Below are 46,440 nucleotides of genomic sequence, written 5' to 3' on the forward strand. Positions count from 1 at the left end.
TCCCCCCACACCCCGTCCGGTGCGGGGTCCCTTCGCCGTCTCCCGCCTGTGTCGGCCCCCACATCTGCCCTGGCGATCCGCCCCCCCGACTGCATGCTGCATGCTGTGCGTTCACGGTCGATTCGGACGGTCCACGGCATGGAGCTGCGCATGACTACCACCTTTCCGGACATCTCCATCAACACGGACCGGTTGGTGCTGCGCGCGCTCGAAGAGGCGGACGCGCCCGCCCTCGCCGAGATGATGAACGACGAGATGGTCGCGGCCTGGACGGCCGTTCCCCAGCCCTTCACCGAGCACGGCGCGCGCCGCTGGATCACCGAGTACGCCCCCGCGGAGCGCGAGGCCGGCCGGGGCCTCGACCTGGCCGTCACGGAGTTCCTCACCCAGCGCCTCGTCGGCATCGTCCAGCTGGGCAAGACCAACTGGCATGTCAGGTCCACCGAGATGTCGTACATCGTCGCGCCCTGGGCCCGCGGCGAGGGATACGCCTCCGAAGCCGCCCTCGCCACCGCCCGGTGGCTCTTCGGCGACCAGGGGATCGAGCGGATCGAGCTGCGCACCGCGGCCGACAACACGGCCTCCCAGCAGGTCGCCCAGAAGATCGGCTGTATCAGCGAGGGCGTCCTGCGAGGGGCCTGCATAGCCCGCACCCGCACCGAGGACGGCACCTGGGCCGACCTCCGCACGGACTTCATCGTCTGGGGACTGCTCCCCGAGGACCTGGAGGGCGTCGCCGACCAGATGGCGGAGGCCGGCTACTCCTCCTTCACCGACTGGAGCTGAGCCCGCAACCGAAGCCGGGTACCCTCGACACGCCCCCGACCTGCGACAAGACCTCAGGAGACAGACGACGATGGCCGACCGGGTCACGGTGATCGGCTGGGACGGCTCGCCCCTCACCGAAGCGGCCCGGTCCGCGCTCTCCGCTGCCACGCTCGTGGCCGGCGCCGCGCACCACCTCGCCCTGCCCGAGGTCCCGCGGGGAGCCGAGCGGATCCGCCTCGGCAGCGTCGACCTCGCCGCCCGCCGCATCGCCCTCCACCGCGGCACGGCCGTCGTCCTCGCCGACGGCGACCCGGGGTTCTTCGGCGTCGTCCGCACCCTGCGCGCCCCCGAGCACGGCCTGGAGGTCGAGGTCGTCCCCGCGGTCTCCTCCGTCGCCGCCGCCTTCGCCCGCGCCGGCATGCCCTGGGACGACGCCCGGATCGTCGTCGCCCACCAGCGCACCCTGCGCCGCGCCGTCAACGTATGCCGCGCCCACCCCAAGGTCGCCGTCCTCACCTCGCCCGGTGCCGGACCCGCCGAACTCGCCCTCCTCCTCGACGGCGTCCACCGCACCTTCGTCATCTGCGAGGAGCTGGGCACCGACCGCGAGCAGGTGACCGTCCTCACCTCCGACAAGGCCGCCGACCACGCCTGGCGCGACCCCAACGTCGTCATCGTCATCGGCGGCACGGCCGGCGCCCCGCCCGGAGGCTGGCTGATGGGCCAGGAGACCCCTGCCGTCCGCGGCTGGGCCCTGCCGCCGGAGGACCCCGCAGCCGTACGTCGCAGCGGCGAGGACCCCACTCTGCGTGCCGCCCAGCTCGCCCGCCTCGGCCCCCGCGTCGGCGACCTCCTCTGGGACATCGGCTGCGGCGGCGGCGCGCTCGCCGTCGAGGCCGCCCGCTTCGGCGCCGCCGTCATCGCCGTGGACGCCGACCCGGACGCCTGCGCCCGCACCGAGACCGCCGCCCGCCGGCAAGGCGTCCAGCTCCAGGCCGTCCGAGGCCGCGCCCCGCATGTACTGGAGCGCCTCCCCGAACCCGACGTCGTACGGATCGGTGGCGGCGGGGTCCCCGTCGTCACCGCCTGCACCGACCGCAGGCCCGAGCGGATCGTCGCCCACGCCTCCACCCGCGACGAGGCCGAGGCCATCGGCGCTGCGCTCGCCGAGGGCGGCTACACCGTCGAATGCGCCCTGCTCCAGAGCGTCGACCTCGACCCCGGCGACTGGTCGGAACGCGACCGCTCCGTCGTCTTCCTGCTCTCCGGACGCAGGTCGGCCTCGCTCTAGCCGTGCTGGAGGGAGGCCCACCCGTGACCGAGCCGCCCCGCCCGGCCAGGTAGGCTGGCCGATCGTCGTACCGCACCCGGACCGTCGGCCTTTTGTTCGCCAATGTCCGGAAGTAGTGACCGCTTCGGCCGCTGATGTGGTACGGAGCAACCGGGGGACGCGCGACGTGGCGCAGTCCACAGCAAACCGTGCCGGATCCGCCTGTCATGACGGCCGTCGGCCGCGACAATGCTGGGGTGTCCGCGCGTCATTCGTGCCGCACGGCGCGCACGCTCGTTCTTGTTGACGGGCGAAGGTCTGAAGGAGCACAACCGATGGGCGAGGGGTACGCATGACGGACACCGGCCAGGTCCCGGGCGAGGGGCTGCCGGAGAACGCAGGCATGGTCGAGCAGCCGGGCATCCCCGCTCCGGGCGCGTACACCTTCCTGGACCCCTCCGAGAGCGCAGCCGACGACGACGATCTGCTCCTGATGCCGGGTGCGCAGGGCGCGTGGAGCGAGCATCAGCCCGGCTCCGTGCCCGCGCCGCCCGTCGCCGTCCCCGCCCAGGTTCCCGCGCAGGGCATGATGCCCGGCCAGCTGCCACCGCTCGGCGACCCGCTGACCGACCCGCTGGCCGGACCGATCGCCGACGCCCTGGCCGCCCAGACCCCGATGGCGGCCCCGGCCCCTCAGGCCGCCCCCGCCGGTCCGGTCGCGCACGAGGCCGTCTCCACCCCCGCCCACGGTGTCCCGACGGCCCCGGAGGCAGCCCACGGCATGCCGATGGCGCCCGAGAACGTCCACCACGGCGTGTCCACTCCCGCCCACGGTGTACCGACGCCCGTGGAGTCCGGTCAGATCCTCGCCACCCCCGCCCACGGTGTGCCTGTCGCGCCTCAGGAGTCGTACGGCGCCGCCGAGGTCGTGACCGACCACGGCTACGAGCCCGGGATCCTGGACACCGGCGCCCACGAGGCCGCGGGCCGCGACTCCGGTTCGGTGGATCTCAGCGGCGTACGCGTGCCGCCGGCGGCCTCCGCCCCGACCCCGCCGCCCGCCCGCCGTCCCCTGCACATGGGCCCGCCCGTGCCGGAGAACAACGGGGGAGTCGTACGGTCCCTCGCCGACCGCGGGCCCGCCTCGGCCGTCGCGGCGCCCGCCCCCGTGGCCGCGCCCGTCCCGGCCCCCGTCGCCGCGACCGCGCCCGCCCCCGTCCCCAGCCGGGTCGCGGGTCCGCCGACGACCGGCCCCGAGTACCTCGACATCCCCCAGGAGCTGCCCGTCGCCCCGGCCGCCGCTCAGCTCGGCGAGATGCCGCCGCAGGGCGCCGTTCCGTGGGACTCGCAGCCGCAGGTGCCCGTGCAGCAGCCGATGCCCGCAGAAACGGTCGGCCAGTTCGTCCAGGTCGAGGGCACGGTTCCGACGACCCCGCACCTGGCGCCGACGCAGGCCGCCGAGCAGCCGGTGACCGAGGCCCCCGTCGCCGAGGCCCCCGTCGCCGAGGCTCCGGTAGTCGCCGAGGCCGTAGTGGCGGAGGCTCCGGTCGTGGCGGAGGCTCCGGTCGTGGAAGAGACGGCCCCGGTCGCCGAGGCGCCCGTGGAAGAGGCCGCTCCGGTCGAGGCGCCCGTGGCGGAGGCCCCCGTGGCCGTCCCCGCGCCGCGCGACGGCGGCCCGGCCGTCGCCGTGCCCGTACCGCAGGCCGAGGAAACCGCAGTCGAGGCCGTGCAGGAGCCCGAGGCCACCGAAGCCGTTGCCGAGCGCGTGGCGGAGGATCCGGTCGCGGAAGAGCCTGTCGCCGAGGAGTCCGCGGCGGCGGAACCGGTCGTCGAGCAGGCGGAGTCGGTCGATTCGGTCGTGACGGTCGAACCGGTCGAGCACGCCGAGCCGGTCGAGGAGCCCCCGGCGCAGGAGCCCGCGGCGGACGCGCCGTCCGAGGAGGCGGTCGCGGTCGACGAGCCCTCCGTCGAGGCGGTCCCGGTCGCCGAGGAGCCCGCCGCCCAGGAGAACGCCGTCGAGCAGCCGGGCCCGGACGAGGCCCCTGCCGACCAGGCGCCCGCCGACCAGACGCCCGTGGACGCGGCGGAGACCGAGGCGGCCGCCGTCGGCGCGGCGGAGACCGAGACGGTGGAGACCGAGACGGCGGACGCCGGGGAGCCCGTCGGCGCACCGGCGCCCGGGTACGCCGACGCCGAGCGCGAGGCCGTGCTCCGCGTCATGCGTGAGCGCCGCGACATCCGCAACGGCTTCCGCTCCGACCCGATCCCGCACGAGGTGCTGCTGCGCGTCCTGGAGGCCGCCCACACAGCCCCCAGCGTCGGCCACTCCCAGCCCTGGGACTTCGTCGTCATCCGCTCCGCCGAGACCCGCCGGAGCATGCACGAACTCGCCCAGCGCCAGCGCGAGGCCTACGCCAAGTCGCTGCCGAAGGCCCGGGCGAAGCAGTTCAAGGAACTGAAGATCGAGGCCATCCTCGACACCCCGGTCAACATCGTCGTGACCGCCGACCCCACGCGGGGCGGCCGGCACACCCTCGGCCGCTACACGCAGCCGCAGATGGCGCCGTACTCCTCGGCGCTCGCCGTCGAGAACCTCTGGCTCGCCGCCCGCGCCGAGGGCCTCGGCGTCGGCTGGGTCAGCTTCTTCGACGAGCGTGAGATGGTGCGGTCCCTCGGCCTGCCCGAGCACCTCGAGGTGGTCGCGTACCTGTGCGTCGGCTACGTCGACGAGTTCCCCGAGGAGCCCGAGCTGATGCAGGCGGGCTGGTCCAAGCGCCGTCCGCTGTCCTGGGTCGTCCACGAGGAGACGTACGGCCGCAGGGCGCTGCCCGGCGAGGAGCCGCACGACCTGCTCCAGGAGACCGTCGGCAACATCCGCCCGCTGGACGCCAAGGCGCTCGGCGAGGCCTGGGAGCGGCAGAAGCGCATGACGAAGCCCGCGGGGGCCCTCGGCATGCTGGAGATCATCGCCGCGCAGCTCTCCGGGCTCTCCCGGATGTGCCCGCCGCCGGTCCCGGAGCCCGCGGCCGTCGCGATCTTCGCCGGCGACCACGGCGTGCACGCCCAGGGCGTCACCGCCTGGCCCCAGGAGGTGACCGGCCAGATGGTCGCGAACTTCCTCGGCGGGGGAGCGGTCTGCAACGCCTTCGCGAACCAGGTGGGCGCCGAGGTCTGTGTGATCGACGTCGGTGTCGCCTCCGACCTGCCGGCCACGCCCGGCCTGCTGCCGCGCAAGGTCCGCGCCGGTACCGGTGACTTCACGACCGGTCTCGCGATGACCCGCGAGGAGGTGCTCGGCGCGATCGAGGTGGGCATCGAGACCGCCCGGGACCTCGTGGCGGCGGGCAACAAGGCCCTGCTGACCGGCGAGATGGGCATCGCGAACACCACCGCGTCCGCGGCGCTGATCTCCGTGTACACGGGGGTCGACCCGGTCGAGGTCACCGGTCGCGGCACCGGCATCAACGACGAGATGCACGCGCGCAAGGTCGACGTGGTGCGACGCGCCCTCGACCTCCACAAGCCGGACCCGGCGGACCCGATCGGCGTCCTCTCGGCGGTCGGCGGCCTGGAGCACGCGGCGCTCGTCGGCCTCATCCTGGGCGCGGCCTCGCTGCGCACGCCGGTCGTCCTGGACGGTGTCTCGACGGGCGCGGCAGCGCTCGTGGCCAGGGCGATCGCGCCCGAGTCCCTGGCGGCCTGCATCGCGGGCCACCGCAGCGCGGAGCCGGGTCATGTGGCGGCCCTCAACAAGCTGGGCCTGCGCCCGCTGGTCGACCTCGACCTCCGCCTCGGCGAGGGCACCGGCGCCCTGCTCGCCCTCCCGATCGTCCAGAGCGCGGCCCGCGCGATGCACGAGGTGGCGACGTTCGACTCCGCGGGCGTGACGGAGAAGTAGCCACCCCGCCGTGACCGTCGTGCCCACCCGTCCGCCTCGCGGGACGGGTGGGCGCACCACCACGGCCCGGTTCGAGACCCTCCTGGCCTCCAGGGCAGGGACATCCGTCACAGGCCGCCCACCCCCGGTGACCGATATCGTGGGCACCGGTGCCCGCACCGATCACCGCACCGCGTCCCACCAGCCGCTTCACCGCCGCAGCGGCCCCGTACCCCGCCTCTCCGAGGAGCCGCACACCCATGGCCGACCCCGTCGAGACCGCCGCGTACCCCGCCTACCCCGTCGGCCTCCGCCTCTCCGGCCGGCGGGTCGTCGTCCTCGGCGGCGGCCAGGTCGCCCAGCGCCGGCTCCCCGCCCTCATCGCGGCAGGCGCCGACGTCACGCTGATCTCCCCGTCCGCGACCCCGTCCGTCGAGGCGATGGCCGAGACCGGCGAGATCACCTGGGCCAGGCGCCGGTACGAGGACGGGGACATGGCCGACGCCTGGTACGCCCTCGTGGCCACCAGCGACCCCGTCGCCAACGCCGCCGCCTCCGACGAGGCCGAGCGGACCAAGACCTGGTGCGTGCGGTCCGACGACGCCGACGCGGCTACGGCCTGGACCCCGGCCACCGGCCGCAGCGAGGGCGTGACCGTCGCCGTGCTCACCGGCCACGACCCCCGCCGCTCCGCCGCCGTGCGGGACGCCATCGTCGAGGGCCTGCGGGACGGTTCCCTCGCGGCCCCGCAGCACCGTTCCCGTACCCCCTTCGTGGCGCTGGTGGGCGGCGGCCCCGGCGACCCCGACCTGATCACGGTCCGCGGCCGCCGGCTGCTCGCCGAGGCCGACGTGGTCATCGCCGACCGCCTCGGGCCCCGTGACCTGCTCGACGAGCTGCCCCCGCACGTCGAGGTGATCGACGCGGCGAAGATCCCGTACGGCCGGTTCATGGCGCAGGAGGCCATCAACAACGCGCTCATCGAGCACGCCAAGGCCGGCAAGTCGGTCGTGCGGCTCAAGGGCGGCGACCCGTTCGTCTTCGGCCGCGGCATGGAGGAGGCCCAGGCGCTGGCGGCGGAGGGCATCCCCTGCACCGTCGTCCCCGGCATCTCCAGCTCGATCTCCGTCCCGGGCGCGGCCGGCATCCCGGTCACGCACCGAGGAGTGGCCCACGAGTTCACCGTCGTCAGCGGGCACGTGGCGCCCGACGACCCGCGCTCCCTGGTCGACTGGGCCTCGCTCGCCAAGCTCACCGGCACGTTGGTGATCCTGATGGGCGTCGACAAGATCGGGAAGATCGCCGAGGCGCTCGTCGCCCACGGCAAGTCCCCCGAGACGCCGCTCGCCCTCGTCCAGGAGGGCACCACCGCCACCCAGCGCCGCGTGGACGCCACGCTGGCCACGGTCGCGGAGACGGTGAAGGCCCAGGAGGTCCGCCCGCCGGCCGTCATCGTCATCGGCGACGTGGTCACGGAGAGCCCCGACAAGCTCGTGAAGTAACCCCGCGGCCAGGGGTGATCGAACCCCCGTCGCACACATTGGCACCGCACCCCGGACAAGGCAGTATCACCTCGTGGCCGAACTCATCACGATCGACGATCCCGACGACCCGCGCCTGCGCGACTACACCGGCCTGACCGATGTGGAGCTGCGCCGCAGGCGCGAGCCCGCCGAGGGGCTGTTCATCGCCGAGGGCGAGAAGGTCATCCGCCGGGCCCGGCAGGCCGGGTACGAGATGCGGTCGATGCTGCTCTCCGCCAAGTGGGTCGATGCAATGCGGGACGTCATCGACGAGGTCCCGGCGCCCGTGTACGCGGTGCAGCCGGAACTCGCCGAGCGCGTCACCGGCTACCACGTGCACCGCGGGGCCCTCGCCTCCATGCAGCGCAAGCCGCTGCCGAGCGCCGAGGACCTGCTCCGTACGACCCGCCGCGTCGCCGTGATGGAGTCGGTCAACGACCACACCAACATCGGCGCCATCTTCCGCAGCGCGGCCGCTCTCGGCATGGACGCGGTGCTGCTGTCGCCGGACTGCGCGGACCCGCTGTACCGCCGGTCCGTGAAGGTCTCCATGGGCGCGGTCTTCTCCGTCCCGTACGCCCGTCTGGGCACCTGGCCGCGCGGGCTGGAAGCGGTACGGGAGGCAGGCTTCAAGCTGCTCGCCCTCACCCCGGACGAGAAGGCCTCCCCGATCGACGTGGCGGCCCCGCACAAGCTCGAACGGGCGGCGCTGATGCTCGGCGCCGAGGGCGACGGCCTTTCCACGCAGGCGCTGCGCGCGGCGGACGAATGGGTGCGCATCCCGATGGCGCACGGCGTCGACTCGCTCAATGTGGGCGCGGCGGCGGCCGTGGCCTTCTACGCGGTGGCCGGCGGCCGCCCCCAGGACTGACCGGACAGCCCCCGGGCGTCGCCTGGCCCACGCCTATCCCTGGAGTGCCTGTGCGGCCGCGATCCCCAGGGCGACGACCAGCGTCACCACGACGAACACGAAGAGCCGCTGCCGCAGCAGCCGCGGGTTGGCCGGGCGGCGGCCCGTCGAGGTCGTGCGCGCGCCGCCGGGCCGGGAGGGCGCGGGACGCCCGTTCGGCCGGGACTGCGAGGCACGCGCGGATCCACCGCCCGTACGGGGCGCGGACGGCCGTGAGGCGGGGTCGCCCTGGTCCCGTCCCTGCGTCGTGCGCTCGGTGTACCGCTCCGTCGGCCGGCTGCCGGTCGACTGCTCCGTGCGCTCCCGCTGGACGGGCGGACGGCCAGCGGGCAGCCCCTGTGCCTCGCGGGCGGCGATCTCCTTGAGCCGCATGGAGAGCTGGAGCGTGCTGGGCCGGTCCTCGGGATCCTTGGCCAGACAGGCCCGCACGAGGGGGGCCAGCGCGTCCGGTACGCCGCCGAGCTGCGGCTCCTCGTGGACCACCCGGTAGAGCATGACCTCCGAGCTGCCATGACCGAACGGGGAGTCCGCCATCGCCGCGTACGCCAGGGTGGCGCCGAGCGAGAAGACGTCCGTGGCCGGGGTGACGGCCGCGCCACGCACCTGCTCCGGCGCGAGGAAGCCGGGGGAGCCGACGGCCGTGCCCACATGGGTGAGGGTGCTGGCGCCCGTGGCCCAGGCGATGCCGAAGTCGATGATCCGGGGGCCCTTGGGGGACAGCAGGATGTTCGACGGCTTGAGGTCCCGGTGGACGACCCCAGCCTCGTGTACGGCCACCAGGCCCTCCGAGAGCGCCGCCCCGATCGCGGCCACGTCGGCGGCCCGCAGCGGCCCCTCCTCGGCGACCCGGTCGTGCAGCGACGGGCCGGGCACGTACTGGGTGGCGAACCACGGACGGTCGGCCTCCAGGTCGGCGGCGACCAGCCGGGCCGTGCAGCCGCCCCGGATCCGGCGGGCCGCGGAGACCTCGCGCGCGAAGCGCGACCGGAACTCCTGGTCCTCGGCCAGGTCGGGCCGGATCACCTTCAGCGCCACCCGCTGCCCGCGCCGGTCGGACCCCAGGTACACGACCCCCATCCCGCCGGCCCCGAGCCGGCGGTGGAGCCGGAACGACCCGACGATCCGCGGATCCTCGCGCCGGAGCCGCATCATCGCCATGTCCGTCCCCTCGTCCGTTCGACGTGGCACAGCTTACGTATTGACGACCCGGTGTGCTCATAGGCCGCGCCCTCGCGCGGGGATCGATTGTCAGTGCTGGGGAGGACACTTGAGGGGTGGTCAGAACGGCGGCGCTTCGGCCCGTCCGGGCCACGGGATTCTCCAACATCCAATCGCAGAAGGGGGATTCGGACGATGAAGGGTGATCGTGTGGAGATAGTCGTGGACGCGGGGGACACGACACGGACGTACGAAGTGGTGGCCTCCAGGGCGGGCCGGAGGGTGGAGACGGCCGTACGGCGAGGGGTCGTGGAAGTGAGCGAAGTCACGCGCACGGGGGTGGTCGTCCGGACGGCCCGATTCATGGCGAGCCGGGTCCTCGCACTGGTCGAGCAGCCGGTCCCTCTCAGGGAAGACCCTCAGTCCTAGCCCGGCTCCTCCACCCAGGGGAGTACGCCGAACGTGGCTCGTCATCCTCCGGGAGGCCCGGAGATCGGTACGCGGGCATGACGTCCGGGCGGTGTCCGATCCCTAGTGTTGAAGTCAAGCGGCGGGTGCAGCACTCGTCCCCCGAGGTCAACACCCGCCGCTGCCAGACACGACAGGAGAGGACCCATGGCGTATTCGGCACCGCGGATCAGCACCCGACCTTCGGCCCGCCGTCACCCCCTGGTGGCGACCGCCATGGTCCTCCCTCTCGCGACCCTGCTGGTCGTCGCCTTCGGCGGCTGGGACGCAGTGGTCACCCATGCGTCGTCCGTGGGCGTGATGCTGGGGCGCTGAGCGGCGCCCCGGACCCGGGAGAGCGGCCCGGGTCGGGGACATCCGGCCAACAACCCCGTGGGGACGGGGGTGCGGCGGACGGCAGCGTGTGGCCGGTCAGCTGGGGAGCTGACCGGCCCTCGCGCTTTCCCGGGGCGGCGGCTGCGGTGCCCCGAGCCCGCCTGGCCACGACGGCGGCTGCGGTGCCCCGGGCCCGCCTGGCCACGACGGCGGCGCGTACGCTCCCCGCGTGGAGCACGCCGAACTCGAACGACTGGGCGCCCTCGCGCGCGACGCGGCGCACCGGGCCGACGCGGCCTGCCCGTGCGCCGAACACACCCGGACCGTCCTCGCCGACCGGGACGACGGCACCGTCGTCCGCCACGGAGCGGTCGTCGTCAAGGCCCACGCCCCCGGCACCGACCCCGAGGAGCACGCGGCCCGGATCGCCGTCGCCGCCCTCGACGCCCTGGACGGCATCCTGCTCCCGCCCCACGCCCACCCCGCCCCGTACCTCGCCGACCGGCCGCTCACCGCCTGGCCCTACGGCGCCCCCGTCGACCCCGACGACCCCGACGCGGCGCCCTGGGAGGATGCCGCCCGGCTCCTCGCCCGGCTGCACCGCACCCCGCCGCCTTCCGGCCTCCCGGCCATGCGGGCCCCGGCCAAGGCCGCCCTCGCCGTCGAGCGGATGCGCCGGGCCGACGGCGCGCCCCGCACCGCCGTCGAGGCCGTGCTGAGCGCCTGGCGTACGCTCCCCGGGAAGGGGACGGCCACCCGCCTCCTCTGTCACGGCGACTTCCACCTCGGCCAGCTCGTGCGCGACCCCCGTACCCCCGACCGTCCCTGGGTCCTCATCGACGTGGACGACCTCGGCCTCGGCGACCCCGCCTGGGACCTGGCCCGCCCCGCGGCCTGGTTCGCCGCCGGCCTCCTGCCCCCGGACGTCTGGTCCCGCTTCCTCGACGCGTACGTGCGGGCCGGGGGCCCCGCCGTCGACGCCCACGACCCCTGGGGCCAACTCGACGTCCCCGCCCGCGCCCTGACCGTCCAGACGGCGGCACTCGCCCTCGCCAAGTCCACCGCCGAGCAGCGGCCCCTCGACGAGGTCGAGGGCGTGATGATCGACACGTGTGCCCGAATCGGCTCACTCCGAACCGAGTTGGCCCGGCCTGCGTCCCCCTAAGCTGAAAGCACCATTCGAACGGCAGGGAGTTGAGCCGACCATGCAGTGTCCCAAGTGCCACGCAGCGATGCACACGTACAACCGCAACGGCGTCCAGATCGAGCAGTGCAGCGGATGCCGGGGGATATTCCTGGACTACGGCGAGCTGGAGGCCCTGACCCGGCTCGAGTCCCAGTGGGTGCAGCAGGCCCCGCCCGCGCCCGCCCCGCCGGCCTACCCGGCGCACGGTGCCCCCGCCGCCCCCGCGTGGGGTGCCCCGCACCACGGCGGCCACCACGGCGGTCACCGCCACCAGCGTGGCTTCGGCCGGATGCTCTTCTCCTCCTGAGCATGGACGGACACGACGAAGCCCCCGGCCGCGAGAGGCGACCGGGGGCTCCGTCGTATGGTGCGCGATACTGGGATTGAACCAGTGACCTCTTCCGTGTCAGGGAAGCGCTCTCCCGCTGAGCTAATCGCGCGGGCCGGTCCCAAACCATACAGGACCAGGGGCTTTGCTGCGTGCGCGATACTGGGATTGAACCAGTGACCTCTTCCGTGTCAGGGAAGCGCTCTCCCGCTGAGCTAATCGCGCGGGGATCCTTGCGGACCAGATCCTTACGGACCAGTGGACGATACTGGGATTGAACCAGTGACCTCTTCCGTGTCAGGGAAGCGCTCTCCCGCTGAGCTAATCGTCCTTGGAGGTGGAGACGGGATTTGAACCCGTGTAGACGGCTTTGCAGGCCGTTGCCTCGCCTCTCGGCCACTCCACCAGGAGTGAATACAGGGGTTCGGGAAGATCCCCCACATCGAGCGGACGACGAGATTCGAACTCGCGACCCTCACCTTGGCAAGGTGATGCTCTACCAACTGAGCCACGTCCGCTTGTCGTTTCCGTTCCGCTTGCGCGTCCCGGCGACGTGTTGAACTCTAGCGGATTCCTGGGCCAGCACAAAAACGCGTTTCCGCAGCGTGCTGAGCTGCGCACGGAGCCGGGTGGCCGAGACCGTTCGCGCGACGTTCACTCCCCGTGTCCCCGAGGTGGCGCGCAGCCGCCCCGCGTGGGTGCCCACCACCGGCGTCCGCGCCGGAGCCCCGCCGCCCCTCCCGCCCGCCTAGACTCGATTCGTGCACGACCTTGCTCCTCTGGCCCGCTTCGGCGGCCTCGTCGCGACCGATCTGCGGGACGTCACCAGCGACCCCGCGGCCCTGGACTCCGCCGGCTTCTGGGCCGTCTCCGCGGACTTCGAGGGCCGTCTGACCTGTGCCCGCTTCGGTGACGTACGGGCCGACCCCGTCCCCGCCCCCACACCGGGCGCCTGGCGCGGCCCCGCTGCCGGCGACTGGACGTCGTCCCTCGACCACGCCGCGTACACCGAGGGCGTCCGCCGTATCCGTGGACACATCGCGCGCGGCGAGGTCTACCAGGCGAACCTCTGCCGTGTGATGACCGCCGCGCTGCCCGACCCCGACGCGGCCGACGTCGACGCCCTCACCGCGCTCCTCGCGCGCGGCAACCCCGCGCCGTACGCCGGAACGATTCGGCTGCCCGCCCACGGGGTGGAGATCGCCACCGCGTCCCCCGAGCTCTATCTGCGCCGCACGGGTGCCACGGTCGAGTCCGGTCCCATCAAGGGCACCGGGCGCACCGCCGAGGACCTGCTGGAGAAGGACCACGCCGAGAACGTGATGATCGTGGACCTCGTACGGAACGACCTGGGCCGGGTCTGTGCCACCGGCTCGGTCACCGTTCCCGAACTCTGCGCCGTCGAGCCCCACCCGGGCCTGGTCCACCTCGTCTCCACCGTCCGCGGCGAACTCGACGAGAAGGCGGGCTGGCCGGAGCTGCTCGCCGCCACCTTCCCGCCCGGCTCGGTCACCGGAGCACCCAAGTCGAGCGCCCTGCGGATCATCGATGCCCTGGAGACCGCACCCCGCGGCCCGTACTGCGGGGGCATCGGCTGGGTCGACGCCGACCGTCGCACCGCCGAGCTGGCGGTCGGCATAAGGACCTTCTGGATCGACCGCCCCGAGGGCGTGCTCCGCTTCGGCACCGGCGCCGGCATCACCTGGGGCTCGGACCCCGAGCGTGAGTGGGCGGAGACCGAGTTGAAGGCGTCCCGGCTGCTGGCGGTAGCGTCGGGCGCGCACGAGGCGAGCGGAAAGGCCATTTCTCGATGAAACTCTGGGTCAACGGAGGACTGCGCGACGCGGAGGAAGCCCGGGTGTCCGTCCTGGACCACGGGCTGACGGTCGGCGACGGCGTCTTCGAAACGGTCAAGGCCGTCCGCGGCGAGACCTTCGCCCTCACTCTCCACCTGGAGCGCCTCACCCGCTCGGCGCGAGGTCTGGGCCTGCCCGACCCCGACCTCGACGAGGTCCGCCGCGCCTGCGCCGCGGTCCTGGAGGCCAACCCCATGGAGCTCGGCCGGCTCCGCATCACGTACACCGGCGGTCTCTCCCCGCTCGGTTCCGAGCGCGGGGACGCGGGGGCCAGCCTCGTCGTGGCCCTCGGCGAGACCGGCCGCCGCCCCGACTCCACCGCCGTGATCACGGTCCCCTGGACCCGTAACGAGCGTGGCGCACTCACGGGCCTGAAGACCACCTCGTACGCCGAGAACGTCGTCGCCCTCGCCAGGGCGCGCGAACACGGCGCCTCCGAGGCGCTGTTCGCCAACACCATCGGGCAGCTCTGCGAGGGCACCGGCTCCAACGTGTTCGTCGTGCTCGACGGCCGCATCCACACCCCGCCCGTCTCCTCCGGCTGCCTCGCCGGCATCACCCGCGCCCTCGCGGTCGAGTGGACCGGCGCGGTGGAGACCGACCTGCCGCTGGAGGTCCTGCAGAGCGCCCAGGAGATCTTCCTGACCTCCACCCTCCGCGACATCCAGGCCGTGCACCGGGTCGACGACCGCGAACTGACCCCCGCCCCGGGGCCGGTCACGGCGAAGGCGATGAGGATCTTCGACGAGCACGCGGCGGCCGACAAGGACCCGCACGCGCGATAGCGCGATAAGGGGATGACGGACGGCCGTTCCGCTGGGTAGAACACCGGTGATGACCACCACCCTGCGGCCGGCCGAGCCGCTTCAGCAGACCCCCGACGGCGGGCGCGCACGCGTCTACGACGTCTGTGTGAACAGCCGACGCGTCGGCTCCGTGCGCCTGACCACCGCACCCGGCTTCGGCGTCGGTGCCGGAGTGATCGAGGACCTCGGCGTCGACGAGAAGGACCGTCGTCGCGGCCGGGGCACGGTCGCCGCGCTCGCCGCCGAGGAGGTGCTGCGCGGCTGGGGCTGCCGCGAGGTCCAGATCTCCGTGCCGGCGCGGGCGGAGGCGGCGCTGCGGATGGCGGTGGCCCTCGGCTACACCGAGCGCAGCCGGAACATGGTCAAGGAGCTCCCGGCGGAGCCGCCGGAGCTGCCGCCCGGTCTCGAGGTCCGCCCCATGACGGAGGCGGAGTTCGGGCCGTGGAAGGCGGAGGCCCAGGAGGGCTTCGCGCAGAGCTGGATGGAGCGGGGTGTTCCCGAGGAGCAGGCCCGGGCCAAGTCCGAGGCCAGCCACCGCGAGCTGCTGCCGCAGGGCCTGAGCTCACCGGGGGCGGCGATCAGCGTGGCGGTGTGGGACGGGGAGAACGTCGGCCACGTGTGGACCGGGGCCCGGGAGCTGGAACCGGGTGTCCACGGCAGGTACGTCTACGGCATCGAGGTCGCCGAGAGCCATCGTGGCCGCGGCTACGGCCGCGCCCTGATGCTGCTCGCCGAGCGGGACACGCTCGGCGCCGGGGAGCGCCGGCTCGGACTCCACGTCTTCACGGGCAACACCCCGGCGATCCGGCTCTACGAGTCGCTCGGCTACCGGACGACACACGTCAACAGCTACAAGGCCTTGCTGTAGGGGTGCCCGCCGGCCCCCCGGCCGCCCCGGCGCAGGTACGTCAGCCGGCGAGCAGGCGGTCGGCGATCTCCTCGATGCGCGCGCGCAGGCCGTCCTGGCTCTGCCCGCCGTCCAGGCGCTCGCCGCCGACGACATAGGTCGGGGTGCCGGTCACCTTGATCGCCTTGCCCTCCGCCTGATCGGCGTCGACGGTCAGCAGGTGCCGTCCGTCGATCAGGGCGGTGTCGAACTCCTCGGCGTCCAGACCCAGTTCGCGCGCCACGTCCAGGAGGACCGGCTCGCCCCGCTCGCCCAGCTCCGCGGTCCTGGCCAGCAGCGCCTCCGCGTACGGCCAGCCCTTGCCCTGCTCGGCGGCCTCCTCTGCGGCCTGCGCGGCGGCATAGGCGTGCTTGTGCTTCTCCAGCGGGAAGTGCCGCAGCTGGACGTCGATCCGGTCGCCGTACTTCCCGCGCAGCGCGCGCACGTCGTCGAGCGCGCGGAAGCAGTCGGGGCACTGGAGGTCGAACCAGGCCTCCACGGTGACGGGGGAGGCGGACGGGGTGGTGGAGTCGCTCATGGGGGCAGTCTTCCAGCCTCCGCCGGCACGGCCCAACCGGGACCTGGGGAGGAGATCCGGCCGGGGCGACCCGGAGATCTCCCTGAGGTCCGCCCGGTGACATGGCCGTGGGCCACCTCGGCGGTGCAGGATGGAAGGGACGTATCGCACCGGGCCCAGGAGGATCGCATGCTCGCCGAGACCATCTTTTCCGCGGTGTCCGTGGCGGGCCTCGGCATCGCCGCCATCACGGCGTACCGCAAGCGCTTCCTCGCCGCGGCACGGATCGCCGCCTACTCCCTGGTGCCCATCGGCCTGGTGATGACCGGGGCGGTGGAGTGGGCCTTCGACACGGCCTTCAGCCCGACCGCCTGGGCCGGTTTCGGCGTACTCGGCGTGGCCTGGCTGCTCTTCGTCTCCACGCGGGCCGTCGAGCGGCGCAGATCGGGACGCCCGGAGGTCGAGAAGGGCGGGAAGACCGAGCCCGGCGTCGTCGCTCCGGCCGCCTCGGCGCCCTCGCTCGGCCGCGGACAGCGCGGTGCGACCCCGAAGCCGAAGGGTTCGACGGCGGGGGACGACTTCAGCGACATCGAGGCGATTCTGAAGAAGCACGGCATCTGAGCGTCCGCGGCATCCACGGGATGTGATGAACTCCCCCTCCCGAGGGGCGTGTTGCGAACCCTCCCGCGGGGCGCTGCGCCATGATCGCCCCCGAGATGCTCGATACCTCGCGGGATCACGCCCCCGCTCCCACCGAAGAGCCGCGCGGTTGTCTGTTCGCGCTCTCCCAGCCGCCACTGATGATCTTCCTCGCGGTGATCGGCTTCCTGCTCCTGACGGCCGCCGTGCACGACCTCTTCCTGCTGTGAGGCGGCACGCGGCCGGTCAGCCGGCCGCTTCCTTGCGGCGCGCCCGGTACGCGGCGACATGGAGCCGGTTACCGCAGGTACGGCTGTCGCAGTAGCGGCGCGAACGGTTGCGGGAGAGGTCGACGAAGGCCCGGCCGCAGTCGGGTGCCTCGCAACGCCGCAGGCGTTCCCGCTCTCCCGCCACGATGATGAACGCCAGGGCCATGCCGCAGTCCGCGCCCAGGTGGTCGGCGACCGATGCGCCGGGCGCGAAGTAGTGCACGTGCCAGTCGTAGCCGTCGTGGTTGGTGAGCTGCGGCGTCGTGCCCGCGGCGGCGACGAGCTGGTTGATCAGCGTGGTCGCGATCCGGGCGTCCGGCGCGGCGAAGATCGCCGCGAACCTGGCCCGTACGCCCTGGACGGCCTTGAGGTCGTCCTCGTCGAGCTCGCGCACGTCGCTGATGTCATGGGCCCGCACGAAGGTGCGCAGCGCCGGGACGTCCACGAGTTCGTCCTCGCGATCGCCCTGGGGCGCGGTGTTCATCAGATCGACGACGGTGTCGAGGGCGATCCGGGTGTCGTGGGGAATCAGCACGATTCGCTCCCTGGCCGGCTGCGGGCGGGTGCCCGCACAATTGCGCTGACTCTAGCGGCTTCGCCGCGCCGCGCCGGGAGGGGTCCGAAAGCGGGCCGGTACGGGGCCGAAACCCCGCTCTGACCGCGTGCCCGTGATCGCGGTCCGCGGTCCGCGGCCCCGGAACGGGCGTCGGCGCCCTCCTCCGCGCCGGCTGCGCGGTGAGGACGCCGATGTCTGCCGTATGCGGTTGTCCACGCGGCGCCGTCGCCCCGAGTCGGACGGCGCCGTGCGGCTCTCGGCCTGGCTCAGCTGTCGGCCAGGATGTGTGAGAGCTCCGTGTCGAGATCGAAGTGGCGGTGCTCGGTGCCGGGCGGCACCGCGGCGTCGGTCCGCTTCAGGAACGACTCCAGGGCCCTCGCCGGGGCCTCGAGCAGGGCTTCGCCCTCGGGTGAACTCAACGCGATGCAGACGACGCCCTGACCGTGACTGCGGGACGGCCAGACTCTGACGTCGCCGGTGCCGGTGGGCCGGTGCAGCCCCTCGGCGAGAAGGTCGCGGGCGAAGACCCACTCGACCGTCTCCTCGGCTCCGGTGTGGAAGGTGGCGTGCACGGCATACGGATCGGCCGTGTCATACCGCAGGCCCGCGGGTACAGGCAGTGAGGACTCGCTCGACACAACGAGGCGCAGGTGCAGCTCGCAGCTGACCGTGGTGTTCATAAGCGCCAGGGCCTTTCGCTCAGTGTGCGCTCGGGGATTCGCACGTCGGCGAAATCGACATGCCACCTACGGTGCCGTTGTAAACCCCTCTGTCTGTTTTGTGATCGTTCAGGTAGCTCGTATGGGGGTGTGTGACTTTAGGTAGTACCGCCATACGAGTGAGGTCGCCCGGTCCGGTAAGTTGGGACCATGAATGCGGAGAGTGACGAGCGCACCGGGGAGTCCGCGGCCGACGGGGGATCCGAGCTGGGATCCAGGGCCCCCGAGTTCATCAAGGCCCGGCGGACCCTGCACATGAGTTGGCAGGTCGGCGTCTTCATCGTGGGGCTGGCGGTGGTCGGCGCCGGCGTCGTCATGCTGCCCCTGCCGGGCCCCGGCTGGCTGGTGATCTTCGGCGGCATGGCGATCTGGGCCACCGAGTTCGTCTGGGCGCAGCTCGTGCTCCGCTGGACGAAGCGGAAGGTCACCGAGGCGGCACAGCGCGCGCTCGACCCGAAGGTCCGGCGGCGCAACATCATCCTGACGACGATCGGTCTGGTCGTCGTCGGAGCGCTGCTCGGTTTCTACCTCTGGAAGTACGGCTTCGTCATGCCGTGGAAGATCGACGACTGACCCGGGGGACGGTCGGGGCACCGGCTGACATGCGGTAATGTTTGCGGTGCGCCCGGGCGATTAGCTCAGTGGGAGAGCGCTTCGTTCACACCGAAGAGGTCACTGGTTCGAACCCAGTATCGCCCACCACCCGGACCGAAGGCCCGGAGACCGAATCCAGTCTCCGGGCCTTCGGCGTTCCCCGGCAACGGGCCGGCCGTGTCACCGCATGCGGCCGAGCCGCTCCCGGAGACGGCGGGCGTCCCGCAGCCGCTGCTCGTACGTCGCCCCCACGGCCAGGAGCAGCAGACCGGCGAGCGCCGGGGGCAGCCAGCGGGGGAGCGCCCCGACGGCCTGGACGACGTACGGGGCCAGCTCGTGCAGCCCGTCGAGGGCGAGGACCGTACCGCCGAGCACCAGCAGGGCCTGGAGCCGGAACCGTGCGCCCAGCAGGGTCACCACGAGCGCGGCGACTCCGAGGAGCAGCGGGCGAGGCCAGTCCGGGTCCGCCCAGGCGGCGAACAGGCTGGGCACCAGTGTGGCGGCGAGCCCGGGGCCGTACGCCACCCAGGACGAGGCCTCCGGTTCGCGGCGCCGCCGGAGCACACCGACCACGAGGGCCGGCACGGTGACGGGCAGTGTGTACGCCTCCGGTGTCGTCACGTCCCAGACGGCCAGACGCACCCAGGTCGCCAGGAGGAACAGCGCACCCGCGATCCAGGAGGCGAGCGGACGGCGCTCGGGCCTGACGGCCGTGGCGGCGGCGATCACGCCGACGAGGGCGAGGACGAGCGCGAGGACGGCCGGCCGGGAGGACGCCGCCGCCGTGGCGAGCGCGAGCAGCGCCACGCCGGTTCCGGTGAGCTCCACCGGCAGTGCGACCGGATGGCGCCGAAGACGTGCGCCGAGCAAGGCGGTGGCGGTGGGGACCAGGAGCAGCGCCAGGGCGGTGTCCGGGGCCTGGAGCTCCGCCGCGGCGGCGCCGGCGGAGACCAGGCCGGTCGTCACGACGACCGCCGCACAGGCGGCGACGGCTCGCCGGGCGCCCTCGGAGAGGAACGCGCCCGCCACGAAGAGCCCGAGGAGCACGCCGAGCGCCCCGAAGGTCGCCCCCCGCGTGTCCAGAGCCACTGCGACCGTGCTCAGGGCGGAGACGAGCCCGCACCCGAACGCACTCCACCCGAGCACCTCGCGGGGCTGCACGGTCGTGGGGGCGGCCACCGGGCGCACCGGCCCCCACCTGTGCCACGAGGCCTCCGGGCCGCCGGCGCGCGGACGCTTCCCGGCCACCTCGGCGTCGTCGGACGTCCGGGTGGTGGTCCCAGCGGCCTCGTCGTTGGATCGCATGGCGCGATCGGCAGACGACGAGCCCGCCTCGCCGCCGGAGTGCCCGGCGGGCTCGGCCGCCGGGTCCGCCGCGCGGCCTGTTCCGGCCGGTGACGGCAGGCCGCGCGTCAGGGACGACGGGCGGAGCGCCAGGGCGAGGGCCGCCGTGGTCGTCACGAGCTGGAGGGTCAGAGTGGCCGCGTACGGGAGTTCCAGGGAGAGCGGGAGCGCCGTCAGGGTCGCCCAGGCCAGGAAGAGCGCCGCGCAGCGGGACCAGAGGCGCGGCAGGGCGGCGAAGGCCCCGGCCGCGACGAGCAGGACCACCGGCGCGGTGGACGGGTACCAGGCGAGAACGGACTCCGCGTGGGCGCCCGACCAGACCGGGGTCGTCCGCGCCACGGGGCCGAGCAGCGCCGCCGCGACCGGCGGGAGCGCCCAGAGCACGCCCAGGGCCAGCACCCCGGCACCCGCCCCGGCCAGGCCCTTGCGTACCCCGCGCGGCGCCGCCGACCGCAGTGCGCCCGCCGGGGCCACCGCGCACAGCACGTACACCGGCATCTCCCAGTCGCCCGGCAGGACCGGGCGCAGCACACCGCCCGCCGCCGTGACCACCGCGAGCCCCGCCACAACCGACACGGCCACCGCCGCACGAGGTGCCTGCCATGCCACGCCCAGCGCCACCACCGCACAGGCGACCAGCAGCGCGCCCGCCGGCACCGGCGAGGAGAGCGACAGCGCGCCGCCCGCGAGCAGCGCCCAGCCGCCCAGGGCGCCCGCCCCCACGGCCGCCGTCACCCGTACCGGCGCCGGCTTCGCCCGGACCACCACGGCCAGATCCACGACCGCCGTCGCCAGCGCGGCCCAGCTCAGCGCGAGCGGGCCGCCGTCGGCGGCCAGGACGGCCAGTGGCAGGGGGAGTTGGGCCGTCACCACCGCCACCGGCAGCGGGATCCGCAGCCGTCCGAGCGCCGCACCGTACGCCGTCCACGCGCCCGCGAGCACCGCCGACGCCACGGCCGCGAAGGCCGTACCGTCCGTGTCCGCGAGCGCCACCCGGTGCAGCGCGTACGCGTCCAGGACCATCAGCACCAGACCCAGGGCCGCGACCGCCTCCGCCGTGGAGCCGAGCCCCCGGCGCAACAGCACCACCGGCACCACCAGCGCCGCGGACGTCACCACGGCGAGCACCGCCGCACGGCCGCCGATCCCCATCGAACCCCAGCTGACCAGGGTGAAGGCCAGCGCGGCGATCGTCAGCAGCACCCCGCCCAGGGTGAGCAGCACGTTCTGCGCGCTGCGCGGCGTCGAGTCCCCGACCGGCCCGGTCGCGGTCCGCGGGGGTGCCGGGAACGCCGCCGGAGCACGCAGTACGTGCAACAGCCAGGCCCGGCGGGCCAGCAACTGGGACCTGCGGGCGTCGAGTCGGGCCAGCTCGCGGTCGACGAGCACCAGTTCGTCGGCGGGCGGGAGTGCGTTGTCCATGCCCGGAGTGTGCTCCGGGCCACAGTCCGAAACCATGCGCGCGGGTACTCATCTCCGGGCCTGAGTACGTACACACTGGGGTCATGGACTGGTGTCGCTACCGTTTCCGCAGCGTCTGGCAGCTCGCCGCCCCGCCCGACGCCGTCTACGCCGTGCTCGAACGGGCCGAGGAGTACCCGAGCTGGTGGCCCCAGGTCCGTGAGGTCGTCCCCGTCGACGACGTGACCGGCACCGCCCGGTTCCGTTCCCTTCTCCCGTACGACCTCGTCGTCACCGCCGAGGCCCGGCGCCGTGACCCCGTCGCCCACGTCCTGGAGATCGCGCTCCGCGGAGACCTGGAGGGCTGGGCACGCTGGACGCTCGCCGCGGTCGCAGGCTCCCGCACCCGCGCGGTCTACGACCAGGAGGTCGAGGTGACCAGCCCTCTGATGCGCCGGCTCGCCATCCCCGGGCGGCCCGTCTTCCGCGCCAACCACGCCCTGATGATGCGCGCGGGACGACGAGGGCTCAGGGCCCGCCTGGGCGCGGTTTGAAGGAAGCCCGCGGAAACCTGTATGGTTCAACCCGTTCCCGGGCGATTAGCTCAGCGGGAGAGCACTTCGTTCACACCGAAGGGGTCACTGGTTCGATCCCAGTATCGCCCACCGGGAGAGGCCGGTCCGTCGAAAGACGGACCGGCCTTCCGCATTCCCGGCCGGTTCCGGCCGCACGCGGTCGGCCTTGCGCCGTCGGGCTCACACCCCCTGACTCACGCGGCGGTGCGCAGCTCCGGGCGGAGCGGCCAGGCCGGATCCACCGTCTCCGGCGTCCCGTTGCGCGTGAACCACGCCTGCAGCCCGCGTGCCTGCGCCGCGTGCCAGACCGCCTGCAAGGTGTGCAGCTCCGCGGGCGACAGCCGTTCGAGCCGAGCCGCGAAACGCCGCGCAACCGCCCGTACGACATCCAGTGCCGCCGTCGCGTCCGCCGCCGCGTCGTGGGCGCCGTCCAGCTCCACGCCGTACTGCGCGCAGAGATCCGTCAGCGTCCGGCGGCCCTTCCGATAGCGGTCCAGGTGCTTGTCGAGCACCCGTGGATCCAGCACGCACAGCGGCGAGTTCTCCAGATAGCGGCCCAGCGAGGAGGCGCGGTGGCGGCGCAGCTCGCGGTCCAGGATCGTCAGATCGAAGGGCGCGTTCATCACCACCAGCGGCCGGCCGGCGGCGCACTGCTCGGCCAGCGCCCGCCCCAACTCCTCCATGACCGGCGCGGGCCAGCGCCCGTTCCGCTGTAGATGATCGTCCGTCAGGCCATGGACCTCCGTGGCCGCGGCGGGCACCGGAATCCCGGGGTTGACCAGCCAGCGCGTGACCCGCGGCCGCCCGCCGGCCGTGTCCTGGACGACGAGCGCGGCCGAGACGATTCGGTCCTGCTCGACGTCGACTCCCGTGGTTTCCGTGTCGAATGCGGCCAAGGGCCCCTCATACCAGTGCGTCATCCCCGAACTCCTCGCACATATGCGGCAGATGGCGATCCCTCTGCCCGAATCGGTGATACCCGGGCTGTTTGCCCCGTACGCGGACCGGTGACAACACAGATGACGGGGAAGGGAATTGACATGGCGCTCGCCCAGCCCGAATCGGGAGGGCTGTCCCCCGCAAGCGGGAGGTGCCCCCAGCCTCAGCGGGCAGCACCGTTGCGCGGCTCACTCGCCACCACCGCCTGCATGGAGACGCTCCAGGTGGGATATCTCCACGCGGTCGCGGCGGCGGCGGGCTGCTCGCTGTCGCAGCCGTTTCCGGACAACGGCATCGACTGGCACGTGAGCCACAGCGCTCCCGGCCACACCGTCGACGACGAAGTGACCATCAAGGTGCAGCTGAAGTGCACCTACCAGCTGCCGCCGCGGCCGCCGGGCCCCGCGTTCTCCTTCACCCTGGACAACGACCATCTGGTGAAGCTGGCGCGGACCCCGGTCTCGGTGCACAAGATCCTGGTCGTGATGATCGTGCCGCGCGATCAGGAGGACTGGCTGCGGGCCGGGCACGACCGTCTGGACCTGCGGCACTGCTGCTACTGGATCAACCTGGCCGGCCACCCGGTGACGGGGCGGCGGCGGACGACCGTGCGCGTGCCGACGGCGCGGATCTTCGACGACCGGGCTCTGTGCGAGATCATGACCCGGGTCGGCGTGGGAGGGAGACCTTGATGCACCGGCCGATCGGCGAACAGGAGGGCGGGGCCGGCCACGGCCCCGTTCTGCCACCGTTTCGCCCCCATCCCCCGCACGGCGACCTCCCCGGCGGCTCCTGGGCCGACGTCGCGGGCTCGCCCGACCCCGGACGCGTCGACCCGCTGGTCCTGGGCGCGCTGCTCGCCCGGCACGGCTGGCGACGGCGCGGCGGGGCCGCGGGCCGCTACAGCCGCTGGACACCGCCGGGATCCGGCACCGTCCCGGGCACGAGCCTGCTCGTGCCCGAGAGCCGGGCCTTTCCCGACTGCGAGGACCTGATCGGGGAGGCGCTCGCCGCCCTCCAGCACAGCGCGGCGCCGTCCGCTCGGGAGGTCCTGGTCGGGCTGACCGTTCCCAGCGACGAGATCCGCTGGTGGCGCGACGTGCCGCCCGGCCCCGCGGGCACGGTTCCCTGGACCGTCCAGGAACAGCTGAGGTCGGCCGCCCGTCAGCTGCTGCTCGCCGGGGCGCTGGCCGTCCGCGGGCGCGCCGGGTACTACGGCGCCCGGCACCGGCGCAAGGCCCAGGCGTCCCTGGAGTCGGTGGTCGTGGGCGCGGCGCCGGGCGGCCGGGGCCTGACCGCGTTCGTCCCCGTCGACTCCGGCCGGGCCATCGCCGTGCGGCTGTACCACGCGCTGTACGCGGCGCGTGAGGCCACCGACTACCAGCGCGCCACGGGCGGGATGGAGGCCTTCGACGCGGCGGTCGAGGCGGGGGTGAGCCGTGAGCTGACCGAGGCGCTCGTCGCGCTGGTACGCGGCACGGAGGGAGCCAGGATCGCGCTGGAGTGGGCCCCCGCCGCCGGAACGCCCGCCGGGTGCGCGGCCCGGCCCGAGCCCGTCGAGTTCTCGGCGGGCGACCTGCCGGCCCTGCGCGAGGCGAGTGCGCGCTACATGACGGACGAGCCGTCCGTGCCGGTACGGATCACGGGTGCCGTCGTCCGCATGCGCCGCTCCGGTCCGCGGGGCGAGGGAACCGTACGGCTGCGGGTCCTGGGCGGCGCCGAGGTGCCGCACGTCCGGGTGACCCTGGACGAGGAGTCGTACCGGACGGCAGGCCACGCGCATCTGGTCGGGCTGCCGATCCGGGTGGTGGGCAGGCTGGAGAGCCGAGGAGGCTTCCGCCGGCTGACGGACGCCTCGGGCGTCGTACCGGTCCAGGTGGACGAGGCGGAGCGGGACCGCCTGATGAAGTCGCTCCACGAGAATCTCGACTTCTTCGAGGAGGCCTGCGGCCCGGGCGAGTGACCTTTCCAGGGCACCCGGCCCTGAGGGCCCCGCGTTGGTGACGCGGTGCACCGGAGGGCCTGGCGAGTGAGCCGAAGGACGCGGCCGGGGGGAACAGTCCCGAGCGCGCGCAGCCCGCCGAGGGACGAGGGGGGCGAGCACGTACGGGGCTGTGAGTCCGGCTCGAAGCGTCCGGAGTTGAACCGAGCCCGTAGGATTCAGGGGTGCGGCACCTCGTCTCTGTCGCGCGCCGTCGACGCCGGCACATCGTGTCTGCCTGCGCCCTTATGGAAAGAGCATCCGTGTCTGATGTCCGTGTGACCGTCCAGTCCGCCTCAGGAGCCGAGGATCGGGCGGTGAGCGCGGGCACGACCGCCGGCGCGCTGTTCGCCGACGACCGGTCCGTGATCGCCGCCCGCGTCGGCGGTGAGCTGAAGGACCTCGCCTACGTCGTCGCCGAGGGCGACGTCGTCGAGCCCGTCGAGATCTCCTCCCCGGACGGACTCGACATCCTGCGCCACTCCACCGCGCACGTCATGGCCCAGGCCGTGCAGGAACTCTTCCCCGAGGCCAAGCTCGGCATCGGCCCGCCGGTCCGGGACGGCTTCTACTACGACTTCGACGTCGAGAAGCCGTTCACGCCCGAGGATCTCAAGGCCATCGAGAAGAAGATGCAGGAGATCCAGAAGCGCGGTCAGCGCTTCTCCCGTCGCGTCGTGACCGACGAGGCCGCCCGCGAGGAGCTCGCGGACGAGCCGTACAAGCTGGAGCTCATCGGCATCAAGGGCTCCGCGTCGACCGACGACGGCGCCAGCGTCGAGGTCGGCGGCGGCGAGCTGACCATCTACGACAACCTGGACGCCAAGACCGGCGACCTGTGCTGGAAGGACCTCTGCCGGGGCCCCCACCTGCCCACCACGCGGAACATCCCCGCGTTCAAGCTGATGCGGAACGCCGCCGCCTACTGGCGCGGCAGCGAGAAGAACCCGATGCTCCAGCGCATCTACGGCACCGCCTGGCCGTCGAAGGACGAGCTGAAGGCCCACCTCGACTTCCTCGCCGAGGCCGAGAAGCGCGACCACCGCAAGCTCGGCAACGAGCTCGACCTCTTCTCCATCCCGGACGAGATCGGCTCCGGCCTCGCCGTCTTCCACCCCAAGGGCGGCATCATCCGCCGGGTCATGGAGGACTACTCGCGCAAGCGCCACGAGGAGGAGGGCTACGAGTTCGTCTACTCGCCGCACGCCACCAAGGGCAAGCTGTTCGAGAAGTCGGGTCACCTCGACTGGTACGCCGAGGGCATGTACCCCCCCATGCAGCTCGACGAGGGCGTGGACTACTACCTCAAGCCCATGAACTGCCCGATGCACAACCTGATCTTCGACGCGCGCGGACGTTCCTACCGTGAACTGCCGCTGCGCCTCTTCGAGTTCGGCACCGTGTACCGGTACGAGAAGTCGGGCGTCGTGCACGGCCTGACCCGCGCCCGGGGCTTCACCCAGGACGACGCGCACATCTACTGCACCCGCGAGCAGATGGCGGAGGAGCTCGACAAGACGCTCACCTTCGTGCTCAACCTGCTGCGCGACTACGGTCTGACCGACTTCTACCTGGAGCTGTCCACCAAGGACCCGGAGAAGTTCGTCGGCTCGGACGAGGTGTGGGAGGAGGCCACCGCGGTCCTCCAGCAGGTGGCCGAGAAGCAGGGCCTCCCGCTCACCCCCGACCCGGGCGGCGCCGCGTTCTACGGCCCGAAGATCTCCGTGCAGGCGCGTGACGCCATCGGTCGTACCTGGCAGATGTCGACGGTGCAGCTGGACTTCAACCTGCCGGAGCGCTTCGACCTGGAGTACACCGGCCCCGACGGCACCAAGCAGCGTCCGGTCATGATCCACCGCGCGCTGTTCGGCTCCATCGAGCGCTTCTTCGCCGTGCTCCTGGAGCACTACGCGGGCGCCATGCCGCCGTGGCTGGCCCCCGTCCAGGCGACCGGCATCCCGATCGGTGACGCCCACATCCCGTACCTCCAGGAGTTCGCCGCCAAGGCGAAGAAGCAGGGTCTGCGGGTCGAGGTCGACGCCTCCTCGGACCGGATGCAGAAGAAGATCCGCAACGCGCAGAAGCAGAAGGTCCCGTTCATGATCATCGCGGGCGACGAGGACATGGCCAACGGCGCCGTCTCCTTCCGCTACCGCGACGGTTCGCAGGAGAACGGCATCCCCGTCGACGAGGCCCTCGCCAAGATCGCCAAGGTCGTCGACGAGCGCGTCCAGGTCTGACCCGGGCCGCGCCGACGCTCAGGGGGCCCCCGGGGAGTTTCCCGGGGGCCCCTTCTCGTCCTCCCGCGTGAAGGACTGGATCAGCCAGGACGAGAACGAACCCGTCACGGCCCCGATCAGCGCGACCCCGCACGCCATCAGCCCCACCGCGATGGTCCGGCCGACCGGGGTCACCGGGGCCACATCCCCGTACCCCACCGTCGTCAGCGTCGCGGCGGCCCACCAGACGGCATCGCCGAAGGTACGGATCGTGGCACCGGGGGCTCCTCGCTCGTGCTGGTAGACGGCGAGCGCGCAGGCGAACCCGAGCAGGGTCACCGAGAGACTGGAGTACGCCATGACCCGGGCGTAGAGGCTGAGACGCGGCTGGTCGCGGCGGCGCTGGATCTGGTCGTAGACCTTCACCATCTGCAAGGGCCGCAGCAGAGGCAGCACCAGGATCACCGTGCCCAGGAGATGCGCGTGGACGAAGCGCAGGGGGCCCAGGCCGCTGAGCCGGAGCCGTACCACGTAGTCGACGACGAAGACGCCCCAGGCCGCGAGCGTGACCGCAAGGCACAGGTTCAGCCAGACCTGGTCCAGTCCGCTGGCCAGCACCCGTACCGTGTACCCGGCGAGGTAGAGCAGGGATGCCACCGCGAGCGGTGCCTCCATGCGCCGGTCCCAGCGCTCCTGCTTCTCCGGCGTCTCGCTCATCGGATCAGCATCTCCGAGGTCGGCTGATCATCGCCCCGGCGACACGTTCCGAACGGGCGAAGCAATATGCTGCACAGCATGACGATTGAGCCGGAACAGCAGATCGGAGTCGGGACGCAGGACGCGTTCCAGCGCCTGTGGACGCCTCACCGGATGGCGTACATCCAGGGCGAGAACAAGCCGACCGGGCCGGGGGCCGAGGACGGCTGTCCGTTCTGCGTGATCCCGGCGAAGTCGGACGAGGACGGCCTCGTGATAGCACGGGGCGAGAACGTCTACGCGGTGCTCAATCTCTACCCGTACAACGGCGGGCATCTGATGGTGGTCCCCTACCGTCACGTCGCCGACTACACAGATCTGGACGCGCCGGAGACCGCCGAACTCGGCGAGTTCACCAAGCGGGCCATGATCGCCCTGCGCACCGCGTCCGGAGCGCACGGCTTCAACATCGGCATGAACCAGGGCGCGGTCGCGGGAGCCGGCATCGCCGCCCACCTCCACCAGCACATCGTGCCCCGCTGGGGCGGAGACACCAACTTCATGCCCGTCGTCGGCCACACGAAGGTGCTGCCACAGCTCCTCGCCGACACCCGCGCGATGCTCGCCGCCGTCTGGCCGGCCACGTCGGAACTCGCCTGACCCCTACGCGTCGTACGTGTCCGCCTTCTTCGGGCCCGGGTCCTGGACGGCTCCGCTCAGGATCAGCGAGCGGTTGGTGAAGCGCTCCGTGTCCACGCCGTGATCGTCGAGCACCTCGATGGTCGCCGCGTGGACCGCGCGCATCACCGGCGTCGCGGCACGGATCGCGTCGTCGGCCATGAAGCGGTGCCGCCACGGCTGTGCGGCCCAGGCGTGGCGCAGTCCGAAGGGCTCCGGCAGGACGAGCTTGCCACCGAGGAAGTCCAGGATCGGCGGGAACCAGGTCAGCGGGGCGCGGACCGCCTTGCGGACGATCTCGTCCGTCTCCAGGAGCGGCAGCTGGACCTCCCTGGTCTCCCAGAAACGCACCGTCTTGGAGACCTCCTTCGTCTTCGCCTTGGGCTTGGTGGTGAAGAGCGAGTGGACCGGGCCGAGCGCGTGTCCGGTGACCTCCACGCGCAGGGTGCGATGGAGCGAGGTCACCGTGATCATCATCGTCAGGACGAGCTGGCCGTCCCAGAGCGTGAACTGCACACCGAGGTAGTGCCGGTTGCCGGCGCCGAACTGCTGGTCGTTGCAGATGCGCTGTATCTCGTGCGGCTTGACCTGGAAGTGGACGATGTTGTCGCCGTCGGGCCTGGCGACCTCGTCGGCACCCTCGCCCACCGGAGAGACGATCCAGTGCTTGACGGTCGGCTTGGGGAAGCCGGTCTTCAGGGACCCCCGCTCCAGCATCGTGAGCTGGTCGTGGATTTTCCGTACGACGTCCCAGGCACGGAAGTCGTGGATCTCGCGCCCGTCCTTGGGGATCAGCTCCTCGGCGAGCGTCCAGCTGCCCCAGCGCGTGCCCATGCCCAGTATTCCCTTCGGGCCCGCGTAGAAGACGATGTTGGACTGCTGCTCGGCGGAGAGCTTCTCCAGGTTCTGGCGGAGCTCCTCGGCGGACTTCTCGGCAGGGTCTCCGGGGACCGCCTCGGGGATCTTCGCGCCGATGCCGCCGCCGCTCAGCAGGGCCGTCCAGCGGTCCCGCAGATCCCTGGCCGTGGACTCGCAGATCCGCTTGGCGAGGAACCAGCCGAGGACCGGGGCGACGATCATCGCCCGGAGATAGATCCCCAGGAAGCCGCCGAACGGGAGCTTGATCATGAAACCCACCGCGATCAGGGCCGCCACCAGCAGGATCGCCGTGCCCACCGCGCTGGTGCGCCTGTTCTCCGACCCGGCGACCATCCTGCGCAGCTGGATCACGCCGAGCCAGAGCAGCAGTCCGGGCAGGAACAGGACGCCGAAGACGAAGGTGACCAGGGTCAGCCTGACGTCACGCTGCTTGCGGATGCCGGTGGCGGCCAGACAGTGCTCGACCACGGGCTGCGGGTCGGTGCCGAAGGACTGGATGAGCGCCTTGCGGGCACCGCCGAGCATCCGCACCTGGACCGCGCGCGAGAACGCCTCGCCGAGGTCGGGGCGGAAGAGCCGGGCCCATCTGCCGTCGGTGACCTTGGACTGGTGCCAGTCGTTGTTGGCGTCCAGGATCGCTTCCACCGGGCTGTCGCGGTACGCGGCGGAGGCCAGCGCATGCGTCGCCGCCGTCTGTCCGTCCGAGCCCTGCAGCGGAACCTGCGCCCCGGGTCCGAAACTGCCGATCGTCACTGATGCCCCCATCGCCGCGCGCCCGCGTGGTTCACCGCGTACCCTCTGCGGCCTGTTCCCGACTACCGCGCCCCGCACACCTGCTGAGCTGGGCACCACAGCGTAACCGGGTAGCGGTGGATGCGTCACGGGTCGGCCGAATGCCGTCCGCCGGAGGGGAGTTGGACGGACGGCATTCGGCCGTGTGCGGGTGGCTAGGAACCCTTCCCCGACTGCTCGCGGAGCTTCTCGGCGAGTTGATGCGGCATCGGCTCGTGCCGGGCGTACGAGCGGTCGAAGCGACCGGTGCCGTGCGAGAGGGAGCGGAGTTCGACCGCGTACCGTCCGATCTCGATCTCCGGGACCTCGGCGCGCACCAACGTCCGCCCAGGACCTGCCTGTTCGGTGCCGACGACCCGCCCTCGGCGCCCGGAGAGATCGCTCATCACCGGACCCACGTACTCGTCGGGGACGAGGACCTGGACCTCGGCGACCGGCTCCAGGAGCCGGATGCTCGCCTCGGCCGCCGCCTCGCGCAGGGCCAGGGCGCCCGCGGTCTGGAACGCGGCGTCGGAGGAGTCGACCGAGTGGGCCTTGCCGTCGCGCAGGGTGATCCGCACATCGACCAGCGGATGCCCGGCGGCCACCCCGCGCGCGGCCTGGGCGCGTACGCCCTTCTCGACGGAGGGGATGAACTGGCGCGGAACAGCCCCGCCCACCACCTTGTCGACGAACTCGATCCCGCTCCCCGGCGGCAGGGGCTCGACGTCGATCTCGCAGATCGCGTACTGCCCGTGGCCACCGGACTGTTTGACGTGCCGGCCCCGCCCGGCCGACGGCCCGCCGAAGGTCTCACGGAGCGCCACCTTGTGCGGGACCGCGTCGACCTGCACCCCGTACCGGCTGCGCAGCCGCTCCAGCGCCACGTCCATGTGCGCCTCGCCCAGACACCAGAGGACGACCTGGTGGGTGTCCTGGTTCTGCTCCAGACGCATGGTCGGATCCTCGGCTACCAGCCGGGCAAGCCCCTGCGAGAGCCGGTCCTCGTCGGCCTTGCTGTGCGCTTCGATCGCCAGGGGAAGCAGCGGATCGGGCATGGTCCAGGGCTCCATCAGGAGCGGGTCGTCCTTGCTGGAGAGGGTGTCGCCGGTCTCCGCCCGGGCGAGCTTGGCCACGCACGCCAGGTCGCCCGCGACGCACTGGCTCAGCTGGCGCTGCTGCTTGCCGAAGGGGGAGGTCAGCGCGCCGACCCGCTCGTCGACGTCGTGGTCCTCGTGTCCTCGGTCGGTCAGCCCGTGTCCGGAGACATGGATCGTCACGTCGGGGCGCAGGGTGCCGGAGAAGACCCGCACCAGCGAGATCCGGCCGACATAGGGGTCGGAGGCGGTCTTGACGACCTCGGCGACGAGCGGCCCCTCGGGATCACAGGTGACCGGGGGCCGCGGGACGCCGTCGGGCGTGGTCACCGCGGGCGCCTCGCGCTCCAGCGGGGTCGGGAAGCCACGGGTGATCAGTTCGAGCAGTTCGACGGTGCCGAGCCCCTGCTTGCCGCCGTCGGAGGCGGGCGCGGCGGCCAGCACCGGATGGAAGGTGCCCCGGGCGACGGCCTTCTCCAGATCGTCGATCAGCGACTTGATGTCGATGTCCTCGCCGCCGAGATAGCGGTCCATGAGGGTCTCGTCCTCGCTCTCGGCGATGATCCCCTCGATCAGCCGGTTACGGGCCTCCGCGAGCAGCGGCCGCTGGCTCTCGTCCGGCGGGTTCTCCTGCCGGACGCCCGTGGAGTAGTCGAAGATCCGCTCCGAGAGGAGCCCCACCAGACCCGTGGTCGGCGCGTGCCCGTCCGGTGCCGCCGGGCCGGACAGCGGCAGGTAGAGGGGGAGGACGGCATCGGGGTCGTCACCGCCGAAGATCGCGGAGCAGACCGAGGTCAGCTCGTCGAAGCCGGTGCGGGCTGTGTCCAGATGGGTGACGACGATGGCGCGGGGCATGCCGACGGCCGCGCACTCCTCCCACACCATGCGGGTCGACCCGGCGATCGCGTCGGCCTCCTGGGCGGCGGAGACGACGAAGAGGGCCGCGTCCGCGGCGCGCAGGCCGGCCCTCAGCTCCCCGACGAAGTCGGCGTACCCGGGGGTGTCCAGGAGATTGATCTTGACCCCGTCCCATTCGAGGGGGACGAGAGACAGCTGTACGGAGCGTTGCTGGCGGTGCTCGATCTCGTCGTGGTCGGAGAGCGTTCCGCCGTCCTCGACGCGCCCCGCCCGGTTGACCGCCCCCGCGGTCAGCGCGAGCGCCTCGACGAGTGTCGTCTTTCCCGATCCGCTGTGGCCGACCAGCACCACGTTCCGTACGGCCGAGGGCCGGTCGGCCGTTGGAGCCCTGCCGGCGGCTCCGGAGTGTGCGTTCGCCTTGTCGCCCATGAGGGGTCCTCCCGATCGCTTGCACCGCTCGCTCGCACGGTGAGGCGGGACGCGGGCGCAGGGGGAGACATTGGGCAGCTCCGGCGGTGCCCGCGGTTGTCCTTCGAGCTTTGCACCGACGTCACGGTGCGTCCATACGTCGTACGCGACGCGGCGGGCGGGTGCCCGTCGGTTCGGCGGCAGCCTCGCTGGCTACGATGGGCGGGCCGGTGGTCGTAGGGGCCGCGCGGCCCACCGAACCTCGGGAAGGCCATGCTGAACAAGTACGCGCGTGCATTCTTCACGCGTGTCCTCACACCGTTCGCCGCGTTTCTGCTCCGGCGGGGCGTCAGCCCCGACGCGGTCACGCTCATCGGCACGGCCGGAGTGATGGCGGGAGCCCTGGTCTTCTTCCCCCGGGGGGAGTTCTTCTGGGGCACGATCGTCATCACCCTCTTCGTCTTCTCCGACCTCGTCGACGGAAACATGGCCCGGCAGGCGGGGATCTCCAGCCGCTGGGGCGCGTTCCTCGACTCGACCCTCGACCGGGTCGCCGACGGCGCCATCTTCGGTGGCTTCGCGCTCTGGTACGCGGGTAGCGGCGACGACAACGTGATGTGCGCCGTCTCGATCTTCTGCCTGGCCAGCGGCCAGGTCGTCTCGTACACCAAGGCGCGAGGTGAATCGATTGGCCTGCCGGTCGCGGTCAACGGCCTGGTCGAGAGGGCCGAGCGGCTCGTCATCTCGCTGGTCGCCGCGGGCCTCGCCGGACTGCACGGCTTCGGTGTGCCGGGCATCGACGTCCTGCTGCCGATCGCGCTGTGGATCGTGGCGGTCGGAAGCGCGGTGACCCTCGGCCAGCGGGTGGTCACGGTACGACGGGAATCGGCGGAGGCCGACGCGGCCGCGGACGCGTCCGGTGCGCGGGGGAACGAGGCGACGCCATGAGCGGGCTGCAGGACCGACTGACCGACACCCTGTACGGGCTCGGCTGGGCGGCCGTGAAGAAACTGCCGGAGCCGGTGGCGGCCGGGCTCGGACGGCGGATCGCCGACACCGCCTGGAAGCGCCGCGGCAAGAGCGTGCTGCGGCTCGAGTCCAACCTCGCGCGCGTGGTGCCCGACGCGGGCCCCGAGCGGCTCCGCGAGCTGTCGAGGGCCGGCATGCGCTCGTACATGCGGTACTGGATGGAGTCCTTCCGGCTGCCGACCTGGAGCCGGCAGCGGGTCGACGACGGCATCGACATCAAGGACGTCCACTACCTGAAGGACGGTCTCGCCTCCGGCCGCGGAGTGATCCTCGCCCTGCCTCACCTGGCCAACTGGGACCTCGCGGGCGTGTGGGTGACCCGCTCCCTCGGGGTGCCGTTCACCACGGTCGCGGAGCGGCTCAAGCCCGAGACGCTGTACGACCGGTTCGTCGCCTACCGCGAGTCGCTGGGCATGGAGGTCCTCCCGCACTCCGGAGGCTCCGCCTTCGGGACGCTCGCGCGTCGGCTGCGCGACGGCGGCCTGATCTGTCTCGTCGCCGACCGTGACCTGTCCGCCTCCGGCACCGAGGTCACCTTCTTCGGGGAGACGGCGCGGATGCCGGCCGGGCCCGCGCTGCTCGCCCAGCAGACGGGCGCGCTGCTGCTGCCGGTGACCCTCTGGTACGACGAGACCCCGGTCATGAAGGGGCGCGTGCACCCGCCCGTCGACGTACCCGAGTCAGGTACGCGGGCCGAGAAGACGTCCGTGATGACACAGGCGCTGGCCGATGCCTTCGCCGGCGGAATCGCGGACCACCCGGAGGACTGGCACATGCTGCAGCGACTGTGGCTGAAGGACCTGGAGGAGCGCACGCCGCTCGGCGAGGAGCGCCGGCCATGAAGATCGGCATCGTCTGCCCCTACTCGTGGGACGTGCCCGGTGGCGTCCAGTTCCACATCCGCGACCTCGCCGAGCACCTCATCAGACTCGGGCACGAGGTCTCCGTGCTCGCCCCCGCCGACGACGAGACGCCGCTGCCGCCGTACGTCGTCTCGGCGGGCCGCGCCGTGCCGGTCCCGTACAACGGCTCGGTGGCCCGGCTGAACTTCGGCTTCCTGTCGGCGGCCCGGGTACGGCGCTGGCTGCACGACGGCACCTTCGACGTCATCCACATCCACGAGCCCGCCTCGCCCTCGCTCGGCCTGCTGACCTGCTGGGCCGCACAGGGGCCGATCGTCGCCACCTTCCACACGTCCAACCCGCGCTCGCGGGCGATGATCGCCGCGTACCCGATCCTGCAGCCCGCGCTGGAGAAGATCAGCGCGCGGATCGCGGTGAGCGAGTACGCCCGGCGGACGCTGGTCGAGCACCTCGGCGGCGACGCCGTCGTCATCCCCAACGGCGTCGACGTCGACTTCTTCGCGCGGGCCGAACCCCGGCCGGAGTGGCAGGGGAAGACCCTCGGCTTCATCGGGCGCATCGACGAGCCGCGGAAGGGCCTGCCGGTCCTGATGAAGGCGTTGCCCAAGATCCTCGCGGAGCGGCCCGAGACGCGGCTCCTGGTCGCCGGGCGCGGCGACGAGGAGGAGGCGGTCGCCTCCCTGCCGCGCGAGATGCGGGAGCGCGTGGAGTTCCTCGGGATGGTCAGCGACGAGGACAAGGCGCGGCTGCTGCGCAGCGTCGACCTCTACGTCGCGCCGAACACGGGCGGCGAGAGCTTCGGCATCATCCTGGTCGAGGCGCTGTCGGCGGGCGCGCCGGTCCTCGCCTCCGACCTGGACGCCTTCGCCCAGGTCCTCGACCAGGGCGCGGCGGGCGAGCTCTTCGCCAACGAGGACGCGGACGCGCTGGCGGACGCGGCGATCCGGCTTCTCGGGGACGAGGTGCGGCGCAAGGAGCTGAGCAGGCGCGGCAGCGCCCATGTGCGGCGCTTCGACTGGTCGACGGTGGGCGCGGACATCCTCGCGGTCTACGAGACGGTGACGGACGGCGCGGCATCGGTCGCGGCGGACGAACGCGTGGGCCTGCGGGCGCGGTTCGGGCTGGCGTCGCGGGACTGAGCCCCACCGGCATGGGGGAGGGCTCCCCGGAGACGGACGCGCGCTGCCGGCCCACCCGTCACCCCCTCCCCGCCGCAGCGCGGGACGTCGACCTCGTCACACCGGGGCACACCGAGGGGCACCAGCGTCCTCGACCAGGGCGACCACATCACCGTCCTCGCGGGGCAGGCGTACGACGTCGCGGCCGAGTTCGGCGTCCCGTACCGCCCCTGGCTCGACCGGCTCGCGGAGCTCGCGGGCGGACGGCGAAGGTCCGTTTCGCCCACGACCGTGACCTGTGGGAAGGGGTCCTGCCACCGCGACGGTAGCCTGTGCGCCCGTGACCGAAACCCTGATCTGGACCGTCGTCGCGCTGATCGCGATCGGCCTGTACCTCAGCTGGACCGCCGGCCGGCTCGACCGGCTGCACTCGCGGATCGACGCGGCCCGCGCCGCCCTCGACGCCCAGCTGCTGCGCCGCGCCTCGGTCGCCCAGGAGCTGGCCACCTCCGGAGTGCTCGACCCGGCCGCCTCGATCGTGCTCTACGAGGCCGCGCACGCCGCCCGGCAGGCGGAGGAGGACCAGCGCGAGGTCGCCGAGAGCGAACTGAGCCAGGCGCTGCGGGCGGTGTTCGGCGAGCCCGAGCAGGTCGAGGCGGTACGGGAGGCCCCCGGCGGCGAGGAGGCCGCGGGCGAACTCGCGGCGGCCGTCCGCCGCGTACCGATGGCCCGCAGGTTCCACAACGACGCCGTGCGCGCCGCACGGGCGCTGCGCCGCCACCGCACGGTGCGCTGGTTCCGGCTCGCAGGCCACGCACCGTTTCCGCTGGCCTTCGAAATGGACGACGAACCGCCCGTGGCCCTTGCGGATCGACCGTCCTGACCATTCCGGCCTGCGAAATCAATCAAAACGATCCACCGGCTGAACATTGGCCCTTGATGTGGACTGCTGGTGGCCTGTTTCCTCGTTCTTGTCTCAACACCGCTTTCACGAGTGAGGTCCCCGTGTCCACCACGCTTCCCAACAGCACCCAGTCTCCCGAGACCGGCACCGCGCGCGTCAAGCGCGGCATGGCCGAGCAGCTCAAGGGCGGCGTGATCATGGACGTGGTCAACGCCGAGCAGGCGAAGATCGCCGAGGACGCGGGCGCCGTGGCCGTCATGGCCCTGGAGCGGGTCCCCGCCGACATCCGCAAGGACGGCGGCGTCGCCCGGATGTCCGACCCGAACATGATCGAAGAGATCATCGGCGCGGTCTCCATCCCGGTCATGGCCAAGTCCCGCATCGGCCACTTCGTCGAGGCCCAGGTCCTGCAGTCCCTCGGTGTCGACTACATCGACGAGTCCGAGGTCCTCACCCCGGCCGACGAGATCAACCACTCCGACAAGTGGGCCTTCACCACCCCCTTCGTCTGTGGCGCCACCAACCTGGGCGAGGCCCTGCGTCGTATCGCCGAGGGCGCGGCCATGATCCGCTCCAAGGGCGAGGCCGGCACCGGCAACGTCGTCGAGGCCGTCCGCCACCTGCGTCAGATCAAGAACGAGATCGCCAAGCTGCGCGGCTTCGACAACAACGAGCTGTTCGCCGCCGCCAAGGACCTGCGAGCCCCGTACGAGCTCGTCAAGGAGGTCGCCGAGCTCGGCAAGCTGCCGGTCGTGCTGTTCTCCGCCGGTGGTGTCGCCACCCCGGCCGACGCCGCCCTGATGCGCCAGCTCGGCGCCGAGGGTGTCTTCGTCGGCTCCGGCATCTTCAAGTCGGGCGACCCGGCCAAGCGCGCCGCCGCCATCGTGAAGGCCACCACCTTCTACGACGACCCGAAGGTCATCGCGGACGCCTCCCGTAACCTGGGCGAGGCCATGGTCGGCATCAACTGCGACACCCTCCCCGAGTCCGAGCGCTACGCCAACCGCGGCTGGTAATCACCCATGACCACACCCGTGATCGGTGTCCTGGCCCTCCAGGGCGACGTACGGGAGCACCTGATCGCCCTGGCCGCGGCTGACGCCGTGGCCAGGCCGGTCCGGCGCCCCGAGGAGCTCGCCGAGGTCGACGGCCTCGTCATACCCGGCGGCGAGTCCACCACCATCTCCAAGCTGGCCGCGCTCTTCGGCCTGATGGAGCCGCTGCGTGAGCGCATCGCCGCCGGCCTGCCCGTCTACGGCACCTGCGCCGGTCTGATCATGCTCGCCGACAAGATCCTCGACCCGCGCTCGGGCCAGGAGACCTTCGGCGGCATCGACATGATCGTCCGCCGCAACGCGTTCGGCCGTCAGAACGAGTCCTTCGAGGCCGGCGTCACCGTCACCGGCATCGAGGACGGCCCCGTCGAGGGCGTCTTCATCCGCGCCCCGTGGGTCGAGTCGGTCGGCGCGGAGGTCGAGGTCCTCGCCGAGCACGAGGGCCACATCGTGGCCGTACGACAGGGGCAGGCCCTGGCGACCTCGTTCCATCCCGAACTCACCGGCGATCACCGCATCCACGCCCTGTTCGTCGACATGGTGCGCGCCGCCCGGTGACGAGGTCCCGGTAAGATCTCTGGGGTTCGTTCAGAAATGGGTTACGCGAAGGAGACAGGCAGATGTCCGGCCACTCTAAATGGGCTACGACGAAGCACAAGAAGGCCGTGATCGACGCCAAGCGCGGCAAGCTCTTCGCGAAGCTGATCAAGAACATCGAGGTCGCGGCCCGGACCGGCGGCGCCGACCTGGATGGCAACCCGACGCTGTTCGACGCCGTGCAGAAGGCGAAGAAGAGCTCGGTCCCGAACAAGAACATCGACTCGGCGATCAAGCGCGGCGGCGGCCTCGAGGCCGGCGGCGTCGACTACGAGACGATCATGTACGAGGGCTACGGTCCGAACGGTGTCGCGGTGCTCATCGAGTGCCTCACCGACAACCGCAACCGTGCCGCCTCCGACGTCCGCGTCGCCATGACCCGCAACGGCGGTTCGATGGCCGACCCCGGCTCGGTCTCGTACCTGTTCAACCGCAAGGGCGTCATCGTGCTGCCCAAGGGCGAGCTGTCCGAGGACGACGTCCTCGGTGCCGTCCTCGACGCGGGTGCCGAAGAAGTCAACGACCTCGGTGAGAGCTTCGAGGTCATCAGCGAGGCCACCGACATGGTCGCCGTCCGTACCGCCCTCCAGGAGGCCGGTATCGACTACGACTCCGCCGACTCCAGCTTCGTCCCGACCATGCAGGTCGAGCTGGACGAGGAGGGCGCGCGCAAGATCTTCAAGCTGATCGACGCGCTGGAGGACAGCGACGACGTGCAGAACGTCTTCGCCAACTTCGACGTCAGCGACGAGGTCATGGAGAAGGTCGACGCCTGACGAGGCCTCGCCTTCGCAGACGGAGAACGGCCGGACCGACGGAGATACCCGTTGGTCCGGCCGTTCTCCGTCCGAGCCGTCCGAGCCGTCCGAGCCCTGAGTCGCGTGAGAGCGGATACGGAGAGCGGCCCGCCGGAAACCGGCGGGCCGCTTTTTCGACATCCCCGGCCGGGTGTCAGGAATCAGCCGGGTCCGGGATCACGTTCAGTCGATCCGCTTGAAGTCGCCCGAGTTCTTGACGCTCCCCGAGGCGCCGCCCGCGGCGGTGACCTTCTTCATCCGGCTGGTCCGGCCGTCCTGCCACCAGACGTTCATCGACGCCTTGTAGGTGCAGGTGTTCCGGTAGTACACGGTGGTGGTGGTCCAGCCCTCGGCCCAGGACCAGCTGAAGCAGCCGGTCTTGCCGCGGTGGATCTCCGAGGAAGCGGCCTGGGCGGGCGAGCTGAGACCGACCGTGGCGAGCGCGATCGCGGCGCCGGTGACGCCGATCTTGGACATGCGACGCATGTTTCCCCCTGTTGGGTTGTGTGGTCGGGACGAAAACGACCACTCGAACATCCGTACGTCGGTCAAACGTACGAGTGTCAGTGATCATAATGATTGACGATCATGACGGCAAGGTGAATTCGCGGCGCTCGGTCCGCGCCGCCGCCGGGTCGTCGGCCCGCCGGACCCCGTGGTCGGCCGCGGTGTCAGAGGCAGCCGGTAGCCTTCAGGCGGTTACCGAGGGAAGGAGGGGCAGTGCGTGTCTTGGGTGTCGACCCCGGGTTGACGCGGTGCGGCGTGGGGGTCGTCGACGGCGTCGCCGGGCGCCTTCTGACGATGCTCGGCGTCGGCGTCGTGCGCACTCCCGCCGACGATCAGATCGGCGCGCGGCTCGTCCTCATCGAACAGGGCATCGCGGCCTGGATCGAGGAGTACCGGCCCGAAGTGGTCGCCGTGGAGCGGGTCTTCAGCCAGCACAACGTGCGTACGGTGATGGGCACGGCCCAGGCCAGCGCCGTCGCCATGCTCTGCGCGTCCCGGCGCGGCATCCCCGTCGTGCTGCACACCCCCAGCGAGGTCAAGGCGGCCGTCACGGGAAGCGGCCGCGCCGACAAGGCCCAGGTCGGAGCCATGGTGACCCGACTGCTCCGGCTGTCCGCCCCGCCCAAGCCGGCCGACGCGGCGGACGCCCTCGCCCTGGCCATCTGTCACATCTGGCGCGCCCCGGCCCAGAACCGCCTGCAGCAGGCCGTCGCCGCCCATCACGCAACCCACGCCTCGAAAGGCCGACCCGCATGATCGCCTTCGTCAGCGGCCCGGTCGCCGCGCTCGCTCCCACCACCGCGGTCGTCGAGGTCGGCGGCATCGGCATGGCCGTCCAGTGCACGCCGAACACCATCGCCGATCTGAGGATCGGTCAGGAGGCCCGGCTCGCCACGTCGCTGGTGGTCCGTGAGGACTCCCTGACGCTCTACGGCTTCGCCGACGACGACGAGCGCCAGGTCTTCGAACTGCTCCAGACCGCCAGTGGCGTCGGACCCCGCCTCGCCCAGGCCATGCTCGGCGTGCACAGCCCGGACGCGCTCCGACTCGCCGTCTCCACCGGAGACGAGAAGGCCCTGACCGCCGTCCCCGGTATCGGCAAGAAGGGGGCGCAGAAGCTCCTCCTCGAACTGAAGGACAAGCTGGGCCGGCCTCTCGGCACCGGCGGCCTCGTCGGCGCCCAGCGCCCGGCGGCCGGTCCCGCGCCGTGGACGGAGCAGCTCTCCGCCGCCCTCATCGGCCTCGGCTACGCGTCCCGCGAGGCGGAGGAGGCGGTCGCGGCGGTGACTCCGCAGGCCGAAGCCGCCATCGCCGCGGGCGAAGCGGCGCCGGTCCCGCAGCTTCTCCGGGCGGCCCTCCAGACCCTGAACCGAGCCCGCTGACATGCCGGCGGGCATGGATCCCTCAGCCCGTCCGGCGCTCGGGGACACGGCCGCAGGCCGTACGGGGGCCTGGGGGTGTGCCCCCGGTTCGGGAGGCGGCGGCACACCCCCACGCCGCCAGGCGTAGGGGGCAGGGTGGGGCAGGAGCCCCGTGCAGCGCCCGCCCCGCCCTCGCCCCCGCTCGCGCCCCGCCCTCGCCCCGCATCGACACGCACCCCACCGCACCACACCACGAAGGCAGAGACCGTGAACTGGGACGACGACACCGCACCCGCAGCCGAGGACCGCCTCGTCGGCGCCTCCGCCGACGGCGACGACCAGGCCGTCGAGGCGGCGCTGCGTCCCAAGGACCTCGACGAGTTCGTCGGCCAGGAGAAGGTCCGCCAGCAGCTCGACCTGGTCCTCAAGGCCGCCCGTCAGCGCGGCGCCACCGCGGACCACGTCCTGCTCTCCGGCGCCCCCGGTCTCGGCAAGACCACCCTCTCGATGATCATCGCCGCCGAGATGAACGCCCCGATCCGGATCACCTCCGGTCCCGCCATCCAGCACGCCGGCGACCTCGCCGCGATCCTCTCCTCCCTCCAGGAGGGAGAGATCCTCTTTCTCGACGAGATCCACCGCATGTCCCGGCCCGCCGAGGAGATGCTCTACATGGCCATGGAGGACTTCCGCGTCGACGTCATCGTCGGCAAGGGCCCCGGGGCCACGGCCATCCCGCTGGAGCTGCCGCCCTTCACCCTGGTCGGCGCCACCACCCGCGCCGGACTCCTGCCGCCCCCGCTCCGCGACCGCTTCGGCTTCACCGGCCACATGGAGTTCTACGACCCCGCCGAGCTGGAGCGCGTCATCCACCGGTCCGCCGGACTCCTCGACGTCGAGATCGACACCGCCGGAGCCGCCGAGATCGCCGGCCGTTCGCGCGGCACCCCCCGCATCGCCAACCGCCTCCTGCGCCGCGTCCGCGACTACGCCCAGGTCAGGGCCGACGGCGTGATCACCCGCGAGATCGCCTCCGCCGCGCTCGGCGTCTACGAGGTGGACGCCCGCGGCCTCGACCGGCTCGACCGGGCCGTCCTGGAGGCCCTGCTCAAGCTCTTCGGCGGCGGACCGGTCGGTCTGTCGACCCTCGCCGTGGCGGTGGGGGAGGAGCGGGAGACCGTCGAGGAGGTCGCCGAACCCTTCCTCGTACGAGAAGGACTCCTGGCGCGCACACCCCGTGGTCGGGTCGCCACTCCGGCGGCATGGACACACCTCGGACTCGTTCCGCCGCAGGCAGCGGCCCCGGGCACGCCGGGAAGCGGACAACAGGGGCTCTTCGGGGCGTGACGGTTCGGTGACGGCGCGGAGACTCGCCGGACGAGGAACCAGGGTGCGATGCTGGACGTTGTTCCAACGATGCGGACTCGCCTAGACTCCGCCGATGCCGACCTTTCTGGTCGGCACGCCCACCCCCGAAGATCAGGCCGCGGGTTCTCCGCGTCCGTGCGAAGGAAACCCGTCCCGTGAGTATCGTGACCCTCCTCCCCTTCATCGTCCTCATCGGGGCCATGTTCCTGATGACCCGCTCTGCGAAGAAGAAGCAGCAGGCGGCCGCGCAGATGCGCGACGAGATGCAGCCCGGCACCGGCGTACGGACGATCGGGGGGATGTACGCCACCGTCAAGGAAATCGGCGACGAGACCGTCCTCCTCGAGGTCGCTCCCGGCGTGCACGCCGTCTACGCGAAGAACGCCATCGGCGCGGTCCTCGCGGACGACGAGTACAACCGCATCGTCCACGGTGACGAGCCGGACGCCGAGACCGTCGTCCCGGACGACGCCTCCTCCCTGACCGAGACGGCCGACGCCGTCGCGGCGGACGAGGTCGTCGCGGACACCAAGCCCGACCTGACCAAGAAGGCCGAGGCCGTCGAGGCCGACGCCGAGGTCAACAAGGACGGCAAGGGCGACAGCGGGACCGAGGCGAAGTAGTCGCGACCGGGGACCGCGGGACGCCCACAGGCGTCCGCGGTCCCCGGCACGGTTCCACGTCTGCGGGGGCAGGTCCCCACACACACTTCGTGGCCGCACCGCGCACACCCGGCGCCGGGCGGTTGGACAGGGAGAAACGACAAGGTGGCAGCACCGAAGAAGGGCCGAAGGCCGGCGGGGGGCCCGGGGGGCCAGAGCAGGCCGGGGCGTGCCCTGGCTCTGATCCTGATCGCGATGGTCGCGCTCACGGGCGGAATGTTCTGGTCGGGTCACACCACGCCGCGGCTGGGTATCGACCTCGCGGGCGGTACGTCCATCACGCTCAAGGCGAAGGCCGAGCCGGGCAAGGAAGAGGCCGTCAACGAGACCAACATGAACACGGCGGTCGGCATCATCGAGCGCCGTGTCAACGGTCTGGGTGTGTCCGAGTCCGAGGTCCAGACACAGGGTCGCGAGAACATCGTCGTCAACATCCCCCGGGGTGTGAACGAGAAGCAGGCCCGTGAGCAGGTCGGTACGACCGCTCAGCTGCACTTCCGACCGGTACTGGCCTGGGCCCCGAGCGCGCCGGCGACCCCGACGCCGACCGGCAGCGCCACGCCCTCCGCGTCCACGACGCCGTCGGCCGACTCCTCCGCGAGCCCGTCGGCCTCGGCCACCAAGGACGGCGAGGCCTCCCCCTCCGCGAGTGCCACCACGCAGGGCCGCGCCGTCAGCGAGGCCCTGAAGAAGGCGCCCACCCCGAGCGCGTCGGCCACCCCCTCGCCGGGCACCACGGAGTCCCCCGGCGCCACGCCGCCCGCCGACGCCGCCGCGAAGCTGCAGCAGGAGTTCGCCGCGCTCGACTGCACGCCCAAGGCCGCGAAGCCCGGCGAGAAGAAGGTCGTGCCGAACCCGGCCCGCGCCGTTCCGGCGGAGCAGCCGACGCTCGCATGCGGCACCGAGGGCGACGCCAAGTACATCCTCGGCCCGGCCGAGGTGGACGGTCGTGACGTCGACGACGCCAAGGGCGTCTTCGACCAGCAGCGCGGCATGTGGATCGTGAACATGGAGTTCACGGACGAGGGCGCCAAGAAGTTCGCGAAGATCACCGGCAAGCTCTCGCAGCAGCAGGAGCCGCAGAACCAGTTCGCGATCGTCCTGGACGGCTCTGTCGTCTCGGCCCCGTCCGTGCGGACCACGCTGAGCGCCAACGCGGAGATCTCCGGCAGCTTCAACCAGGAGTCGGCCCAGGACCTCGGCAACATCCTGTCCTACGGCGCCCTGCCGCTCTCCTTCGACACCCAGAGCGTCGACACGGTCACCGCCGCGCTCGGTGGTGAGCAGCTGGAGGCCGGTCTGATCGCCGGTGCCATCGGCCTCGCCCTCGTCGTCCTGTACCTGGTCGTCTACTACCGCGGCCTGTCGCTGATCGCCCTGCTCAGCCTCGGCGCCTCGGCCCTCCTCACCTACGTGATCATGTCGCTGCTCGGCCCGGCCATCGGCTTCGCGCTGAACCTGCCGGCCGTCTGTGGCGCCATCGTGGCCATCGGTATCACCGCGGACTCGTTCATCGTCTACTTCGAACGCATCCGCGACGAGGTCCGCGAGGGCCGCAACCTGCGCCCGGCCGTCGAGCGTGCCTGGCCGCGTGCCCGTCGTACGATCCTCGTCTCCGACTTCGTGTCGTTCCTCGCCGCCGCGGTGCTCTTCGTCGTCACCGTCGGCAAGGTCCAGGGCTTCGCGTTCACCCTCGGCCTGACCACCCTGCTCGACGTGGTCGTGGTGTTCCTCTTCACCAAGCCGCTGATGACGCTGCTCGCGCGCACCAAGTTCTACGGCGAGGGCCACGCCTGGTCCGGACTGGACCCGAAGCGACTCGGCGCCAAGCCGCCGCTGCGCCGTTCCCGTCGTGTCCCTGTCTCTGCCGCTGGCCCTGTCGACCACCCGAAGGAGGCGTGAGATGGCGAAGAAGCGCGACAGTCTCGGCGCCCGGCTCAACCGCGGTGAGGTCGCCTACGACTTCATCGGCAACCGCAAGCTCTGGTACGGCCTGTCCATCCTGATCACCATCACGGCGATCGTGGCGCTGGCCGTCCGCGGCCTGAACATGGGCATCGAGTTCCAGGGCGGTGCCGTCTTCACCACCCCGAAGTCGGAGGTCTCGGTCTCCCAGGCACAGGAGTACGCCGAGGAGGCCTCCGGCCATACCGCCGTCGTCCAGAAGCTCGGCAGCGGCGCGCTGCGCATCCAGGTCGGCGGCCTCGACACCGAGAAGTCCGACCAGGTCCGCGCCGAGCTCGCCAAGAACCTGAACATCGCCGAGAACAAGATCGCGGCGGAGCTGGTCGGCCCCAGCTGGGGTGAGCAGATCGCCAACAAGGCATGGACCGGTCTCGCGGTCTTCATGATCCTTGTGGTGATCTACCTGGCCATCGCCTTCGAATGGAGAATGGCGGTCGCGGCGCTCATCGCCCTGATCCACGACCTGACCATCACCGTCGGCATCTATTCGCTCGTCGGCTTCGAGGTCACGGTCGGCACGGTCATCGGTCTGCTGACGATCCTCGGCTACTCGCTGTACGACACGGTCGTGGTCTTCGACTCCCTCAAGGAGGGGACGAAGGACATCACCAAGCAGACCCGCTACACCTACAGCGATGTGGCCAACCGGTCGATCAACGGCACCTTGATCCGTTCGATCAACACCACCGTCGTGGCCCTGCTGCCGGTCGCCGGTCTGCTCTTCATCGGTGGCGGCGTACTCGGCGCCGGCATGCTGAACGACATCTCGCTGTCGCTGTTCGTCGGTCTCGCCGCCGGTGCGTACTCCTCGATCTTCATCGCCACCCCGCTCGTCGCCGACCTCAAGGAGCGCGAGCCGGCGATGAAGGCCCTCAAGAAGCGGGTGCTCGCCAAGCGCGCGTCCGCGGCCGCCAAGGGGGAGCCCCTGGACGGCGCCGACGAGGACGCGGACGACTTCCACGACGAGGCCGAGACCACCGTCGTCGGTCAGCGCGGCCGTCGCGGCCGCCCGTCGGAGAACCGCGGATGACCGCTGAAGCACAGGACACCACGGTCCTGCTCCTCAGCCGGATCCGGGACGTCCCCGACTACCCGAAGCCGGGAGTGCTGTTCAAGGACATCACCCCGCTCCTCGCGGACCCGGAGGCGTTCACGGCGCTGACCGACAGCCTCGCCGCGCTGTGCGTCACGCACGGCGCGACGAAGATCGTCGGCCTCGAGGCGCGGGGCTTCATCCTCGCCGCACCGGTCGCCGTCCGTGCGGGCCTGGGATTCGTCCCGGTCCGCAAGGCCGGCAAGCTGCCCGGTGCGACGCTGAAGCAGGCGTACGAGCTGGAGTACGGCACCGCCGAGATCGAGGTGCACGCCGAGGACCTGGTCGCCGGCGACCGCGTCATGGTCATCGACGACGTCCTCGCCACCGGCGGCACCGCCGAGGCCTCCATCGAGCTCATCCGGCGGGCCGGGGCCGAGGTCGCAGGCGTCGCGGTCCTCATGGAACTCGGCTTCCTGCCGGGCCGCGCCCGCCTGGAGCCCGCCCTGCGCGGCGCTCCACTGGAGGCGCTGATCACGGTCTGACACCGCACGCGCGCGTGAGGTGACGGGGCGCCCCAGGGGAGCCCCCGGGGGTACCCTCCATTGTCCTGAGCGCTTTCCTCACCCAAAATGGGCTCCCCCCACCGGTGTGCGCCTCACCCCCAACAAAAGGGGGCAAAGCAGAACC

General features: G+C 72.1%; 44 protein-coding genes and 7 tRNA genes. 36 read left to right on the forward strand and 15 right to left on the reverse strand.

Annotation, left to right across the window (positions count from 1 at the left end; translation table 11 throughout):
• Positions 1-150: 150 nt before the first annotated feature.
• From ACFUJR_RS13375 to ACFUJR_RS13395, 5 genes are all read left to right on the forward strand, one after another.
• Positions 151-786, forward strand: coding sequence for a GNAT family N-acetyltransferase (locus ACFUJR_RS13375; protein WP_383168900.1), 636 nt, complete (start codon positions 151-153; stop codon positions 784-786).
• A gap of 70 nt (positions 787-856) precedes the next feature.
• On the forward strand, positions 857-2,059 hold the full coding sequence (cbiE, locus tag ACFUJR_RS13380) for a precorrin-6y C5,15-methyltransferase (decarboxylating) subunit CbiE (RefSeq protein WP_383168903.1): 1,203 nt from the start codon (positions 857-859) through the stop codon (positions 2,057-2,059).
• Positions 2,060-2,390: 331 nt separating this feature from the next.
• The gene (gene cobT, locus ACFUJR_RS13385; RefSeq protein WP_383168906.1) at positions 2,391-5,936 is read left to right on the forward strand and encodes a nicotinate-nucleotide--dimethylbenzimidazole phosphoribosyltransferase; all 3,546 of its coding nucleotides are present in this window, start codon (positions 2,391-2,393) and stop codon (positions 5,934-5,936) included.
• A gap of 239 nt (positions 5,937-6,175) precedes the next feature.
• Complete coding sequence (cobA, locus tag ACFUJR_RS13390) at positions 6,176-7,417, forward strand: uroporphyrinogen-III C-methyltransferase (protein ID WP_383168908.1); 1,242 nt, start codon at positions 6,176-6,178, stop codon at positions 7,415-7,417.
• Between the two features lie 73 nt (positions 7,418-7,490).
• Entirely contained in the window at positions 7,491-8,309 is an 819-nt protein-coding gene (locus ACFUJR_RS13395; RefSeq protein WP_383168911.1) for a TrmH family RNA methyltransferase, read from the forward strand.
• A gap of 33 nt (positions 8,310-8,342) precedes the next feature.
• Here ACFUJR_RS13395 and ACFUJR_RS13400 read toward each other — a convergent pair whose 3' ends face one another.
• Positions 8,343-9,506 (reverse strand): serine/threonine-protein kinase, encoded by a 1,164-nt coding sequence (locus ACFUJR_RS13400; RefSeq protein ID WP_383168914.1) that lies wholly within the window; start codon positions 9,504-9,506, stop codon positions 8,343-8,345.
• A 195-nt stretch (positions 9,507-9,701) separates the two neighbouring features.
• Between ACFUJR_RS13400 and ACFUJR_RS13405 the strand changes: the two genes are divergently transcribed.
• From ACFUJR_RS13405 to ACFUJR_RS13420, 4 genes are all read left to right on the forward strand, one after another.
• On the forward strand, positions 9,702-9,935 hold the full coding sequence (locus tag ACFUJR_RS13405) for a hypothetical protein (protein ID WP_137990476.1): 234 nt from the start codon (positions 9,702-9,704) through the stop codon (positions 9,933-9,935).
• 186 nt (positions 9,936-10,121) lie between these two features.
• On the forward strand, positions 10,122-10,289 hold the full coding sequence (locus tag ACFUJR_RS13410; RefSeq protein WP_383168918.1) for a hypothetical protein: 168 nt from the start codon (positions 10,122-10,124) through the stop codon (positions 10,287-10,289).
• Positions 10,290-10,518: 229 nt separating this feature from the next.
• Entirely contained in the window at positions 10,519-11,454 is a 936-nt protein-coding gene (locus tag ACFUJR_RS13415; protein WP_383168921.1) for a phosphotransferase family protein, read from the forward strand.
• Between the two features lie 40 nt (positions 11,455-11,494).
• Entirely contained in the window at positions 11,495-11,782 is a 288-nt protein-coding gene (locus tag ACFUJR_RS13420; protein WP_383168924.1) for a zf-TFIIB domain-containing protein, read from the forward strand.
• A gap of 58 nt (positions 11,783-11,840) precedes the next feature.
• Here ACFUJR_RS13420 and ACFUJR_RS13425 read toward each other — a convergent pair.
• From ACFUJR_RS13425 to ACFUJR_RS13445, 5 genes are all read right to left on the reverse strand, one after another.
• Positions 11,841-11,915: transfer RNA gene (locus ACFUJR_RS13425), tRNA-Val, on the reverse strand.
• A gap of 41 nt (positions 11,916-11,956) precedes the next feature.
• Positions 11,957-12,028 (reverse strand) — tRNA-Val (locus tag ACFUJR_RS13430).
• Positions 12,029-12,062: 34 nt separating this feature from the next.
• Positions 12,063-12,134: transfer RNA gene (locus tag ACFUJR_RS13435), tRNA-Val, on the reverse strand.
• Between the two features lies 1 nt (position 12,135).
• Positions 12,136-12,209: transfer RNA gene (locus tag ACFUJR_RS13440), tRNA-Cys, on the reverse strand.
• A 39-nt stretch (positions 12,210-12,248) separates the two neighbouring features.
• A tRNA-Gly gene (locus ACFUJR_RS13445) sits at positions 12,249-12,321 on the reverse strand.
• Between the two features lie 243 nt (positions 12,322-12,564).
• Here ACFUJR_RS13445 and ACFUJR_RS13450 point away from each other — a divergent pair.
• The 3 genes from ACFUJR_RS13450 to ACFUJR_RS13460 are packed head-to-tail and all read left to right on the forward strand — an operon-like array spanning position 12,565 to position 15,333.
• Entirely contained in the window at positions 12,565-13,617 is a 1,053-nt protein-coding gene (locus ACFUJR_RS13450) for a chorismate-binding protein (protein ID WP_383168927.1), read from the forward strand.
• On the forward strand, positions 13,614-14,444 hold the full coding sequence (locus ACFUJR_RS13455; protein ID WP_383168930.1) for an aminotransferase class IV: 831 nt from the start codon (positions 13,614-13,616) through the stop codon (positions 14,442-14,444). The genes ACFUJR_RS13450 and ACFUJR_RS13455 overlap by 4 nt, the downstream gene beginning before the upstream one ends.
• 49 nt (positions 14,445-14,493) lie before the next feature.
• Positions 14,494-15,333: a GNAT family N-acetyltransferase gene (locus ACFUJR_RS13460; RefSeq protein ID WP_383168934.1), complete on the forward strand. Its 840-nt coding sequence runs from the start codon at positions 14,494-14,496 to the stop codon at positions 15,331-15,333.
• Positions 15,334-15,373: 40 nt separating this feature from the next.
• Here ACFUJR_RS13460 and ACFUJR_RS13465 read toward each other — a convergent pair whose 3' ends face one another.
• On the reverse strand, positions 15,374-15,889 hold the full coding sequence (locus ACFUJR_RS13465) for a DsbA family protein (protein ID WP_383168937.1): 516 nt from the start codon (positions 15,887-15,889) through the stop codon (positions 15,374-15,376).
• Between the two features lie 168 nt (positions 15,890-16,057).
• Here ACFUJR_RS13465 and ACFUJR_RS13470 point away from each other — a divergent pair, with 168 nt between their 5' ends.
• Positions 16,058-16,489: a hypothetical protein gene (locus ACFUJR_RS13470; RefSeq protein WP_383168940.1), complete on the forward strand. Its 432-nt coding sequence runs from the start codon at positions 16,058-16,060 to the stop codon at positions 16,487-16,489.
• 80 nt (positions 16,490-16,569) lie between these two features.
• Positions 16,570-16,737: a hypothetical protein gene (locus ACFUJR_RS13475; RefSeq protein ID WP_352186628.1), complete on the forward strand. Its 168-nt coding sequence runs from the start codon at positions 16,570-16,572 to the stop codon at positions 16,735-16,737.
• 16 nt (positions 16,738-16,753) lie between these two features.
• Here ACFUJR_RS13475 and ACFUJR_RS13480 read toward each other — a convergent pair whose 3' ends face one another.
• Positions 16,754-17,311 carry a CGNR zinc finger domain-containing protein gene (locus ACFUJR_RS13480; RefSeq protein ID WP_383168942.1) on the reverse strand — a complete coding sequence of 186 codons (558 nt, stop codon included), beginning with the start codon at positions 17,309-17,311 and terminating at the stop codon, positions 16,754-16,756.
• Positions 17,312-17,598: 287 nt separating this feature from the next.
• Complete coding sequence (locus tag ACFUJR_RS13485) at positions 17,599-18,012, reverse strand: SsgA family sporulation/cell division regulator (protein WP_015032345.1); 414 nt, start codon at positions 18,010-18,012, stop codon at positions 17,599-17,601.
• A gap of 189 nt (positions 18,013-18,201) precedes the next feature.
• On the opposite strand from ACFUJR_RS13485, the gene ACFUJR_RS13490 reads away from it, so the two are divergent.
• Positions 18,202-18,624: a TIGR02611 family protein gene (locus ACFUJR_RS13490; RefSeq protein ID WP_383168945.1), complete on the forward strand. Its 423-nt coding sequence runs from the start codon at positions 18,202-18,204 to the stop codon at positions 18,622-18,624.
• Between the two features lie 54 nt (positions 18,625-18,678).
• Positions 18,679-18,753: transfer RNA gene (locus ACFUJR_RS13495), tRNA-Val, on the forward strand.
• A gap of 72 nt (positions 18,754-18,825) precedes the next feature.
• Here ACFUJR_RS13495 and ACFUJR_RS13500 read toward each other — a convergent pair.
• On the reverse strand, positions 18,826-21,411 hold the full coding sequence (locus ACFUJR_RS13500) for an SCO7613 C-terminal domain-containing membrane protein (protein WP_383168948.1): 2,586 nt from the start codon (positions 21,409-21,411) through the stop codon (positions 18,826-18,828).
• Between the two features lie 83 nt (positions 21,412-21,494).
• Here ACFUJR_RS13500 and ACFUJR_RS13505 point away from each other — a divergent pair, with 83 nt between their 5' ends.
• Together ACFUJR_RS13505 and ACFUJR_RS13510 are read left to right on the forward strand one after the other, a co-directional pair.
• Positions 21,495-21,944, forward strand: coding sequence for an SRPBCC family protein (locus tag ACFUJR_RS13505; protein ID WP_383168951.1), 450 nt, complete (start codon positions 21,495-21,497; stop codon positions 21,942-21,944).
• Between the two features lie 39 nt (positions 21,945-21,983).
• A tRNA-Val gene (locus ACFUJR_RS13510) sits at positions 21,984-22,055 on the forward strand.
• A gap of 104 nt (positions 22,056-22,159) precedes the next feature.
• On the opposite strand, the gene ACFUJR_RS13515 is transcribed toward ACFUJR_RS13510, so the two are convergent.
• A complete protein-coding gene (locus tag ACFUJR_RS13515) occupies positions 22,160-22,885 on the reverse strand; it encodes a 3'-5' exonuclease (RefSeq protein ID WP_383168954.1) in 726 nt (241 codons plus the stop codon).
• 120 nt (positions 22,886-23,005) lie between these two features.
• Here ACFUJR_RS13515 and ACFUJR_RS13520 point away from each other — a divergent pair, with 120 nt between their 5' ends.
• From ACFUJR_RS13520 to thrS, 3 genes are all read left to right on the forward strand, one after another.
• A complete protein-coding gene (locus ACFUJR_RS13520) occupies positions 23,006-23,596 on the forward strand; it encodes a DUF4365 domain-containing protein (RefSeq protein ID WP_383168957.1) in 591 nt (196 codons plus the stop codon).
• Entirely contained in the window at positions 23,596-24,867 is a 1,272-nt protein-coding gene (locus ACFUJR_RS13525) for a hypothetical protein (protein ID WP_383168960.1), read from the forward strand. Before ACFUJR_RS13520 ends, ACFUJR_RS13525 begins: the two co-directional genes overlap by 1 nt.
• A 281-nt stretch (positions 24,868-25,148) precedes the next feature.
• Entirely contained in the window at positions 25,149-27,125 is a 1,977-nt protein-coding gene (gene thrS / locus ACFUJR_RS13530; RefSeq protein WP_383168963.1) for a threonine--tRNA ligase, read from the forward strand.
• A gap of 18 nt (positions 27,126-27,143) precedes the next feature.
• Here the strand turns inward: thrS and ACFUJR_RS13535 are convergent, their stop codons facing one another.
• Positions 27,144-27,821 (reverse strand): potassium channel family protein, encoded by a 678-nt coding sequence (locus tag ACFUJR_RS13535; RefSeq protein WP_383168966.1) that lies wholly within the window; start codon positions 27,819-27,821, stop codon positions 27,144-27,146.
• A 66-nt stretch (positions 27,822-27,887) separates the two neighbouring features.
• Here ACFUJR_RS13535 and ACFUJR_RS13540 point away from each other — a divergent pair, with 66 nt between their 5' ends.
• Complete coding sequence (locus ACFUJR_RS13540; RefSeq protein WP_383168969.1) at positions 27,888-28,460, forward strand: HIT family protein; 573 nt, start codon at positions 27,888-27,890, stop codon at positions 28,458-28,460.
• A 3-nt stretch (positions 28,461-28,463) separates the two neighbouring features.
• On the opposite strand, the gene ACFUJR_RS13545 is transcribed toward ACFUJR_RS13540, so the two are convergent.
• Positions 28,464-30,122: a hypothetical protein gene (locus ACFUJR_RS13545; protein ID WP_383168972.1), complete on the reverse strand. Its 1,659-nt coding sequence runs from the start codon at positions 30,120-30,122 to the stop codon at positions 28,464-28,466.
• A gap of 182 nt (positions 30,123-30,304) precedes the next feature.
• Positions 30,305-32,512 (reverse strand): elongation factor G-like protein EF-G2, encoded by a 2,208-nt coding sequence (locus tag ACFUJR_RS13550; RefSeq protein ID WP_383168975.1) that lies wholly within the window; start codon positions 32,510-32,512, stop codon positions 30,305-30,307.
• 252 nt (positions 32,513-32,764) lie between these two features.
• Between ACFUJR_RS13550 and pgsA the strand changes: the two genes are divergently transcribed.
• The 7 genes from pgsA to ACFUJR_RS13585 all read left to right on the forward strand — a co-directional run bounded on the left by pgsA (position 32,765) and on the right by ACFUJR_RS13585 (position 38,833).
• Positions 32,765-33,439, forward strand: a complete 675-nt coding sequence (pgsA, locus tag ACFUJR_RS13555) for a phosphatidylinositol phosphate synthase (protein WP_383168978.1) — start codon at positions 32,765-32,767, stop codon at positions 33,437-33,439.
• The gene (locus ACFUJR_RS13560; protein ID WP_383168981.1) at positions 33,436-34,362 is read left to right on the forward strand and encodes a phosphatidylinositol mannoside acyltransferase; all 927 of its coding nucleotides are present in this window, start codon (positions 33,436-33,438) and stop codon (positions 34,360-34,362) included. Before pgsA ends, ACFUJR_RS13560 begins: the two co-directional genes overlap by 4 nt.
• Positions 34,359-35,522: a glycosyltransferase family 4 protein gene (locus tag ACFUJR_RS13565; protein ID WP_383168983.1), complete on the forward strand. Its 1,164-nt coding sequence runs from the start codon at positions 34,359-34,361 to the stop codon at positions 35,520-35,522. The genes ACFUJR_RS13560 and ACFUJR_RS13565 overlap by 4 nt, the downstream gene beginning before the upstream one ends.
• Positions 35,523-35,841: 319 nt before the next feature.
• Entirely contained in the window at positions 35,842-36,384 is a 543-nt protein-coding gene (locus tag ACFUJR_RS13570) for a hypothetical protein (protein ID WP_383168987.1), read from the forward strand.
• A gap of 188 nt (positions 36,385-36,572) precedes the next feature.
• The gene (gene pdxS, locus ACFUJR_RS13575; protein ID WP_229883522.1) at positions 36,573-37,421 is read left to right on the forward strand and encodes a pyridoxal 5'-phosphate synthase lyase subunit PdxS; all 849 of its coding nucleotides are present in this window, start codon (positions 36,573-36,575) and stop codon (positions 37,419-37,421) included.
• Between the two features lie 6 nt (positions 37,422-37,427).
• Positions 37,428-38,018 (forward strand): pyridoxal 5'-phosphate synthase glutaminase subunit PdxT, encoded by a 591-nt coding sequence (gene pdxT, locus ACFUJR_RS13580; RefSeq protein ID WP_383168990.1) that lies wholly within the window; start codon positions 37,428-37,430, stop codon positions 38,016-38,018.
• Positions 38,019-38,080: 62 nt separating this feature from the next.
• The gene (locus ACFUJR_RS13585; protein ID WP_383168993.1) at positions 38,081-38,833 is read left to right on the forward strand and encodes a YebC/PmpR family DNA-binding transcriptional regulator; all 753 of its coding nucleotides are present in this window, start codon (positions 38,081-38,083) and stop codon (positions 38,831-38,833) included.
• Between the two features lie 204 nt (positions 38,834-39,037).
• On the opposite strand, the gene ACFUJR_RS13590 is transcribed toward ACFUJR_RS13585, so the two are convergent.
• Positions 39,038-39,331, reverse strand: coding sequence for a hypothetical protein (locus ACFUJR_RS13590; protein ID WP_383181301.1), 294 nt, complete (start codon positions 39,329-39,331; stop codon positions 39,038-39,040).
• A gap of 243 nt (positions 39,332-39,574) precedes the next feature.
• Between ACFUJR_RS13590 and ruvC the strand changes: the two genes are divergently transcribed.
• The 7 genes from ruvC (at position 39,575) to ACFUJR_RS13625 (ending at position 46,295) form a co-directional block, all read left to right on the forward strand.
• A complete protein-coding gene (gene ruvC, locus ACFUJR_RS13595; protein WP_383181298.1) occupies positions 39,575-40,117 on the forward strand; it encodes a crossover junction endodeoxyribonuclease RuvC in 543 nt (180 codons plus the stop codon).
• A complete protein-coding gene (gene ruvA / locus ACFUJR_RS13600; RefSeq protein WP_383181295.1) occupies positions 40,114-40,743 on the forward strand; it encodes a Holliday junction branch migration protein RuvA in 630 nt (209 codons plus the stop codon). Before ruvC ends, ruvA begins: the two co-directional genes overlap by 4 nt.
• A gap of 246 nt (positions 40,744-40,989) precedes the next feature.
• Positions 40,990-42,069: a Holliday junction branch migration DNA helicase RuvB gene (ruvB, locus tag ACFUJR_RS13605; protein ID WP_383181292.1), complete on the forward strand. Its 1,080-nt coding sequence runs from the start codon at positions 40,990-40,992 to the stop codon at positions 42,067-42,069.
• Between the two features lie 176 nt (positions 42,070-42,245).
• Complete coding sequence (gene yajC, locus ACFUJR_RS13610) at positions 42,246-42,713, forward strand: preprotein translocase subunit YajC (RefSeq protein WP_383181289.1); 468 nt, start codon at positions 42,246-42,248, stop codon at positions 42,711-42,713.
• A 144-nt stretch (positions 42,714-42,857) separates the two neighbouring features.
• Positions 42,858-44,654 carry a protein translocase subunit SecD gene (gene secD / locus ACFUJR_RS13615; protein WP_383181364.1) on the forward strand — a complete coding sequence of 599 codons (1,797 nt, stop codon included), beginning with the start codon at positions 42,858-42,860 and terminating at the stop codon, positions 44,652-44,654.
• Between the two features lies 1 nt (position 44,655).
• Positions 44,656-45,747, forward strand: coding sequence for a protein translocase subunit SecF (secF, locus tag ACFUJR_RS13620; protein WP_383181361.1), 1,092 nt, complete (start codon positions 44,656-44,658; stop codon positions 45,745-45,747).
• A complete protein-coding gene (locus ACFUJR_RS13625; RefSeq protein ID WP_383181358.1) occupies positions 45,744-46,295 on the forward strand; it encodes an adenine phosphoribosyltransferase in 552 nt (183 codons plus the stop codon). Before secF ends, ACFUJR_RS13625 begins: the two co-directional genes overlap by 4 nt.
• Positions 46,296-46,440: the final 145 nt, after the last annotated feature.

The organism is Streptomyces sp. NPDC057271 (assembly GCF_042668715.1).
GTDB lineage: Bacteria > Actinomycetota > Actinomycetes > Streptomycetales > Streptomycetaceae > Streptomyces.

Coding starts and splice junctions, on each gene's coding strand:
- ACFUJR_RS13375 (WP_383168900.1), top strand. CDS start 151: ATGACTACCACCTTTCCGGACATCTCCATCAACACGGACCGGTTGGTG.
- cbiE (WP_383168903.1), top strand. CDS start 857: ATGGCCGACCGGGTCACGGTGATCGGCTGGGACGGCTCGCCCCTCACC.
- cobT (WP_383168906.1), top strand. CDS start 2,391: ATGACGGACACCGGCCAGGTCCCGGGCGAGGGGCTGCCGGAGAACGCA.
- cobA (WP_383168908.1), top strand. CDS start 6,176: ATGGCCGACCCCGTCGAGACCGCCGCGTACCCCGCCTACCCCGTCGGC.
- ACFUJR_RS13400 (WP_383168914.1), bottom strand. CDS start 9,506: ATGGCGATGATGCGGCTCCGGCGCGAGGATCCGCGGATCGTCGGGTCG.
- ACFUJR_RS13405 (WP_137990476.1), top strand. CDS start 9,702: ATGAAGGGTGATCGTGTGGAGATAGTCGTGGACGCGGGGGACACGACA.
- ACFUJR_RS13410 (WP_383168918.1), top strand. CDS start 10,122: ATGGCGTATTCGGCACCGCGGATCAGCACCCGACCTTCGGCCCGCCGT.
- ACFUJR_RS13420 (WP_383168924.1), top strand. CDS start 11,495: ATGCAGTGTCCCAAGTGCCACGCAGCGATGCACACGTACAACCGCAAC.
- ACFUJR_RS13455 (WP_383168930.1), top strand. CDS start 13,614: ATGAAACTCTGGGTCAACGGAGGACTGCGCGACGCGGAGGAAGCCCGG.
- ACFUJR_RS13460 (WP_383168934.1), top strand. CDS start 14,494: ATGACCACCACCCTGCGGCCGGCCGAGCCGCTTCAGCAGACCCCCGAC.
- ACFUJR_RS13465 (WP_383168937.1), bottom strand. CDS start 15,889: ATGAGCGACTCCACCACCCCGTCCGCCTCCCCCGTCACCGTGGAGGCC.
- ACFUJR_RS13470 (WP_383168940.1), top strand. CDS start 16,058: ATGCTCGCCGAGACCATCTTTTCCGCGGTGTCCGTGGCGGGCCTCGGC.
- ACFUJR_RS13475 (WP_352186628.1), top strand. CDS start 16,570: ATGATCGCCCCCGAGATGCTCGATACCTCGCGGGATCACGCCCCCGCT.
- ACFUJR_RS13485 (WP_015032345.1), bottom strand. CDS start 18,012: ATGAACACCACGGTCAGCTGCGAGCTGCACCTGCGCCTCGTTGTGTCG.
- ACFUJR_RS13490 (WP_383168945.1), top strand. CDS start 18,202: ATGAATGCGGAGAGTGACGAGCGCACCGGGGAGTCCGCGGCCGACGGG.
- ACFUJR_RS13500 (WP_383168948.1), bottom strand. CDS start 21,411: ATGGACAACGCACTCCCGCCCGCCGACGAACTGGTGCTCGTCGACCGC.
- ACFUJR_RS13505 (WP_383168951.1), top strand. CDS start 21,495: ATGGACTGGTGTCGCTACCGTTTCCGCAGCGTCTGGCAGCTCGCCGCC.
- ACFUJR_RS13515 (WP_383168954.1), bottom strand. CDS start 22,885: ATGACGCACTGGTATGAGGGGCCCTTGGCCGCATTCGACACGGAAACC.
- ACFUJR_RS13520 (WP_383168957.1), top strand. CDS start 23,006: ATGGCGCTCGCCCAGCCCGAATCGGGAGGGCTGTCCCCCGCAAGCGGG.
- ACFUJR_RS13525 (WP_383168960.1), top strand. CDS start 23,596: ATGCACCGGCCGATCGGCGAACAGGAGGGCGGGGCCGGCCACGGCCCC.
- ACFUJR_RS13535 (WP_383168966.1), bottom strand. CDS start 27,821: ATGAGCGAGACGCCGGAGAAGCAGGAGCGCTGGGACCGGCGCATGGAG.
- ACFUJR_RS13540 (WP_383168969.1), top strand. CDS start 27,888: ATGCTGCACAGCATGACGATTGAGCCGGAACAGCAGATCGGAGTCGGG.
- ACFUJR_RS13545 (WP_383168972.1), bottom strand. CDS start 30,122: ATGGGGGCATCAGTGACGATCGGCAGTTTCGGACCCGGGGCGCAGGTT.
- ACFUJR_RS13550 (WP_383168975.1), bottom strand. CDS start 32,512: ATGGGCGACAAGGCGAACGCACACTCCGGAGCCGCCGGCAGGGCTCCA.
- pgsA (WP_383168978.1), top strand. CDS start 32,765: ATGCTGAACAAGTACGCGCGTGCATTCTTCACGCGTGTCCTCACACCG.
- ACFUJR_RS13560 (WP_383168981.1), top strand. CDS start 33,436: ATGAGCGGGCTGCAGGACCGACTGACCGACACCCTGTACGGGCTCGGC.
- ACFUJR_RS13565 (WP_383168983.1), top strand. CDS start 34,359: ATGAAGATCGGCATCGTCTGCCCCTACTCGTGGGACGTGCCCGGTGGC.
- pdxS (WP_229883522.1), top strand. CDS start 36,573: ATGGCCGAGCAGCTCAAGGGCGGCGTGATCATGGACGTGGTCAACGCC.
- pdxT (WP_383168990.1), top strand. CDS start 37,428: ATGACCACACCCGTGATCGGTGTCCTGGCCCTCCAGGGCGACGTACGG.
- ACFUJR_RS13585 (WP_383168993.1), top strand. CDS start 38,081: ATGTCCGGCCACTCTAAATGGGCTACGACGAAGCACAAGAAGGCCGTG.
- ACFUJR_RS13590 (WP_383181301.1), bottom strand. CDS start 39,331: ATGTCCAAGATCGGCGTCACCGGCGCCGCGATCGCGCTCGCCACGGTC.
- ruvA (WP_383181295.1), top strand. CDS start 40,114: ATGATCGCCTTCGTCAGCGGCCCGGTCGCCGCGCTCGCTCCCACCACC.
- secF (WP_383181361.1), top strand. CDS start 44,656: ATGGCGAAGAAGCGCGACAGTCTCGGCGCCCGGCTCAACCGCGGTGAG.
- ACFUJR_RS13625 (WP_383181358.1), top strand. CDS start 45,744: ATGACCGCTGAAGCACAGGACACCACGGTCCTGCTCCTCAGCCGGATC.